Raw genomic sequence first — 54728 nt, forward strand, 5'->3', positions numbered from 1 at the left:
ACAGACAAAAAAGAGATCATAATCTCCAAGCCTTCCGTTACCGAAATGAAGGCCAAGGATAACTCTATTTTTCAAGTTATAGCAACAAGTTATGAGGAAAAAGAACTGGAAGTTCCAATATTCTCAGAAGAAGACATCATGCTAGTGTGTCAGCAGGCAAACGTTTCGCCGGAGGCTGCAACAAATGCACTAGTTGAGACAAAAGGCGATCTTGCAAGGGCAATCCTACTTTTGAGCACAAAATGAATAATTTAATTAACGGGTTTAGAGGGTTTTTAGCTATATGAAGGAAGCCGCACAAGCCACAGTTGCAGATTCTAAAGTAAGCAAGATAATCAAGTCATTATCTGAGCTTGAGAATCACATCGATTCCTTAAACGAAAAAGTAGCAGATATCAAAAAAACGCTAGCTTCCAAGACTCAAACTGAACTTGAATCACTAAAAACCCAGGTAACTCAAATGGCAATTAAGGAGGCTGAATCCATAATCTCAGAAACCAAAGCAAAGGCAGAACAACAATCAAAAAAGATTGCTGCCGAAGGAGAAGCAAAATTGGCCAAGCTCAAAGCCACAGTCGAATCCAAATCTAATGAGGCGGTAGACAGCGTAGTTTCAACGATTCTAAAGCCATAAAACCTTAAATCCAAAAGATCATCTTGTATAGCATCAGCGCATTAGAACACTGTCGTATTGGCGTTGCCACCACCTATGGCAAACCCTACTTTCAATTTGTCAAAACACTCAAAATTTTAAATGTAAAATATGATTCTCTTCTCCCAGGCGAGATTGAAAGCTATTCTGGAAATCTCATACTCACAACGGCAGAGGAATCGCCAAAATTTGCAAATCAGCCAATACTATATGAGGAAATCCTAAAGGAAGATCCTACTGTAATCCAGGGAATAATAATTGAAATGCTAGATTCTGGACTAAATGATAATGAGCTTTTAATTGGCATTGATCCTGGACAACGAATAGGCCTTTCAGTTCTGTATTTTGGCAAAGAAATTGAAAGGGGACTGTATAATTCGCCGGAGGATCTCGCAAACCACGTTGCCAAAATTCTTGGCGGACTAAGGGCTGAACGAAAAATAATCAAAATAGGAAACGGTAACATGCAGGTCACAAAACAAATTACAACTCTCCTTAACCTTAGATTCTGCTCTCACTTTGAGCTGGAATTAGTAGATGAGCGCAAAACCACGAAAAAAATCAAAAACTACAACAAGCGCGGTGAGCGTGATATGATGTCTGCAAAATTCATCACACAAAGAGAGGGTTACAGACGTTTTGTCTTACCGCTTTCAAGGACTGGCTGATTTTTTACTAAATTAATTCCAAAAACGTAAAAAATTCACGCCTAAATCGGCTAAATACCATGCGTAAAAAAAACGTTAGATATTTATATAACTTGACGATTTTTTGTCAAATTGATCAAGCTAATTGCCAAGATCAACTATAATTTTTATACAATTTATATAAAAATTATGTAAAAAATATGGATCCATCCTTAAATATTTACGATTCCTATATCATATTACAAGTGAATACGATATGACATGTAAAGGAATCTGCTCTAGATACAAGGCACAAAAGCCAGTAGGAACTGGACGTTATGCTTCAGGACAGAGACGATGTCAAATTTGTGAAATCTTCATCAAATGGGAAGGCCTTTGGTGCCCATGCTGCGGTTATAGATTGAGAACAAAACCACGAAATCTCAAATACAAAGCCAAGCTACGTGCCAGAGTAGAAGCCGAAGCCCAAGAGGCAATAGCAGTACAACCAAACGTTGAGGCGGCAGAAGAAGTAACAGCAACAAAAGTAAAAAGAACAAGAAAAGCCAAAACTGCAACCAAAGTCAAAGCTGAGACTAAGCAAGCAATACAGCCAGACACTGAGGTAACAGCAACAAAAGTAAAAAGAACAAGAAAAGCCAAAGCCGCAATCGAAGTTGAAACTGGTGCCAAAGAAGCGATATCAATAAAGGCATAATCTCTATTCAAGAAAGTAATGTCAAGTTCTGACTACAGTAAGATAACTGTAGAAACAGAAAATCGGAAATTCGATGTCAAAATTGAAAAGTACGACAACGGTTTTTTTATTTCTATAACTGAAGGTGTCAATAAGCTTGGCGCAATGATGATATCCGTGGGGATAGGTCCGTCGCCTAGCACATCAACAATAATTCCTGCAAGAACCGACGCACTTTTCCTAAAACTGATCTCTCAAAAACTGGCATCCTATGTAAAAGGTGTATGCATTGTCTCATTATTCACACAGAAGGAGCTTGGAGCAAACGTAGGTAAAGTTCTAATTGAGAAAATTACTGAGGCAATTCGAGAATGACTGATATCCGCACTTTCATTGAGAAAATAAAAAAAGCGGGACAGTTATCTACTATAAAAAAGAGCGTTTCTACTAAATATGAAATTGCGGCAGTTACGGCAAAGGTGGATGGAGCAAACGCAGTCCTCTTTGAAAACATCAAAGAAAGCAAACTGCGTCTTGTTGCAAACTTGGTTGGCACAAGAGAGCGATTTGCAAGCGCCATATCTGCAACGGAATCAACAATTCACAGTAAAGTGATATCTGCAATAGAGAATGCAAAAAAACCAAAAATTATTCTAGATGGTAAATTCTTAGAAAACTCTTCAAAGGATCTGTCGATTCTTCCAATAGTGACTCATTTTGAAAAGGAGTCAGGGCCGTTTATCACATCATCAATAATTTACACGTCAAATCAGGAAAAAAAGGCACAAAACTCATCATTTCACAGACTGATGCCGTTAGATAAGACTCATCTCTCCATACGAATGGTGGAGGGAAGACACCTTCATAGAACATTTGTACATGCAAAGGAACGCGGTGAGGACCTCAAAGTAGCAATAACTGTCGGAGTTCATCCAGCCGTATCAATTGCCGGCGCATATCAGGCTGAATGGGGAGAAGACGAACTGGAGATAGCAAACTCACTTTTGGCAGGAAAGCTCACACTCACAAAGCTGCCATACTCTGGCATGAAAGTGCCGTCTGGCGCAGAAATCGTTTTGGAAGGAAAAATACTGCAGGACAAAACCCACAAAGAATGGATGGTTGAGATGCTTCGAACATATGATTTTGCAAGAGAGCAACCTGTCTTTGAGCTTGAAAAGATATACTATAGGAATAATGCAATTTTCCATGATGTTCTGGCAGGATATTCAGAACACAGACTACTAATGGGAATGCCAATTGAGGCAAAGCTTAACCGCGATGTCAAAAAGACAATTCCACAAACAAAACAGGTGGTGATGACAAACGGCGGATGTAATTGGCTGCATGCGGTAGTGCAAATTTCAAAAAAGAAAGATGTTGATGCGAAAAAAGCAATCGAAAAGACATTTGCTGCTCATCGCTCACTTAAGATGGTAACAATAGTGGACGATGACATCGATCCGTCTGATCCAGTTCAGGTAGAATATGCGATGGCAACAAGATTCCAGGCTGATAAGGATCTTACAATAATTGAAAAGGTGAGAGGCTCAAGCCTTGATCCGTCTAGTGATCAAAAGAACCTGCTTACCACAAAGCTTGGAATTGATGCAACTCGACCTCTGTCAAAACGACCAGAAGGATTTGAAATAGCAAAGATCCCACGAGAAAATAAAATCTCACTCAAAGACTATTTGTAACGCTTTTGGACAAATTTTCAAAGTTGAATATTCAAGCTTTGAATTTTTTTAATAATCTCATCATGATTTGCCTCCACATCTAATGAGAAAATAAGTAGTCCGTCATCTAGGAAAAGCGTTACCAATTTTACGTATTCTTTGGCAGTTATCATCCAATTTGTCTTGCCTAGCGGTCCGTCGAACATTTCCTCCATGTTTGCCTTGACTGATGCATAATAATGCGCCAAATTTCCTAGTTCCGCATCAAGAAGCGGTTTCTTGCCTTGGTGTCTTGCAAATGCGATCAGCTTTCTATCTTTGATCCTCCCAACAAATCGTATTGAATCGTCTATTGCTAGGACTTCATTACATGCTACAAGCGGATTAATCTGTTTACTCATAGGGATTGCTCCAGAAAATGTTCTAATTTAATATTATCGTATGCCTTTCCAAGCGGGTTTTTACTTACTTTTTAAAAGCCTTTTGAAAATCAAGAAATCTAGTGACGCTTTTACCATCTGTCACTGGAAACAATTTCTTTAATAATTTTGAATATTGTTTTATTGATTTTTAATTAAACCGAATTCTTTTTTCATTGTAGCAAAGATTACCTGATTGTCACCAGTAAGTATGATTGCATGAGAAGTGATAACCAATGTTACGATCCGATCATTCGTTTTCTTGTAACGTGGTAAATCACTGATAATTTCTACGCGTCTTTTATTAGTAAATTTACAAAAATTGATTCAATGAAAGCAAAATACGCACTAGAACAGTCAGCCCTTGAGCAAAAATGCGATACACTGCTCAAAGAAAATGAAATTCGCTTCGTGGGACTGATCAATTCCATGGGACGACTTGTGGCAGGCGGATTCAAGTCTTGTATAGACTCTCCAGAAGACGAAGCAGAACGACAAAAAATGTACATGGAGCTCGTTTTGAGGGTTTCAATGAGAAAAGATTTTGATTATTGTCTTGGTGAAGTCAAATATTCTGCATCGCGGAGGGAAAAAGCAGTTATGATGAGCTTTCCAATTGATTCGTTTGTGATGCTGATTTCGGCCGAACCAAATGTCGATATTGACAAAACAGCCGGCAAAATAATCAAAACAATTGAGCTAAACTAGTTTTTCAAATTAGATTTTTTTGATAAACGGTTATACAAAAAGTAAAACAGCATACCTGACACAATAACGCCAATTCCCATCGATATGACATATAGATTTAGCTGAATTAATCCTAAAATTGGCGTGACGATTCCAAGCGCTGCAAGAACTGGAAATTTTTTTACGTTTAACGGTGATTTGAATGGTCTTTCATAACCTGGCTCTTTGTAGCGCAGCCAAATCAGCGATGAATTCACTAAAATGAAAACCATGATTATTGTAAATACTGAGATATTTGCAATTGTTATGATGTCCCCTGCAAACACAAATACTATTGACAAAAACCCGATGACTATTACTGCAAGCCATGGCGTATTTCGTTGTCTGTGTACAACACCAAAAATTGCAGGAAGTGCACTATCTTTCGATATGCCGTAAAGAATTCTTGATCCTGATACTAGCATGATGAGGACAGTGTTTGTAGTCGCAAATAACGCAATAAATGAAAGAATAATTTGTGCCTGTGGACCTAGCGCTTTTTTTACGACGTCTGCAAGCGGAGCAATAGAAGAATCTAACTCTTGCCAACTAAGAACACGAATTGTAGATACTGAAACCAAAACATAGACTATCGCAGTAATTGATATTGAAAGAATGATTGCCCTTGGGAGCACCTTTTTTGGATTACGTATCTCTTCTGCAATATTTGCAATATTTTCAAATCCAATATATGCAAAAAACACTAATGTGAATGCAGAAAATATGCCGTCTAAACCATGAGGTGTATCAAAATAATCAATCTGCGCATTACCAAATAACGCAAATCCAATCCAGATGACAAGTGTAAGGCCTGCCGCTTCTATTATGGTAAAAATCACGTTCATCGAAGATGATTCTCTTATTCCAAAAAAATTAACAAATGATAACACGATAATTATCAATATTGCTGAAATCAAAACTGGTGCGCCAAACAAGTCTGCAAAATATCCACCAAAACCCAATGCAATAGTTGATGCTGAAATTATTGCAACAAATAACGTGAGCCAGCCAACGATAAATGCCACAAAATTATTTTTAAATGCGTTTTTTACAAAAGAATATTCCGCAGCAGCTTTTGGATACATTGAGGAAAGCTCCGCATAGCTTAACCCTGTAAACACTGCAGCCAGTGCAGCCAAAACGAACGAAATCCATAACGAGTTTCCAGCCATTCCAGCTGCGTCTCCAATGAGTGCATAAATTCCAGCGCCAAGTATGAGACCTACCCCATACATCGTGGTCTGAAAAAGGCCAAGATGCCGCTTAAGCTCTGCCATGGTTTTTTGCTGTTTGATAATTATTTTATCTCTTTAATGAGATTCAAAGATGATAACTGGATTCATGCCTAATTTTCAGGACTGATAATCATAATTTTCGTTAAATACTGATAATATGATAATATGGCTAAATTGGAAGGAGTGGCCTGATTCTGTTTCCCCCAACTAATCCTTGACACTCTCTTCCAGTTTTTAATAACATGGTTTCAATTATGAAAATTGTATTCTCTATACATATAGAATAAAGCAAAATTTTGTCTATGAATGGTGATAAGAAATTTCTAATTTTTGGGCTGGTTGGGGGCTTTGTTGCACTTGCGGCAATTTTTGGCTATGCGAGCATGGGGTACGTAAGACCGTTTAACATCTTTTGGCCGGAGGAAGTAAGGCAGACACTAGAATTTCGAAATGTAGGTGGAGAAACGGTGGTGGTAGGAACAGTTGGAAACGCTGGTACAAACCCAGACCTGATCATGAGGACTGGCGACTTTTCCTACATCATTACGGTAAAAAACAAAGACACAATTCCGCATCAGTTGTATGTGGACGGCGTTGACATTAAAACAAAGTTACTATTGCCAGAAGAAGAGGACAAAATAATCATTCGCAGTAAAAATGACGCCATGTTTAACTATTATGATATATCTGATGGAAAAAAGTTTCTTGGAACAATTCAAGTAGTCCACGTAATTCCAATTGATAGGCTAGAAGCAAATAACAAGTAGCTGGAATATTCATAGGGAATATATGATTTCAATAATTGGTGCTGGAAAAGTGGGTTCTGCGGCTGCTTTCCTTTGCGGATCTTTTTCACTAGATGACATTGTTCTGATTAATCGAGATGAAAAAAAGGCAATTGGTGAAGCATTCGATATTACAAATGCAATTCCCGCATCTTCATCAATATCAATTACTGGAACCAGTGATTATTCCAAAATAAAAGATTCCAAAGTGATTGTAATTACTGCAAGTAGTGGTATACACCTACAAAGCAGAAGTGAGATAATGTATGATCAGGCAAAAATGATTCAGAAAATAGCCTCAAATATTGTAAAATATGCACCAGACTCAAAAATTCTAATGATTACAAACCCTGTGGACGTCCTCACTTATGTAGTACAAAAAGAGACCTCATTTTCACCAAAAAACGTAATCGGCGTTGCCTCGAGTCTTGACTCTGGCAGATTTAGGTATCTCCTAGCGCAAGAATTTGGAGCAAACCAATCTGAAATTCAAAATGCAATGGTAATGGGTGAACATGACGATACGATGGTTCCAATATTTTCACAAGCAAAATACAATGGAAAACCTGTAACTAATTTTTTAGACGATGCGCAAATATTGAAAATTACTCTGGCTGTTAGAAACTATTGGAAATATCTACGAGACTATAAAGGGCACTCAGCTTTTGGTATTGCAAAGAATACGTTTGACATAATCAAGAGTATAATCAAAGATGAAACACTAGATGTTCCTGCATCCGTTTTACTCGATGGGCAGTATGGATTGTATGATGTTTGTATCGGAATTCCTCTTACGATCAGCAAAAATGGTGTGGATAAAACCCACCAAATTGAAATTACGCAAAACGAAAAAGAATCTTTATCCAAATCGGCTTACACTGTAAAAAACAACATCATAAAAGTATTGGATTTTCTGAAAAACTAGGTTATGATCTGATTTACCAGTTTTTGTAAAGATAAAATCCTCCTTATTGGAATCTTTGTCTTGTGTGCAAATTCTCCAATGTCGATATCTAGCAGATCTTTTGCAATCATTATTTTATTTTGAAAAAACGATTCCAATTCTCTTCCAGTTGGGCTTAATATCGTAATGGGGTACAGCTTTTTGTCCTCAATCATCCTTTCCAATCCAGCATCTTGGGGATATCTCCATGACAATATTTTTTGGCCTACACAATTTGCATATTTTATCACGTCAGACGATACTTTGGTATTGCAGACAAGCATTTCATTGTCAAATTTGTCGGCAAGGTCCAAAAATCGTGCATGCGTGTACAATGATTCTTTTAGCCCTGTGTATTTTCCGGGTAAATTATGATATTTACACTCAACGAGCCATTTTCTTTTATCTCGATCCGATTCCACTGTAAGATCCACCTCATGTGTGATGCATCTGCCCTGAACCTCCGAACTTATTGATCTTACAGTATACCCATATTTTTCAAGAATCTGCCCAACGAAAGTCTCAAATGAAAATCCTGCAGGACCCATCATCATTATTGATTCTTTTAGGCGGTATCTTTGCTTGATGGCTGGGCTTTCCGTTTGCAAGAGAAGATTGAGTACCATGCTGTAGATCTGCTTTGTGGTCATTCCGTGATGTATTTGGTGATGGACTTGCCTAGCTATTTTTTTAGCTGATCTTGGGTTTGCGCCTGCCCTAATACATGTAGATTCTACTTTTCTGACATCGAATGTTGCCTTTTCCCCATTTGCTTTTATTATTATGATTTTTTTCAAAGGCCTTACTCATTCCAAAAATCTAATTTTTATGTCTGACATGAAATAAAATACGATAAAGTGTATTTATTAAATTTAGACAAATCCCATCTCTGAGAATCTTATTTTGTTTTCAATTCTGAAAATCGTCTCGTCTTGTATATACTGCAAATTGTGATCGCACGCATGGTAAATCAATATGTTTGGGTTGGTATTGCAATCGGCGTATTCATTGCAGGCCTGGGCATCGGTTCTGCGATAAATCAGTACTTCATCACTCCTAACATGATGGCGCAAAATATGCAACAAATGATGCAAAATCCATCACAAAGGCAACAAATGATGAATCAGTGGATGCAAGATCCACAGGTTATGACTGATTTGATGAATACAATGATGTCAAATCCACAAGTAATGCAACAAATGCATCAAATGATGATGGACAATCCAGAACACACCAAGCAAATGCATCAAATGATGATGGACAATCCAGAACACACCAAGCAAATGCATCAAATGATGATGGACAATCCAGAACACATGAAACAGATGATGAAAATGATGAAAAACATGACTGGTGTGATGGATCCAATGATGCATGGTAGCCAATAATAACGAAATCTCGCTTTTTTATTTTCAAACCTGATTTTTTCAAACCATTTTTAATCTTCCAACTTCAACTTGAAATGATGAAGTGGCACTTGGAGGATTTTGTTTACGGTTCCATAGATGGCTCTGTAACAACTTTTGCTATAGTTGCAGGAGCGATTGGTGCGTCATTATCGCCAATGGTTATACTTATTCTTGGGTTTGCCAATCTATTTGCAGATGGATTTTCAATGGCAATTGGAAATTATCAGGCGTCAAAAGCTAGAATAGAATTCATTCAGAAAGAAAGGAAAAGGGAAGAATGGGAAATTGATAACATGGCCGAATCTGAAAAACAGGAAATACGTGACATTTATGCGAAAAAAGGATTCACAAGTGATCTTTTGGATGAAATTGTCAGAGTCATCACTGCAAGAAAAAAAGTTTGGATAGACACGATGATGAAAGAAGAACTTGGTCTAATCGAAGATGGTAGAAAGCCAACTGATACCGCACTAAGTACCTTTTTTGGATTTAATATGATTGGACTAATTCCACTAATCCCGTTTATTTTTCTTTATACTACCGGCTTATCAGTTTCTGTTTCTGATAGCTTTTTGTATTCTGTTGTTTTTACATGCGGTGCATTTTTCCTAATTGGAATAATCAAAGGAAAAATTGTTAAAAGATCACTCTTCCGTTCTGGTCTGACTACCCTAATGGTTGGAGGAATTGCCGCAACTGTTGCCTATGCAGTTGGTTATTTGTTGAGTTATTTTATCAAATGATTAATAATTTGCCACTGCTTCTTCGCTGTCATCATCAAATATTTTGGAAAGTGCCCTGTAGTACATCTTTCTCATATCTTCTTTATTACAGACAGTAAACAGCTTGACAATGTCAGTTGCAGTGACAATTCCCAATAATTGATCTCCATCTATTACCGGAAGCTTGCGCACTTTTCTGGAATACATCAGGTCTGCAGCGACCCAAGCTTCGTCATCTGGGCCTATGTGGATAAGTGGAGATGACATCACCTGCCTCACTTTTGTCTGTATTGGGTATGCGTGAGCAGCAATCTTTATTGCGAAATCTCTATCTGTCATGATTCCAAGGGGAGTATTTTTTTCCATTATTAGAACAGCACCAACACCGGCCTTTTCCATCGTCTTTGCAGCTTCATTTACTGTAACTGAGGAATCTACTGAAATTATGGCCCTTGTCATTATGTCCTTTACAAGAATTATTTGAGGTGTCTGTGCCATTGATTGAATAATAAATATTTGATATATGAGTAATATGCGAATTATCAACGCTGAAAATCAATTTAGATAATCAATGCGTGTTTTTAATCTTGGACAAAATAACTAATCTTGATCTTGGTAAACTCTAAAATCAAAAGAATCCTAGTTGCGCTTGACGGTTCAAAAGGATCCTCTGGAGCATTGGATGAAGCAATTTATCTTGCTAGAGAGTGTCAGGCAACGCTTTTTGGCATATATGTAATTCCTCTGTTTTCGGTTAATTACAGAAAACCGTCATCTAGTTTAGCAAAGATGTTTTTGGAAAATGGGCATAAAGTTCTAGAAGAAGCAAAAATAAGATCTGCACGAAATGGAATCTTATTTTATGGAAAAATTGTAAATGGAAACGAGGGATACAAAATCATATCCTATGCAAAAGGAAACAAAATAGACATGATAGTGTTAGGATCACGGGGAAACAGTAATGTCAAAGAGCTCTTTCTTGGAAGTGTATCACATTACGTGGCTCACAAATCATCGATCCCGGTTCTTGTTGTAAAATAACAGATAATGATTCTCAAGCATGATATTCTTGTCTGCTGTATTTAATCCTCAAAAATTAATACCGTAATGTGCTCATAAAGAATCCTGGTTTACGCAGTACCCTGATAAAAAAAGCTATAACCATCACACCGCAAACCGGCATACTTGATGCAATCGAGGTAATCCAAAAGTACAGAATTGGAAGACTGGTGGTTATAGACAGGACAAGAAAGCCCATTGGAATTATAACTGAGAAAGATATGCTCAAAGCACTATATCCGCTAGATAGCAAGCCAATCGGTTCAATTCGAGTAGGGGATTTAATGTCAAAAAACCTGATCACTGTAACAAAAAAAGACTCTGTGTATCGATGTGCAAAAATAATGAAAGACAATAACATAAGCTCAGTAATCGTATTGCATGATGATGGCAATCTTGATGGGATTTTAACAAAGACTGATCTAGTTTTTAATTTTCTAAATCAAGAATCCACTCCACTTAAGATATCGAAAATTATGACAACAAAAGTTGTTACTGTTTCGCAAAAAGATTCTTTATTCTTAGTTGAAAGCATGTTGATAAACAACAAAATTTCAAGAGTCGTAGTTGTACAAAATCAAAAACCTATAGGAATTATTACCTATAGGGATTTTATTCCAGCAAGAATACCAAATAGACTTGGGACATATACGGATCCAAATGAGCTAAGGGATATGTGGTACAACCCACATCCAAATCAATTCAACATAAATCAACTAAGTTATGTCTTGACATTCAAAGCAGAGGATATCATGACCAAGAATCCAGTAACAATAGAGGACTCTGACGATGTTTCCATGGCTGCCCTTGTTATGTATAGGTACGGCATAAGTGGAATTCCTGTAGTGAAACAATCCAAACTGGTGGGAATCGTTACAAAATCTGATATTGTATTTGCGTTAGCAGAAGAAGCTTGACATTCCAGGAAGACTATCTCACAACTGCTAATCTAAAATGATACACGATAGACTACATGCGGGAAAACTTCTTGCGGAAAAACTATCTTCAATTATTAAGGGTAAAAACTGCCTCGTTCTTGCCATACCTCGAGGAGGTGTAATCGTAGGTGACGAAATTGCCAGAAGACTAAATCTTCCATTAGATGTCATAATTTCCAAAAAAATTACTCCCCCCGACTATCCTGAATATGCTGTAGGTGCAATAACCTATGACGGTGTTCTGTATTATGGACATGAATGGGAGAGATATGCGAATGATCCTCGATTTGAGGCTGAAATAAATAAAAAGAAAACAGAGGTCACAAGACAAATCGAAGCATATCGTGGAAACACCAATTATAATTTTGATGATAACACTATAATTTTAGTAGATGATGGAATAGCAACAGGGGCCACCGTCTGCGCCATACTGCAATGGCTGTTGCAAAAACAAGTCAAAGAAATAATCTTGGCAATTCCAGTAATCCCGTTTGTTACTCAAGAAATTATCAAACAATTTGGAATTCAAATAATTGCATTGGAAGCACCAATAGATTTTTCTTCAGTCGGTCAATTTTATAGGAAGTTTGATCAGATACCTGATCAAATAGTCAATAGTATATTAGAAAAATACAAATCAAAATAAATCCATGATTATCTTACAATCAAAACAGCACAGTCTGCTAACTCTGAAACCCTTCTACTGACACTGCCCAAGGTTTTAATCTTGCTTATTCCGTGCAGCCCCTGACTTCCAATTACTATTAGATCTATCAATTTCTGCTTGGCGGTCTTGAGTATTTCTTCGGCTATATTTCCATTAACTATTATTTTGTAGTAGGCTTTCACTCCTTTTGATTTACAATAGATCGAAGCTTGATAGTTCAATGTTCGCTCTACCTCCGCCTTTGCTGATTTGAGCAATTTAGCGTGTATCTCTTTTGCAGTTTTATTCTTGACAAGTCCCATCAGCGATCCTGGAGGGATCACACTACTGACAGTTATTACCGTACACAAATAGAGCACACTGTCTGTATTTTGAGCTATTTTTATTGCCTCATCTAGCGCTTTTTTTGCAAATTTTGAACCATCGAACGGAACAAGTATTCTTTCGTACAACATGGTTTATGCCTATTTAACTATCATCACAGGGATGCGCGACTTGTGAAGAACTGCGCTTGATACACTTCCTAGAAATAATTCCTTTACTCGTCCTTTTCCATGTGCACCAATTACTATCAAATCAAATTTTTTGGATTTTGAAATATTTATGATGTGTTCTACCGGACTTCCAAAAGTTATCGTGTACTTGAACACAATTCCTTTTTTTGCTGCACGAATTTTTGCATTTTCCATGAATTTTCCAGCTTCTTTTTTCTGATAAATTTCATACGGCACAACAGATGGCATAAAGCCAGTGGGGAGAAATGAGATCGCGTGAACTCCTAAAATGGTAGCATGGCAAGCACGAGCTATCTCAATTGCACTATCTAATGCAGCAAATGATGTCTTAGATCCGTCCATCGGAACAAGAATTTTTTTAATTTTATTTTGAATCATGATATAGAGTTTTTCTTATTTTAATTTAAACCTCTTGCTAAGATTATCACATCTAATAATTGAAAATTCTCATCTTTGAAAATCGTATTCTACCTTTAACTACGATTAATGTGTATGTTATCTTGCACAAGAGTGATTTTGTGCATATAGACGGGAATGCTGGGTGTGATAACCCAATGTAAGGTACTGCGGTATGTTATGTTGTAGCATTCTCGTCTTTTCCAATTTTCGAAATCTTCATTACTGTTAAATGCCCTATTCTGACATTCAAACTAGATGAAAGGTGATTTTTCAAAAATTCTTGTCTGCTGTGACGGATCAAAATATTCCGAAAATGCAATCAGAAAGGCATGTAGTCTGGCAAAAAAATACAATTCTGAACTAACGTTAATTCATGTGGTTGATAGGACACGAAAATCCGATGTTTTTGCTGGAAATGAATACGCCCAAATTCTAAGAAGATATGCAAAATCCACCCTTGAGAAAGCCAAAAAAATAGCAAACGAAGAAGGTTTTGAGCCAAAAATAATCACAAAGGAAGGGAATGTGGCAAACGAGATAATCAAGTTCTCAAAAGAGGCAAAAATAGACCTTCTAGTTGTTGGAAGTAAGGGGCTTGGAGCAGTATTGCAGTTTTTCCTTGGTAGTGTCTCATCAAAAATTGCAAATCATGCTTTATGCTCTGTCTTGATTGTGAAATGATAACTCAAACTTGATAATCATATCTTGCTTTATTAAAAATAAAGGCTGTATGATTTTGTGGTAGCAATTCCAATTAAAGTAAAACAGATGATTCAAAGACAACAAATAATCATTGTTGGCTCCGCAGATAGGTTGGGACTGCCAAATGTCTCTCCAAGAACTAGCTTTTACTTGGATCCAGATGGCTCAATTTATTGGCTAGAACTTTTCAAACACAAAACGTTTAGAAACTTTCAAAAGAATCCATGGTGCAGTGTGACTGTATTTGAGAAAAAAAAGTTAACCGGTTATCAGATAAAGGGAAAAATAAAAATCATATCTGATAAAACAACAAAACAAAAAGTCACAATCAGAGTTATAGATAAACTCACTAGGCTTCATAAACAAAGAATCCTAAAGCATGCAAATTACAAAACGATAAACGTCATCAAATTTACAGCACAGATCCTCTACTCATTAAACCCGAATAAAATTGCCAATTCTCCCTTGAAATTGGATGCAAATAATATATCTCTAAAAGCTGCAAATACGCAATGGTAAAAAATCAACATGAGCATGCATAATAGAGCATTGTGTATGTTTTGTGAGCATCCAAAATCAATTTATGCTGATAAAAAACAATGGTTCATACATCTTTCTACGCACAGAGAGGCCATTATTCGATACATCGTGGATCACTTTGAGAAATGCCCTCTTGGGGCATATCCAAAATCGATCAAAGATAAATCTGAATATGCCTCGCATATAAGATGGGCTCATACAAAAAGAGAGTTGTATCTCTGGGCGTATCACAATCTTGTAGAATCCCAGGTTGCGGTTTATCCGTGATTAGTGCAATCGCTTGTAAACTGTCTTAAATTCCTCTGCAATAGTATATGCCAAATTTTGCAAATGTGTTATTTCAATCATACTTGTTTTCCCCCTTGCAATCTGTCTTAGTAATGTCATGCACTGGTGTATCTTATTGTGGCTGTCATCAGTTGCATCATTTGGTCCGTCAACTATTGTCAGCATACGAAAACATACGTTAAACTCCAAACAAAATTGTAAAATTATGTGCTCCCAATCTTTTGCAGTTGTAGGGATCCCCATCCCATTAGCTAACGTCTTGAATTCATTTTGTCGTGTTTCCAGCAATAGATCAAGTGATTCTTTTGCCTTTTTTGCCTCAAACCCTTCGAGTTTTTCTAGTATTACCATATAGATGCAAAAAATAATTACGATATTTAATATTTAATGTAAAATTCAGCCTTGATTCTCAATAAATACGGTATTATCTCTGATAATCATGTTTTAACCTTTTAAACAACAGTGCAATTTGTTTTGTTATGTGTGCATCATTAGTTCGTGACATAATGAAAAAAAATGTCATATCAATTGACTCATCTATGACAGTTAATGATGCTGCAAAGATGATGGACGATGCATCAATTGGTGCAATAGTCGTGCTTGAAAATGGCATTGCTGTTGGCATAATAACTGAGCGTGATCTGGTAAGAAGAATAATTGCCAAAGAAAAGCCTCTATCAACAAATGTCAAAGTTGCAATGTCGTCCCCACTCATTGTAATCAACCCCGATGACACTGTGTGGGATCTTGCACAGTTGATGAAAACGCGCAGGATTCATAGAGTTCCAGCGGTCAAGGACAACCGGCTTGTTGGAATGGTAACTACATCTGATATTGTCAGATTATGCAGTATAGGCTCAGATGATGAGATGAGTAAAATTACGGAACAAATTCTTTTACGAATGAAGCCAAAAGAATGATGATTTATAATGCTCGAAAGAAAATAATCATAATTTTTTCATATTTGGGATTTTAATGATGCGTCATGCTCGAATCTATCCCATGGATAAATAATGTACTCATCACCGTTTGTCAATTCTGCGTAAACTAACTGTTTTGGATAATGTTCTTTTCTCCTTGCAAAAAGGGTTGCATAAACTAGGCTGTCTTGATTGTCTGCCTTTTCAATAACTCTTCTAAATGTTTCACCAGTGTCGTAAATATCGTCTACAAACAAGGAGTCCACAGATATCGTCTCCTCATCCACTAAAATTTGTTTTATCCCTAATCTGTCTGCTACTAGGCGTGCGGGCACCAAACCTCCTCTACTTACAGTTGAAATGCTGTTAAATGAAATTCCTTTATCTAAGATCTTCTTGACTAGTGTAGCAGTACATGCCTCAATATCTTCCCAGCTTTTGCTATCGTATGTTGTTTTCTTTTCCATAACACTATGACCAACCACTACATTATGGATTTAACGGTAATCATTATAACTGAAACCCAAATGTGATAATTCTGTATTTATTTATCTAGTCCAACAGCTGAGTCCCAATATTGCATAATGTTGACAATATTCTAGTCCCGTTGGATGGTTCGGAAAATTCTCTTAGGGCACTGGACCTTGCAGTTTTTCTTGCAAAACGATGTAATGCAAAAATAATTTGCCTCTACTCAATTGTAATTATTCCAATAACCGAAGCTCAAATGGCTGCGCCAATTCAATTTCAAATAGAAGAGGAAAAATACGCAAGAAAGATTCTAGAAAAAGCAAAGAATCTTGTCAAACAAAACAGTATTGAATTTTCTCAAGTAATCAATTTTGGAAATGCAGGATATAATATAGTCAAATATGTCAAAAACAAGGCCAACAAAGTTGACTTGATTGTTATAGGCTCGCGAGGAAGGGGAACGATAAAAGAAATCTTTCTTGGTAGCACGTCAAACTATGTCCTACACAAGTCTCCCGTACCTGTTACCGTAGTAAAATAACTGCATCGGAAAAATCAAGATTGACTGTAAAAACACAATTAATTTAAGACATTCCGTGGTAGGTCAAATATGCGACTACAAAACAAGGTTGCGATAATAACTGGAGCATCAAGCGATATTGGGACAGACATGTCCAAAAGATTCGTGGATGAGGGTGCTACAGTAATAATGCTTGGCAGAAACATCAAATCCCTTGAAAAAGCACATTCCACAATAAAAAACCAAAACTCAGCAGTTTCAATATCTTGTGATATCACTGATGAATCTCAAGTGTTAAGTGTAGTGGAACAAATTGTAGACAAGTACGGCAAAATCGATATTCTTGTAAATAACGCTGCAAAAATTAACGATGCAATTCACTTTCATGAAATGAAAGACTCAGATGTTGTGGACTTGGTTAACACAAATATTTTGGGCACATTCAAAATAACAAAAGCAGTAATTACAAAAATGCTTGATGCCAAAGAAGGTTGTATCATAAACATTGGATCGATATCAAGCGAGCGTGCAATTCCAAAGGTTCACCTTGCAGTTTATTCTGCGACAAAGGCGGCACTTAGCATGTTTACAAAATCAATTGCAGTTGAATATGCAAGAAGAAACATCAGATGCAACTGCCTAAATCTTGGAATAATTAATGCTGGAATGATAAAACCATACCTTGAAGATCCTCAGGCAAGAAAAGTTTTGGAGGAAAGACAGCCGCTCAACAGAATTGGTGAGCCAAGTGACGTGTCAAGTGCAACAATATTTTTGGCGTCAGATGAGGCCAAGTGGATAACCGGAACTGTCCTAAACATTGATGGCGGTAAATCCGCATCGGAAGGATAGGCTAACAATAACCGTTTTTCATTTTCAATAAATACGCCTATGCCATACATCACAAGGTAATTTGTTGCCTAGATTACGAGCATGACAACAATACGGTGAAAGAAAACTTCTTCTAATAAAAAACCGTTATTTAGAAAACGAATTCAAATTTCCTTTCTTTGTAATTTTTATCTAATTTTCCAATAATTGGAATCTTATTTCCACAAAACTTGCATTTGTTGTCGTCATCTAGATCCCATTTTAGAATTTCAAAGTTGTATCTTCTGATAACAACTTTGTTACATTCAGAACAATAGGTGTGTTCGTATTTGTGACCTGGGACATTTCCAACGTATACGTATTTGAGACCCTCCTTTCTTGCCACATCATAATGATTCTCAAGCGTTTTAATCGGCGTTGGCTCAAATTCCATCATCTTGTATGATGGATGAAACTGCAAAAAATGGATTGGCATTTCGGGACCACAGGTATCATACACAAACTTACAAAGTTTTTTTGCATGCTCCAAATCGTCTCCGACTCCCGGCACAACTAAATCGGTAATCTCTACGTGTATGTCAGTCAAACTCTGCAGTTGCATTACCGTATCAAACACTGGCTGAGAACTTGGAATTCCTACGTATTTTCTCACAAAATTTTGTTCACCGCTTCCCTTAAAATCAATAGTTATGCAGTCAAGAAACTCTTTCATCATTCCAATTGCTTCCGGGGTAGAATATCCATTTGAAACAAAAATGTTGAAGAGTCCTCTTTCCTTTGCCAATATTCCACAGTCTCTTGCAAATTCGATGAAAATGCTTGGCTCATTATAGGTGTAGGCCATACCATGACATCCGTAATTTAGCGCCATGTTGACAAGGTCTTCAGGCGTATGATCAACACCTTCTATCTTTCTTCGTTGACTGAGATCAAAGTTAATACAGTATTTACAAAGCCAATTGCAACCAGTCGTTCCTATTGAGAAAATATTTGTTCCAGGTCTGTAATGAGTTACTGGCTTTTTCTCAATTGGATCTATGTGCGCCGCAGCAACCTTGCCATGCACATATAAGACAAGTTTTCCATCCTTATTACCCCTAATCCCACACAAACCTATCTGACCCTCACCAATTTCGCAATATCTCGCACACGCCAAACATCTCACCTTGTGATTTGGGAGTCTTTCATAAAGGATGGCTTCTTTTTGCATTGGAATATTTTGTTTTTTGTATGATATTAATTCGGAAAGCAATTATCAACTTTGAAAATTATGTTCTGGGCTAATCTATGACAAAATAATTTATTTTTTAAATGTCTGATAAAATTTTTGTTGAAACTGTACGTGCGACTCCGACTTTTAAAAAAAGATTTGAGTTTGTAGAAAGAAAGGGGTTGGGACATCCAGATACAATTTGTGATCTGGTGATGAACAAAGTTTCAATTGAATTATCAAAATTATACCTAAAAGAAACAGGCATAATACAGCACCACAACATGGACAAAACAATGCTTGTTGCAGGCCAAACTGAAAACAAGTTTGGTGGTGGAAAAATCCTAAAACCAATGAAGCTTGTCATGGGTGATCGAGCAACAACTAGTATTGATGGCCGTCAATTACCAATTGGAGATTTTGCAATCACTACCGCAAAGTCTTGGTTTGAGAAGAATCTTCGTTATGTAAAAGACGAGCATATTGAATACCAGCTGGAATTAGGCAAATCATCAGGACAACTGCGCTCTATTTTCAAAAGCCCAAAATCATTTGCGTCCAACGACACTTCAGTACTGGTGGGATACGCGCCATATACAGAAACAGAATCCGTAGTTCTTGGCATGGAACAATACATAAACTCAAAAAAATTTAAAGCAGAATTCCCCGCCTCCGGTGAAGATGTAAAGGTAATGGGATTCAGAAACGGAGACTGTCTTGATCTTACAGTTGCAATCGCCTTTGTCGATTCATTTGTGGATTCACAAAACGATTATTTTAAGAAAAAACGCCAAATGCTTGATGCAATAACTGAATTTGGAAAGAAGAAAACCCCACTCAAAGTTCACGCTGCAATTAACTGTCTTGATGATGAAAGAAAAGGAATTGATGGAGTGTATCTGACCGTTCTTGGAACATCAGCTGACAATGCAGATTCTGGCGAGGTTGGGAGGGGAAACAAAGCAAATCGTGTTATTTCCCCAAGTAGACCTGCTGGGGCAGAAGCAATCGCTGGGAAAAACCCTGTAAGTCACATTGGAAAAATCTACAATGCAATGTCATTCAAAATTGCAGACGAAGTACACAAAAACGTTCTGGGGTTTGATGAGGTCTTTGTTTGGATGTATAATGTAATTGGAATGCCCGTAAATGATCCAAAGGCCGTTGTCGTTCAGCCCATCACAAAAAATAATTCAGAAATCACTACGTCACAGACAAATCAGATAAACGAAATAGTTAGCAGCAATCTTGAAAAAATGGACGAGTTTTGCAAGAAATTATTGTCAGAACAAATAGAAATCGCATAAATTCATCCTTTTATGACGCCTAATGGAACTAGTCTTGCTACTTTGGTTGCAATCCCTAGATCATGTGAAATCGTCGCAACAGTGTCAACATCTTTGTAAACTTCGGGGGTTTCTTCTACCACATCATATCTTGTCATTGATTTTATGAAAATTCCTTTTTTTTGCAACTGCTCTATTACCTGTTTGTAGTTGTAATTTTTGTGAGCCGCAGTTCTTGACATAAGCCGTCCTGCGCCATGCACTGTTGAACCAAAGGTAAGATCAAGAGAATTTGGCTTTCCTACTAGTATCCAACTTGCAGACCCCATGGAACCTGGAATAAATGTCGGTTGGCCGATCTCTCTGTATTTTTGAGGAATTTCAACCCTGCCTGCTGGAAATGCTCGCGTCGCTCCTTTTCTGTGAACAATCACTGATTTTTCTTCTCCATCTACAACGTGTTTTTCTACTTTGGCGCTGTTATGAGCAATGTCGTATACCAGTTTCATGTCAAGATCCGACTCTGACCGGTTAAAGACCCGCTCAAATGATTTTCTTGTCCAATGAGTAATTGTCTGCCTGTTACTCCATGCGTAATTAAAGGCACAATTCATTGCCTTTTTGTAAGACTCACCTTCTTCAGAAATATTGGGAACGCAGGCAAGCTGCCTGTCGGGCAACTTTATTCCATATTTTTTATAGCTGTGCTCACACACCTTCAAATAATCTGTGCATATTTGATGCCCAAGGCCTCGTGAGCCACAGTGAATTAGAATTGTTATGTCCCCTTCGTTTATTATTCCCATTACTTCTGCAGCTTCTTTATCAAATATTTTGTCCACTTTTTGCACTTCAAGAAAATGGTTCCCAGATCCCAGGCTCCCAAGCTGCGGTGCCCCCCTTCTGTGCGCCTCTTCTGAGACCTTGCTAGGATCTGCCCCAATTATGCATCCTCCCTCCTCACACAGTTCGGCATCTTCTTTGGTTGCATAGCCATGATCAATTAACCATCCAATGCCTCGTACCAGAACTTCATCAAGCTCTGATCTGCTCAAATGAATGCATCCCTCACGTTTACTCATTCCAACCGGAATTGACTCGAAAAGATCAGTTATCAGTTCCTGTAGCTTTGGCCTTACATCGCTTTCAGTTAGATTGGTCCTGATCAACCGTACCCCACAGTTGATATCATACCCAACGCTTCCAGGACTGATCACTCCCTTTACTGCATCCATTATTGCTACTCCGCCCACTGGGAAGCCGTATCCCTGATGACCGTCTGGTAACACTATGACATTTTTCTGGACTCCGGGCAGTGTAGATACGTTGATTGCCTGCTCAATTGTCCTGTCTGACATCATCTTCCCAAACAGATCCTCATTTGCAAATATTCTAACAGGAACCCTCATCCCAATAGAAGAATCCACTTCAATTCTGTATTCCAGATTCCCTATCTTAGTAACTTCCATATTTTAAAAACAAAACCTTGAATCAAATCATAATGTGTGAATGATCTCGCTGAGGGGTCTTCTTGGCGTAATTTGTGGCTTTTCAGCAGGTATTCCAACAACTAGCATGGCGATTGCCCTTAAGCCCGAAGATAAATTTAGAATTCTAGCAACTTCTTCCTCAATAAAAGAGCCAACCCAGATGGAGGACAATCCCAAAGAATGAGCAGCAAGCTGCGCGTACGTGCAGGCGATTGTGGCATCTTGGATGCAATAAAGTTCTTCTCCTCTTTTCCCATATTCGCCTGCAGAAGTAACTGGATCCGCACAAAAGACAAAAACCACTGATGCGTTTTCTATAAAATTTTGTTCATGTGCAGCAACAGCTAGTCTCCTTCTGTCTTCTTTTTTGGTTATGACAAAAATCTGATATGATTGTAGATTTCCAGCAGAAGATGCCCTTGTTGCAGCGGTAAGAATTTTTTCAACTACGTCATCTGATATTTTCTGCTCCTTAAATGCACGTACTGAATGCCGCAAAGAAATTAAATCAAAAAAAGACATAAGTGGCATAAGAAAGCACAGCCAATTTAACTGGCTTATGATTATCATTACTGAAAATAAGCAAGTAACTTTTCAAATCTTGTCAAGCAGTCATGGTATTGACAAATTTTACGGTCATTGGAGGGCCTGCATCACAATCTCTTGCAAAAAGCTTGGCAAGAAAATTAGATGCAAAATACATCAGAACTGATGTACGAATATTTCCAGATGGGGAAAGTAAAGTTACTATTGATGGTAAACCGGTAGGCAAGACAATAGTTGTACAATCCGCGTATCCTCCAATCGATTCCAATTTCATTCAAGTATTATCGCTGATCTCAAAAGCAAAAGAAACATCGTCACAAGTTTTTGCAGTAATTCCGTATCTGTGCTATATGCGGCAAGACAAAGAGTTTCTTCCAGGGGAAATTATTACGAGTGCCGTAATCGCAAAGATGCTCAAGGCTGTAGGTGCAGACAAAATAGTGACTGTAGATATACATAGTGAATTGGCAATCAAATACTTTGATGTACCAGTAAGAAACGTTAGTGCCGTACCCAAACTAGCCTTGTTTTTCAAAAAAATGAAACTTAAAGACCCCCTCATAGTTGCCCCTGATCTTTTTTGGGCGCCTCAAGCCAAACAATTTGCAAAAATTCTAGATGCTGAATCTATTGCTATAAACAAACAGAGAAGTAGGAAAACTGGAAAACTGGAAATCAAACAATCTCAAAAAAGAAATTTTGAAGGTAGAGACATAATTTTAGTTGACGACATGATAAGCACTGGGGGAAGCATTGTAAAAGCAACGGAATATCTTAAACAACAAAATTGTGGACGCATCTATGCTGCATGTACACATGCATTGTTGGTTGGTGATGCAGAAAAAAAGATCAGAGATGCGGGCATCTTAAAAATAATCAGCGCAAACACCATTCCGGGAACAACCAACGCAGTCGATGTCTCAGACATATTGGCAAAATCCCTATGATCAAAAAACTCTATCTTTCCAAGACAAAGCTCCGCTTTAATGTAGGCGTATCTTTTATCATCCTAATCACCATGTCCGCTCTTTTTCCAACTCCTATTGGATCCATCTCTTTTAACAGATCTTGTGTCCTGCTCAGCTTGCGAGATTTTTCAGCATAAACCGTAAATAAAATATCATCCCTTGATACGGGATCGCCAATTTTTTTATTAAAAATTATCCCTGCCCCCCTGTCTTTTGGTGCGCCAGCACTTCTTGCTATTTCAACAATTGTGCTATTGCTAATCCATAACACCTGTCCTTCGTTTTTTGCCTTAACTTTGAGTGTCTCACTGCCAATTGAAATGTCACTAGGTCTTATCGAAGAGTTGCCTCCCTGCGCACTAATTATTTCTCTGAGCTTTGCCTCCGCCTTTCCTGTCCTTATGATGTCCTTTGCCAAGGCATATCCGTTCTTTTTTCCAGTAATCTCAAAGATGGCACCGGCAATACTGCATGCCTTGTCTATCAAATCTGGAACATTGGATTCATTCATCAAGACCTCTAGTGCCTCTCTTGCTTCGAGTGCAGGGCCAACCGTGTATCCAACAGGCTGTTCTCCATATGTAACAACACAATGCGTATGTATGTTCAACCTCTTTCCAATCTCAATTAGATCCTTTGCAAGACTGTCTGCCTCGCTTATTGTTTTTACCTTGGAACCTCTTCCCGTAGGTATGTCGATTACAAGGTGGGTTGCGCCAACTGCCTTTTTTTTACTCATTATGGACGGCAGCAACAATGGATCAATATACAGAGGATACTCTGTTTTGACAAAAATGTCGTCTGCTGGCGCTAGATCCAGTGCGCCTCCCCATATCACACAACCATTACACTTTCTAACCATCTTCTTCATTTTGTCATACGTCATGCTTACTGGCATCAGAACTTCCGCCCTGTCAGCTGTTCCAGCAGCAGACGTTATTGCCCTCGATGAAGTTTTTGGAATCACCAGACCTGCAGCTGCAACAATCGGCACAACCAAAAGTGTTGTTTTGTCTCCTGGCACGCCTCCAATACTGTGCTTATCTACGATAATCTTATTTCCAAGTTTCAGTTGTTTTCCAGTTTCTACCATTGCCAGAGAGAGACTTGTGGCTTCGTCAAGATCTATCCCATGAATATGTAACGCAGTAACAAATGATGCAATTTCACTCTCATTTAGGTTTCCAGTAACAACCCCTCTGACAATTTCAAAAATTTCATTACGCAAAAGTTTCTTCCCGTCTAACTTGGCTCGAATAAACTGTAATGATTTTGGAAATGCAGAAATTTCAACATCAATTGTGCTTGGGACAGATCCAAGCAGTAATCTCACTTCTTCAGTTATACCGATATGGCCTTTTTTGACGGATTTTGTGGCTACGTTTACTATGGCAGTAATTCCCTTTTTTACCTTTAATATCACTCTGCCAGAAGCGGTAACGCCAATCTCGTCAGCGTCTGCCTTGTTTAAAAAAACTACCGGCTTCCCTCCTGATTCAATGCCTAAAATGTTAATTTTTAATTGCAATGACATGTTGAGTAAGTGATGGCATTTTACATATTCAGTAATTATCAAAAGTGATTTTTGCCAAGTTGTATTTAATGATCTTTTATAAACTCTAAACTGTGCAAAAACAGACCAAAATTCTTGTCCCACTGGATGGCTCAAAGAATTCACTTAGAGCACTGGATACGGCAATTTTGCTTTTTAAGAATCAGGATGCAATCATCACTGGTTTCCACGTGATTCGTTTTCCAGTAATGTTTAGCAAAGAAATACGAAAGCAGTACGTAACAAACGCACAGAATATCATGAAAGTAGCTCTAAAACACGCAAAGCAACACGGTATCAGATTTGTAGATAAAATTCAGTATGATGGGTACATAGGAAGTACAATTGTAAAATTTGCACAAGATCACAAGTTTAATCTGATAATAATAGGATCAAGAGGTCCGGATCCAATCGCAGAAATGTTTCTTGGCAGTGTTGCAAACTATGTGATCAACAAAGCAAAGATGCCAGTCTTGTTGGTAAAATAATTGATGTTTTCAGTGTTGAAAATCATAAAATGCCGTTTTATCCTGATGTCTTCTGTTTATGATTATGAAAATTGATGAAAAGCCGGATGAAGACTATGAGGAAGTCAAAATAGAACAGCTTGGTCTGTTGGATTCGATGACTGGCATAGTGATTCTGCAATCATCTACCGGAAAACAGTTTCACATAACTGCATTTTCTGCAGAGATTGCGGGATTTATTGCAAGTTTCATGGAAGGGAAGCGTGAGATCCCTCCAACGATTTATGGCATGTTTGAGCAAATGTGCGAAGAAAATGGACTGTTTTTGGTTAGAGTAAAAATCTATGAGAGCGGTGGTATATTTCGCGCAAACCTCTACTTTACAGGCAAAAAGGAAGTGATCCTGCGTAACTATAGATCTTCTGACGCAATTGCACTTGCAACATTTTATAATGTTCCAATTTTGGTTAGAAAAAACCTCTTAAAAGAGCAAGAGGCAAAAAATCCCAAAGACGACTCACTACCAGTAAAATAATCTCATTACCGATTTGTATCAATTATGGCCAAAAATAAAAAGAGCTATTTCTTTAGCTCAAGAGCAAGCTGATTTCGCAGCATCTCTGCGTGTTTTTCCTCATCAGTTATAATGGCTTTCCAAACTCTTTCGGAACCCTCACTATCGCACTTGTTTGCGTCTTCAAGGTAGCCTTTTGCATGTGATAAGAATTGAAGTTTTTTTGCAAGCTGTTTTGTCATGTTATAACAATTGTCGTCTAAACAAGGTTTTGTCATGACTATTTTTCTCATACGATGAATTTAATCCCAATTACGATTATCATGAATGATAATCCACTTGAAATTTCTTGATCTATAGTTCATTAAATTACGCGCCTTTGATTTTGAAATTTTAGAATATGTTCAAACAAATGGGCCCAAATGAGATCAAATCAGCTATAAACTGAAAACAAAGGAAGTTTTGAGGATTCGCTTGGTTTTATTGAATAAATTTCTTTTACTATTAACGCCCAAACTGAGACTGGCCCAGAATCAAATTTTAGCTCTTTTAGTTTTTTTGTGCATTCTGAAATTAATTCTGGATCTGTTATTTCCTCTGCATCTCCCTTCAATTGAAATCCTCCCCTGTTTACTCTGTCAACAACTGCAACTGTAACTTTTGGCCATCGCCTAATATTCGTAAATGTTTTGTTCCTATATGCATCAGCAAACACAATTTTTTCGCCAAGTACTGCCATGACATATCTTGGTGAAATATTTGGCACTCCTAGTGCATCTATGGTTGCTACTACCACCACATTACCCTCTTTTGCAATGAGGTGGACTATCTCATCGTCAATTTGATTCAAAAACACCACGCCATGAAATTCTCATTTTTTCACCTTACTAATAACACTGGGCATTGAGCCAGCTCAGAAACCTTTCTACTAACACTTCCAAGTGTCAATATTTTGCGAATTCCAGAAAGTCCCTGGCTACCCATCACTATCAAATCTATCTCCATTTTTTTTGCAAACCTGAGTATCACATCTGCTGCTGAACCTGTGATTATTTTGTAATCTGCATCTACCCCATTTTCCTTACATAGTAATATTTCATTACGAAGTATCAGGTCGCTTTTAGAAACCGCATTTTTTAAAACCCGTTCCAATTTTTTCATATCAATAACAGTATCTGGGCTGTCGTAAACTGGAGGCACTGCCGTTAAAGCATCTATTACATGAAGCAAGTGTATGTTGGAGCCAAATTTTTTTGCAATTTCAATTGCTTCCTCAAGAGATTTTTTGTAATATTTTGAACCGTCATAAGGCACAAGAATCTGTTCATACTTCTTACCCATAGGATGGGTTGGCTGCTTTTGTATAATACCTTATAGAGAAATATCACACCTGATAATATCGTGTTTGGTTTGGATTTGATAAAAAAATAAACCTAGATGATGTTTCTTCCGCTTTCTTTTGTTGCGATGTCAAATGCCTCTTCCACGTTAGTTATGAAGATCTTTCCGTCTCCCCTGTTGCCAGTATGTGCCGCATCAATAATTGCTGAAACAACATCTCCGACTTTGGAGTCATCTACTATTGTTATTATGGTGTTTAGCGTATTGTATTCCGCTTCGTACTTGGCAGTTCCTCTGGATCCTTGCATCACTGGCCTTTGACCAGATCCAACTCCGCGTGATTGGATAATTGTAGTTCCTCCGACACCTGCAGCCTTTAACGAATCTACGACGCTGGTGAGCTTATCTGCTTGTATGATTGCCTCTACTCTCTTCATGCATGATTCTATCTGATTCTAACTTAAACATTAATCGACGATTATCAGATAAGGGTTTGACGTTTTGAACGACTATCTGTTTTTTGCAAATGCTCCTTGGTGATCGGTAAGGCAACATTTACATTCTTTTTTATAACATTCCTGTATTGATTCGTGGCCACACGATCCGCAATCACAAGTTCTGTCTTCTCTCATCGTTCTACAATAAATCATCTTTCTAATAAAATGAATCATGATTACTAGTACTGATTATAGTCTGGTTAGCAGTTTACGCAAACACGTTAGATAAATTCAGAGTCTGTACTAAAAATCTGGCCCTAGTTCTAATAGTGACCATGCTTATTCCAGATGCAGCAGCTATCTTCCTTTGACTTTTATCCTCATTATTCATCATACATGACAAGTAAAGAGAACTTGCTGCCATCGCGACAGGATTTTTTCCTTCAGTGGCACCTTTTTCTTTAGCATCAGATAATATGTTCAAAGCGCCCCGTTGTGTTTTTTCACTTATTTGGGCGATACTAGCTATTCTAGTAACAAATTCAGACGAGTCATAGGCTTCTAATTTCAAATCCAGGTTTTTAACCAAGACCCTGACATGCCTTGATAAATCCTTGACGCTAATATTGGACGCATCTGCAATGTCTGCCAAAGTTCTTGGAATTCCTGCCTCCTTACATGATATGTATAATGATGCAGAAATAACGCCTGCAATATTGCGACCCCTAGTGAGTTTTTTAGATAATGCTTTTCTATACAGGTGAGCGGTATTTTCTACCACCGTATCTGGCACTGCAAGCTTCTCTTTTATTGAATTGAGCAAAATAAAGGCAGATCTCAGGCTTTTGTCAATTGAATGTGATCTACTTCGAGAATCCCAGATTCGCAGCCTGTAAAATGTATTTTTCATGTCTGCCGACAAGGACTTGCCTGTGGCGTCATTATTTTTGGCCCCAATAATCGTGGATAATCCCATATCTGCCATTGTGAGCGAAACCCTTCCACTGGATCTTCCACTTCCAACATGTTGCTCAGAATTGTAATGCTCTGGAACCATGGTCTCAATTTTTTCAATCAAAACTGAACCGCAACCGGTACAACAAACCTCACCCGTATCAACGTCTGTTATGTTAGGAGCACTTGAACAACTTTCTTCAACACATTTCATATTTTACCGTAGTACCTTTAATCAGTATAATGTGCTCATAAACAGCATATAATGTGATCTTTCTTGGCAGATTATGTATGAATAAACTCTGAACTTGTCGCTTTATGCCAGTTATGTCAGATTATTGCGTTGAGAATCTCAGGTCGTGCTGCAACATGTAGAGCGTCATGTTGGAATCATGTACAGTATTTAGTATAATTTGAAAAAACAATGAAAAAGAATGACCTTCTCGTGATTTTTTTAATTTGAGATTATTCTTCTGCAATGGCCTTTACGATGTCTGATTTTGTAATGATTCCAACCAAAATAGACTTTCTGACAACCGGCAATCCACTTATCCCGTTTCTGATCATAAGAAGAACTACTGTGGACACATCCTCGTTTGCGCCAACCGTAATTGGGTTTGGTGTCATGATGTCTTCTGCCCTAAATGATAAAATGTATGAAAGCTGATTCATCTTAAATTCGTCTGGACTTGGGTTTAGCCTAAAATCTTCAACCTCTTTCGGATCTGCAAACTGTCTTATCCATCTTGGCATTTTTGCTGGAATAAAATCCCGATTCGTGATAATCCCGACCGGTTTTTTGTTTCTCTCTACCACTATTCTTGATATTCTGTATTTCACAAGAAGACTTTCAACCAGGAGAAGAGAGTCTGCAGGCATGACAGTGACTACCTTTGGAGTCATTATCTGGGAAACCTTGAGCGGTCCAACGGATTGAGTTAGAAACACGGACGCAATGTCTGTTTTTGTAACTATCCCTGCCAAGGTACCATTGTTTTCTAGTACTAAAATCGAACTAATCTTGTTATTTTGCATCAATTTTGCGCAGCGATAAATTGTATCGCCCCTTGTTACGGTAATCAAATTTTTTGACATAAAGTCCTTGACTAGGATCTTTTCAATCGCCTTTCCTCCAAGCTTGTAGATCACTCTGACAAAGTCTTTCTCTGTGATAATCCCGACCGGTTTTTTGTTACTATCAAGAACCGGGAGTCTTCCAACTTTGTGTCTTAATAGGAAATCCCTTGCCTCAAGCAAGCTTGTATTGTGCGGTATTGTAACGGAATTTCTGATCACCTGATCAAGATTTGGGTTTTTTAACTTCATGATTATCACTTACCTATGATTGTTAAATATGTCAACAAGAATATCATATTTGAATATCATATTTGAATATCTACCTTAAGTTATATTACTGATTTAATTTGGTCTAGTTTAGATATACAATATGAGTCTAGATGTAATCCATGAACACATGAGTGCTGTTGTTAATACAAAAGTTCGCTCACTAATCAGTAAAGCCACGCTAATTGAACCGTCCTTTACCATGTCTCAAGTAATGAACAAGATCATAAATGGTGAGACTTTTGACGTTTTCTGTCAAGAAAAAAATCACACCCTTACGATAAATGTGAGAGATCTAATTCAGCACAAGTATTCTGTGCCAATGAATGTGGGACCATTACTGCACTCTGTTCCTAGCCTTTCAGAAAATGACACAGTGGGAAAAGCAGCTGATATAATAACTCATAATGGAACTCGAGCTGTACCTGTAGTCAAAGACCACGAAATAATCGGCGTGGTGGAAGCAAAAAACATACTCAAACTAATTTCAAATCAAGACAACAAATGGATAAAGGCAAACCAAATCTTTACGCCCGAACCAATAGTGATAGATACCGAAACCCCGCTAAGTACAGCAAGAAGAATGATGGTCGATAAAAAATTCGATCACCTGCCGGTCATAAAAAAAGACAAGGTATCTCACGTCCTTACATCAAATCATCTTTTGAGCGTAATCATACCTCCTGAACGCGTTGGCAAAAGAGACATTGGTTCAAAAATGACAAGAACTTTGGAATCTGGAGTGGGTAACCTTGGCACTAATCGTATGGCAACCTGCGTCCCACTAGACAACCTAAATGTCGTAGTGGATTCAATGCTTCACGCTGATACCACATTCTGTCTTGTGTCCCTATGGGATCAGCTTCAGGGAATTATCACGTATCGCGATGTTCTTAATCTGCTTAGTACAAAACTAAAAAGCACAGTCCCGCTTTTCATCGTCGGCATGCCGCTGGACGATAATGCTGATATCATAAAACAAAAATTCACAAAAGCGCTTGATCGACTGCAAAAAGTATATCCTGACATACAGGAAGCCAGAGTTTACATAAAAAAACTTCATGGCGTACACAATCGATTTAACTATGAGGTGTCTACTACGATACTGACCCCACATAAGAGACATATCTTTACAAGAACTGGATTTGAACTGAGCAAAGTGACTGATGAAGTGGCGCAACTGATACTCAAAACACTTGCAAACCGCACAAAAAACCGCTACAAATTCAGCATTAGAAAAATGGAAAGATAGTTCTAATTATCACCATTGAAAAAAGTAAACTTGCTTTTATGTAATTAAAAGCACTTCATATCACTTGGGAACAAAAACCGTAGCAAAAAAATCATCTAATAATGCAACCCTCGTACTTGGTTTTCCGGGAAATGGGTTAATTGGAACTTTTACCTTATCCTATATGATACAACATCTGAAAATGGAAATCGTTGGAGAGATTAATCATCCTGATCTGCCTCCTACCGTGTTTGTAGAAAATGGCGAGGTAATTGGGCCAATTAGGATACACAAAAAGGATAACCTGTATGCTATAATCTCAGAAATCCCGATTTATTCTGAAATTTCTTACGATTTCACAGAAGCAATACTTGCCTTTTGTACCAAGAACAAAATAAACAAAGTCATTGTCCCAAGCGGAGTAGACTCCCAGTACACAGATAAAAAAGACATCAAAACCTATGGCCTTGCAACCGATCCGTCGCTTGAGAAATTCATGTATGAAAATGATATTCCGAAATTCATCACGGGAACGATAATTGGAACAGATGCAGCTGTTATCACCTCATTTAGAAATAAACACATGCCGCTTCTTGTCCTGTATACTTCATGTCATCCATTCTTTCCTGACCCACAGGCATCAATTCATGCGGTAACCACGCTGGCAAAAATATTAAAAATACAGGTGGATACAAGTGAAATCCAAAAACGAGTTGACTATCTTAGAATACAGCACCGAAATCTAATGCAAGAAACGCTTGATACGTTATACCAACAGGAGCAACAACTACCAACAAAAGCTCCTCCGATCTATCGGTGATAAAATGATAAGAGACTGGTTTAATGTTGATAATTTTGGCTTTCCAATCTTACAGCTTGGTGATGATTTGGAGCAAAAAATCCTACGCCCGTTATCCTGCATAAAGGAATACGAATCAAAATGGGTTTTGGAATTTGATCTCCCGCTTGTTGAAAAAAAAGACGTTAACGTCTACATCAATGATGACGAGATGATTGTAGTTGAAGCAAAACTACGTGAGGTGTATCATGATTCCAAGTTTACAAGGCACCAGTACGAGCATTTCAAAAAAAGCGTATCCGTTCCCAAAAATGTCGACATTAAAAAAATCTCAGCGCGATTTACAAACGGCAGACTTGTAATCACAATTCCCAAAATATTTCAGGGGACAAAAATAAACATCGAAGATTAGGATTATTCTGAGAAAAGTTCTGATATCTTTTCCCTATACTGGCTTGCCATCTTGCCGAATTCTATAAGATCTTCCTCAGTTGGGGACTTTATGCGCATTGCATATTGGCCAAGAAAGACAGGAAACGCGTTTCCTACAACCAAATTGAAACATGCGTCTGCAAGATTCATTCCTGGAAATGCCGTTTTTATGAATGGGACGTAGGATTTTGTCTGTGCTAAAAGCAAATCTAGATGTCTGTTCATATATTCTTGAATCTCTTTTTGTATTGCCATTTGCTACTGGAATGTGTTATTTGGTTTTATAAAATATGCAAGTAAATTACCAGATCTGATATCTGTCTTTGAAAACCAACCTTGAGAATCTTGGTTAACTAATTAAGTAAATAAAAGCAAATATCCCTCAATGATTAAACCTGACGATAAGAAAAAAACCGAACTTGTGCCTTTTTGGCCCAGCTGGTCGAACATGGACAGAGCATTTGATAACTTTAGAAGAGATCTAGAAAAGTCATTCGCTTCATTCCCCGCAATACCTGCATTGTTCCCAAGCCTCAAATCAATGTCATGCGACGTTATAGATGAGGGAGATCAATATCTGATAAAGTTGGAAATGCCTGGAGTGAAAAAGGACGAAATCAATCTGAACGTATCTGACAATTCCATAGAAATATCTGCACAGCACAAAGAAGAGGAGGAAGAAAAGAAAAAAAATTACCTTAGAAAGGAAAGGAGCGAGGTATCGTACTATAGGACTCTTCCTCTGCCAGAAAAAGTTCTATCAGACAAAACACAGGCAAAGCTGACCGATGGCATTCTAAATGTTACAATACCAAAGGCAGTACCTACACCAAAACCAAAAAAGAACTCGATACAAGTCCAATAATTCTTTATTTTTTAATAATCGTGTTCGCTAAAATCAGAGCCAAGCTCGATTGTTGCAATGACTGTCTTTTCGCTTGTCTGACATTTCATATTCTTGTTTGGCAAAAATTCATGAAATATCTCTTTGAGTAGCTGTTCTGCAAACAATGACCATTTCATGCCGAGCTCATGCTGTATGACAAAATGATGCAACGCACCCTCAATCCTATGATCCGAGTTCATGCCTGAGGCGCGCATGTAATCCTCAAGCGTCTCAATGCATCGCTTTAGGTCGTATTTTCCTTTCATGAACATGACTGACTCTTTTATGAGTGGTGCCATGACCTGAATCACTCCATCGATATCCTCACCTGTCATTTCCTTTCCAAGTGTTTCTAGTATTCCTCTTGGTATTGGAATCATTCCTATCTTGTCTGCAAATCTATCCCACTTGATGTATTTTTCCAAAATCTGTCTAACCAAAACATTCTGTGAGATGTTTTTCTGCATTGCCTCTGTCTCTAACTCATCTACGAGTTTTGCAGGAAGCCTATAGGTTATGCTTCTGGTTACTTCCTTTTTTGGTGGATGTGGCTTTCTCTGTGAGATTGATGTGTCCAACGTTATGTCTGTGACGTTGAGCTATTTAATGAAACATTCGGTATTTGTCTAGCAGCTTTCTGTGTGGCAAAACTTCTGCAAATGCCCTTACTATGTCAAATTTTGTGACAATGCCAACCAGCTTGTTTCTCTGCATTACGATCACTGGAACCCCACTAACATTGTTTCTTACCATAAGATGTGCAGCAGTTGCCAAATCGTCATCCGGCTCAATCATTAATACCTCGTTTTTAACAAGATCGCTTACTGCCAAATTACTGGCAGATTCGCTTGGAAGTAGATATTCTCTAGTTTTGGTAGGCTTTTTGAAATAAGAGCTGTGTTTTAGAAAAGTGTTTGTAGTGATAACACCTTTTACATTTCCCATATTATCAGTACTTACTAATCGCGAAGTGTTGTTTTTGTTGATTGTCTCCAACGCAAATTTCAGCGAATCTGAGTGACGGCATGTAAAGACCTTGTCAGTCATGTAATCTTTTACTTTGTATTTGCCTGGATACATCTTTGCGTAAAACCTTGTAATGTCTGTCTGTGTTGTTATTCCAGCAAGATTTCCATTGTCGTCTGTCACTATGATTGATCCTATCTTGAATGTCTCCATCCTGGTGGCGCACTGTTCTAGGTGATCTTGCTGATTATCTATTACTGTGATCAAATTCTTTTTCATTATTTCTTTTAGCATAATTTCATCTAGTGCCCGTTTTGTATTGTCGTTTTCAAGGAATCTGTTGATGTCGCGTTCAGTTACTATGCCTACTGGTTTTTTGTCCCGGACAACCACTATTCTTTTGATAAAATTAGTTTGCATCAATATCAGCGCGTCATGAATGGAACTATGCTCAGTTAACGTAAAAACTGGTGAAGAATACAGCTTGTTTTCCATGACATCCTATCCTGTTTTGTTGATTTAAGCTAGGTTTTGATTCTCAGGGCTGGTTTTTAAAAATCAAAAATGTCCCTAATCTGACATATTAGGAACTATTTCGACTTCGACGTTACCCCCGTTAAAGACCGATGTCATTGCCTTTACCTTGCTTTTGTATAGAAAATGCTTTTTTCCTTCCGAGGTAATCGAGCCTGAGATGCCAAGCAGCTTTGAATCATGAAGATTCTGCAATCTCCTGTAAACGGTGCTGATAGGAATCCTGCATTCTGCACTGATCTCGATTGCCGACTTTGGAACGTTCATGGTCGATTCTATTATTGACCTACAGTACTTGTCTGACATTATTTCAAGGATTGTGTCCTTTTTCTCGTCGTCAACTTTTCTTCCTACAAATTGTATTTGCATGGCATGGGTTGATCGTTTTTTAATATAATAAGTAGGATTGCTTTGCATTGCAATGCACTCTAACTCCTTATCTTCAAATTCTTGTACCTGTTAGCATGGTTGACACACAGTTTCCGAAATTTAAATGGGGCACCATCTCCGACCAAAACTCCGGGCATACAAAGGACGAATGGGGAATAAAAGAACAAAAACCAAAAACCAGACAAATAATTGCCTACACTGTTGTTTGGGACAGTGCTGCTGATTCCTTACTTGACAATTAAAACCGGCATGCCTGCCTTGTGCACGACGTAATTTGACACGCTGCCAAAGAAGACCTCTTTTATCGAGCCTCTGCCTCTTGCCCCGATTACTATAATGTCAAATTTCCTGTCTTTTGCATACTTGACAATCGTATATCCAGGATCGCCAAATGATATCTTTTTTTCAAAAACGATTCCGTTTTGCGCGCAATGCTTTTTTGCATATTCCATGTTTCTATCCGCATCCTTTAGCAGTTCTTTTTCTGGATACTGGATTGCCCGATATGCGCGCACTGGTACTCTTGGCAAGATGTAGATTCCAGTAATCGTTGCCTGGCACTGCCTTGCAAGATAAATCGCATTGTCCAGGCCCCTAATGGAGTTTTTTGATCCATCCAAAGGAACTAGGATTCTCTTGATTCCAGATCTCGACATACACGAATATTCTCTAAATTGTAATTAAACCAAGTGCTGCATTATCATAGTTGATACTCACACCGATGATTTAATCCAAATTCTTTACTTTTAGCACGCAATTTAGAAAATAATTTTTAATATGGCTCAAGAGTTGATCAAATGATGTTCCCAAAACTCATTGCATTTTCCATGTTGCTGATATTTGCACTTTCATCTCAATTTGCGTATGCACAACACCATGGCGGAGAGCAAGCCCCGCCGGTAAGCTTTGGAGATAAACAGGTTACAGTAAGTGCTGCGCTTGAGCCTGCCGATTATACTCCAGGAAAAGGCACCGCAAACCTGAAAATCAGATTCTTTGACAGTAACACCAACACAAACATTGAGAGAGTAACATATAGAGTCGGAATCTATTACGACGGTCAACTAGTCGCAAACCAAATGTTCTTTGACAAAGACGGCGAGCTCGACTTGACTGTCAAGCCAAGATCCGAATGCGGGGAAAAGGAACCTTGGCGATGCACAAAATATGAGGGAGAAAAAGATCTAATTGTCCCAAATGCGCTGACCTCATCGGGAAACAATCCCCCAATAATCACAGGGCCGGTCTTTGACAAAAGTGGAACGTACCAGCTCAAGGTTGCCATTATTGGCGCAACAAACCCAAAAACGCAAACTGCACAGGACATTAACTTTGAGACAAACATCAACATAGCTCAAGAGCAAAAATTCTCACTAAAAACGGCAAAAGGCGAAACCCCTGTAGCGGTAAAAGCGTTCCAAGATCCGTTATCTAGCTTGCAATTTAGCGAACAGACAAACTCGATATCATTTGCAATGCCGTTTCACTGGGAGCATGCAGAACACACACAGCTTGTAAGAAACCAGATTGAGATTCCAAAAAGTTTTGCCCCCTATCAGAACGTGAATGGCTTTAAGGGAACACTGAATGGAATCCCACTCTTTCCAAAAGACATACAGTTTGATCCATACTCAAGCAAGAACACAAACATAATTCATTTCCTCGTGACGGGAGAGGAGCTACAAATAATCAGTGGCAAGCAAAAAGTTGACTCGCACTCAATGCTTGTCGAGATTATCCCTGAATCTCCAAATGCAATAAAATCCTCAGATTTGAAATTTGTAAATGGATACAAGGCAACCATATCCTATGATACCAGGTATGGTGCAAGCAAAGACGTTTCATTCACATTTGCGTTTTTTGATCCCTCTGGAAATCTCGCAAAAGACATCCGGTATGCATACAGCGTAAAGGATTCCTCAGGAAAAGAGTTTGTAGTTAATACTGGAGGCAATCCGAACTTGCTTGGGATAAACGTACCAAGCGGCGTCGATTCAAGACTAATCACCATTCCATCAAAAGGAGCGTACACTTTACAACTGATTCTGACCGGCAGTGGATTCCTCGACTTTGACCAGTTTGTTTTAGCAAGTATGCAATTTGACGTAAGCGAAACAAGGGCAGAAACTGCCTCTGTACCTACAACTCAGCCTTCACAAACTATGATTCCTAACTGGATTCGAAGCAACGCAAAATGGTGGGCCGATGGGACAATTGGCGACTCTGACTTTGTCTCAGGAATCCAATATCTGATAAAGCAGGGAATTCTAAAGATCCCTCAGACGTCCTCCGGTCCTGCTTCTGATACAAATCAAATCCCCCCATGGGTAAAGAACAACGCAAAATGGTGGGCCGATGGGACAATTGGCGACTCTGACTTTGTCTCAGGAATCCAATATCTGATAAAGCAGGGAATAATTCGAGTTTAGCTCTGAAGCATCGGATTATCTGGAAAAATTGCGTGACAGCCTAGATTGCTTTTTCCCCTTCTACTCCTGTCTTGATGTCTACTGTGCGGAGTACTGGGTGGACGAAAATTTTACCCTGGGTCGCATTCTCTCTAATTAGCTTGATTGCCTGCCCTTCCATGCTTTCTGGAATGAGCACTTCTAATACGTACTTGTCACCGAACTGGGGCACAAAGACCTCGGTTCCCTTGGAGGCATGAATCTCTGGTGGCGGGTTCTTGCCTCGCCCTCTCTTTTTTGAAACTGTCAGCCCGCCTACGTTGATTTGCTTTAGAGCCTCGCTAATTGGCATCACTTCGTTTTTTGGAAGAATTATTTCTAATCTTATCAATATCCTTTTTGGCGTGGTTCACAGTAAAATATCTTTTTTTGAATTCTACATCTGATAACAAATGGTGATCATTTGATCTCTAAATGATATGACAATTTACATTCTATAATCAGATCGAGTAATCTGGATCACAATTATATACTAAAAATAGTTCGAAACGAATGTGCCAATCGATAGTGGTGACACAGCGTGGATACTCATAGCTGGAAGTTTGGTACTGCTGATGATTCCGGCGCTTGGGCTTTTTGAAGCTGGACTACTAAGAAAGAAAAACACTGTTTCAATTTTCATGCAAATATTCACCGGGCTGGCGCTTTTGAGCGTGATGTGGTTCATCTTTGGGTTTAGCTTGGTTTTTGGGCCTGACACTGGAGGTATTACCGGTAATCTTGACTATGTTTTTCTAAAGAACGTTCCTTTTAACGACTCGTTACATTTTGCTCCAACCATCCCTGGTGTGCTTTTTGCAAAATTCCAGCTCATGTTTGCTGCAATCACCCCGCTATTACTGACAGGTGTAATTGCTGAGCGGATGAAGTTTAGCTCATTTCTGTTGTTTATTGCAGCTTGGTCTATTTTGATTTACTATCCTCTGACACACTGGATCTGGGGCGGCGGATGGCTCGGTGCACTTGGAGTCTACGACTTTGCAGGAGGCATAGTCATCCACACAAGTGTCGGAATGGGCGCGCTTGCAGCAGCACTAGTTCTTGGAAAAAGAAAACACTATGGTCCGGCAATAATGGTGCCGCATAGCATACCAATTGCAGTCTTGGGCTCATCATTACTCTGGCTTGGCTGGTTTGGATTCAATGCTGGAAGCGCTCTTGCGTCAGGCGGTGTTGCAGGAAATACGGTAATTGTGACTCACATGGCATCATCGATCTCTGCATTGATCTGGGTTGGACTCTCATGGATGAGAACTGGAAAGCCAAGTGTCGTCGCAGCAATAAATGGAGCTATTGCAGGTCTTGCAGGAATCACGCCGGCATCTGGATATGTGAGCGTAGAGCATTCATTTGTCATTGGAATTGCAATAGGCCTTGCGTCATACTGCGGCGTATTGCTAATCAAGGACAGACTAAAGATTGATGACGCGCTGGATGTAAGCTCTGTACACGGAATTGCCGGCATTATAGGATCACTTGCGATAGGAATCTTTGCATCCTCTGCAATAAACCCAAGCGGGCCTGACGGCCTTTTGTTTGGCAATCCGATGCAACTTGTGACGCAAGGAATTGGTGTTGCAGTTGCGGCAGCGTTAGGATTTGGTGGAACCTATGCCATACTAAAGGTGCTCAAGTTTTTGGTTGGAATACGGGTATCAAAAGAAGTGGAGGAGTTGGGACTTGATATGGGAGAACACGCAGAACAGGCATATGCCGAAGAAGAAGAGTTCAAGCTAGACGACGAAGAACTAAAAGAACTGCACAAATAATAAAATAATTCATCTTTTTCTGATCTGAAAATCGACAGCTTGTTCAAATAAATTAACCTCTATCATCTGTCATGGCAAAACAAATTTCGTACATATGCTGCGAATCTAAATTTGCAAGCAGAGACGATCTTTCAAAGCATGCCGGCATAACCCATAATGATGCAGGCCTTCTTGATGGTGCCATCAGGAAATTCTAGTTTATGTATAAATCGATACTTGCAACTGGGGTAATTCTTGTGGTTATACTACATGTCTATTTCCCAACATCTGCTAACGGATTAGATGCTGCTAGCGACGCATCAGTTCAAAAAATCCAGTATCCTGACATCGCGCAATTGATGATGAAAAAGTACCAGTTGCAGGTGGAAGAAAAAAATTTTGAAATATTTTACAGACTAAGCACAATCGAGGCAGTGGCTGAAAGTGGCACCGAGGATCATGATGCCCAAGTCATATCTATGGGAATCAATTCTGAGCGATCTTCTCTGATAATCAAGCTTGACAACATACTTAATTCTGACATAATGTCCATCCGATTTCCAAAAGAAGTATTGTCTGCAGACAAGGAAAAATTCACACTTTTGATAAACGGGCAAGAAAAAGGATACGAGTTTTCTGTCTCTGGCAAGTATACAAATCTAATTTTTATCGTTCCAAAACAGACAACAGAAGTTGAAATCATAGGAACCAAGGTGATACCTGAATTTACCGGCGGGTTGCTCATTTTGGCTGCCGCTACAAGCCTTCTTTTTGTGAGATATTTTGGAAATAAATTAAGGATCTAGTCCTAGGCGTACTCTTGCATTTTTTCTGATAACAAAGTCAGACAAATATCCCATGGACTAATTGCCTGATCCTTGTACACCACATAGGGATGCATCATGCCAAACATGATGCTGGAGAGCTCATTTACGTTCAAATCCTTTGTAATTATTTTAGCGTATTCAAAGCCAAAATCAACTACTGGCAAGTCAAGAAAGTTATTGATGTTTTTTAGATAATTAAAATCGGTTGCAATTTTTTCAATAATTATACGATCGCTTATGAACTGATTTGAATTTTCCAAGAGCAGCTTTCGGGTTTTGTGCTTTAACATCATGTTTATGACACTGTTTACCGTCGCATCAACTTTGAATGTGATTGCTTTTTTCTTTGGCATCTCTGATATTGTCATTTCCGTCATGGAGCTTTTTCCAATCTCAAGTAGCTTACGAGCAGATATTGCAGAATAACCGCCAATGAAATTTGGTATTATGGAAAAAGCTCTACCCGTCTGCTTCCACGCCTCGATAACATCTCTGAGCTTTGTTGTGCCTGAAACACTAGTTATCTGGGTAGACATTACACTTTCTACACTGTTTTCAAAAAGGTTGTATGTGGGATTTGATAATATGCGCTCGATAATTTCCCTGCCACCTACGATCCCAAGCGGTTTGTTATCTCCATTTGTGACAATAAGGGAATCTGTCATGGATTCCAAATACGGTATGAGCAGTCCAATCGCTTCCTGAACATTGCTTTGTTTTTGTACGCTTACGCACGGCGTGTTTGTTAATGATAAAGGCAAAAGATCTCTTAGCGCAAATTCAGAAATTTTCAATCAAATCCTTGCTGGAATCATGCGTTTTAATTCATTTTTTGATTATCAAATGTGATAAACAATGAATCGAATGGCAAAAAGCATTCCTAGGGTATGATGATTTTAGATTTCTAGAATATGAATCTGAAATCTCCCTTATTCTTAATAGATCTCAATTTGAATTCTGGATAATGTAGGACAAAAACATAATTTGTTTTACAGATGACTAGTCACTGGCACGCGTGATTAGGTGTTGATCAGTAAGCATTGGTCTACCAGCCTTGTTGCTATTGGCATATCGTGATTTTTGTGCCAGTGACATCTATGAATAGCACAAGCAAACCGTCTAATTCAATCCCAATTCTTAAGTATCATATGCAAAATCGTTTGTTAAATTGAAAGAAATCGGTATACTCGTGGTGTTTTTGCTAGCAGGAGGAATATATCCGGCATTTGCTGATTACGTGGAGCCGACTGCACAAGAACAACAATTGTACAATCGGCTGCTTGCGGACTTTACAAAACTAAGCGTACAAAAAACGGATGTAAGCAAAGTACTGGAATCATTTTCAGCTCCCATCACAATATCATTTCCGTGCGATTCTGATGACCTTAACAGCTATGTTACTGCTGCCGTGAAAACAAAACTTGCAAAATTTGATAATAACCTAAGCCATGAGGGAACTACCACGGGCGGGATATATTCCTGGAAGTGTAGTATTACATCATCTGGTGGAAAAATAACAATTAGCTGTGAAAACGAATTAATGATAAACTCTGATGCCATATTGGCAAGTACTGAGAGGAACCAAAAAATAAAACAAGTTGAGGATCTGGTAATTTTGTATCATGAACTTCTTCACGGCCAGCTTATGATTGACGCGATGAACTCATCAGACACTTGGCACAACAATGTCTGCAATAAAACGCCGCAAGACGATCTTGATTACTCATATACTGATGCAAACCACAAGGTGATTACGCCGCTTCAGACAGAGTTTGCTACACAGCTAGTCAAAAACGCGGGGGGAGAAATGAAGATTGAAGAAGTAACTCCAGAAGAGACCGATTCTGGAACATTCATAAAAAAAATTGGCAGCCTGTACGACTATCCTGATTACGCAGCAAATGGAATAGAGGTCTCTGCAAGAGCATATAATATTATGAATATGAAAATCGCTTCAGAAAAAACCGACATCGTGCTTTCTGGTACACTTTCAAACACGACACAATCTGGAATTGTCTGGCTCTACATATTTGAAAATGTTAACGAAGAACCGCAAACAAAAATACAAACTATCAATGAAACCCCAAAAAAAGAATCGACAGAAATCCCTCCATGGGTAAAGAACAACGCAAAATGGTGGTCTGAGGGAACGATTGGTGATTCTGACTTTATTTTGGGAATAAAATTTCTAATAGAACACAACGTAATTGTAATTCCGCCGACTACACAAGGGCAATCCGGGCCACAGGAAGTTCCTTCCTGGGTAAAGAACAACGCAAAATGGTGGTCACAGGGGGCGATCACCGACTCTGATTTTGTTTCCGGCATCCAGTATTTGGTAAGAAATGGAATAATGCAAGTTGGTCCTACCGCAAATGTAGAATCAGTCCCAGTACAGTCAAATTCTACAAGCGGCATAATCCAAGTAAGCAGCGGAACCATTCAACTAAACAACTATTGGTTTGAAAAAACCCCCTACAAATCAATTCGCGTAGAGGTTTCAGGCGTGGTTGACGACTCAAAGACCGGGGCATATGTGATTCTGACGATAATCAAGCCTGATCAAACTTTTTTTGAGCTAAAGGGAATAGTCACAAAGAGTGGCGAATTTATCGTTCCGCTTATGCTTGACGCAAGTTCATTGGTTGGGCAGTACAAAGTTGTGGCCAAATACAACGCTGCAGAAATTGGTGCGGCCTCATTTAATGTGGAATAAAATCTAAATAAACTCCAAACACTCTGCGCATGAAATTCAAAATTGATCGAACTGCAGATGTGGTTCTGAATCCCTAAATTCGTATACTATTCGTATACTTCGACTATTTTTGTTCCCCTTTTGACAAGTATAACGCCTAGGAATGTGGTTATCACTACAACCATGCCGACTATGGGGAACAACATGTCGCTAATCACGTTAAGATCCTTTCCGGTCTTTAGTACAATAAATGAAAATTCTCCCAGCTGTGCCATGCTCAGTCCTATTCCAAACGCATACTGTCTTGACGTGGTAAATAACCTCATTCCAAAGTACACTGAAAATATTTTTCCAATTATCACCGCTGCCGTAATTATGACAACTGGGATCCAAAACGTGTCAATTTGGGTAAGATCCATTAGTGCGCCAATCGTGACAAAGAATATCGCAGTAAAGATCTCCTTTGTTGGAGTAATCAGAAGGGAAATGTCCTCTGAAAACTTTGATCCTGCTATTATCACCCCAGCTAAAAATGCGCCAGTGGCTGCCGAAAATCCAAGACTATATGTAAGAAATGACAGCCCAAAAGCAAGGCCTAAGGCAAATGTAATTGTGATCTCGTATCGCTCCAGCCTTGAAATCAAATTAAATATTTTTGGAACTATGAATATGCCAAGTGTCAGGGTCACGCCAAAGAACATGCCGATTTTTGCTAACGTCCACATTATTACCGGCAACTCCACTGAGCCAGTAATTACGGTGGAATGTATTGTACTTAGCATGACGATTGCAATTATGTCCTCGATCACTAGTATTCCTGTAAGTAAGAGTGCAGAAGTAGTCTCCATCTTGCCCGTATCTTCTAATACTTTGATGATTATCGCAGTGGAGCTAATTGACAGTGCTGCTGCCAAAAACATTGAATCGTAAAAATTCCATCCAAACGCGGCACCTATCGCAAATCCGATTCCAAGCATTGCCAAAACTTCGATTACTGCTATCGTGATTCCTATCTTTCCAACCCCTTTGAGATGTGAGAGCGGAAATGCCAGCCCTACGCCAAATAACAGCAGGACAATTGCAATATCTGAAAAGTTGTTTAGCATGTCCGTGTTCTTGATTAGGCCAAGCGGTCCAAAGGGACCAATTAACATGCCTGCTACCAGAAATCCCAAAATCAGGGGTTGTCTGAGGATGTAAGCAAGTGCTCCCACTGCCGCACATGTAATCAAAAGATAAGCTAAATCCCCTAAGAGCTCAATTCCTATGTTCAAATCTGATAGCAAAAAATGAGTTTAGTAATTGAGTTATCACGCTTATTGTCAAGATTACTTAGCTAAAATTGTAAATGCTTAGCTATGTTGCTAAACTGTTCTAATATGTCATTTAATCATTAGATAAGACGTTGAGCATATTAGAAAAAGATCGTGATCATTCAAAACAGTATACGTATGAGGATCAGATGAAAAAAGCACTTGTCTGCTTTACAATTGAGCAGACCTTGTTAGAAATAGGTGGAATGCGTATGTTGTCCGCAGTTGACAAGGTATTGGAACAAAAATACCAATGCAGAATTGTAGACTGCTATGAAAACCCACAGTTTTTTCATGAAACGATAAAGTACCTATTCCAAGACCTACACACAAACATAATTAAAAAAATCAACGATAGGTTGGAAGATTTCATTTACCCAAAACAAATCTTGGAGTTCATAGAGAAGTCTTGAAAATAATTATTCACTATCCTAATTGCGTTTTTCAGCTCAAACTCCAAAAACCGACTATCTGAACCCAGAGTCGACCATTAGTGCAATAAATAGCACAGAAAGATACGGACTGGAAAACTTGAAGAGCATCCACGACGCTTTTTCAGTTGGTTTTACAATGACCCAAAACGACAATAACAGCATCAGTACGCCTGATGCAATTGCAGTATACAGGTAGATCTCTTTCATTACTGGCTGCCCCGACTGCATAGTCAAAAAGAACGGAACAACGCTAAACAAAACCATCACTAACGTGCTAATTGCAATAACTCTGGCAGACGTTTTTTCAGATTGGACTGCGGTCAACATTGGAACATTTACCTTGTTGTAGTCGTCCTTAAAATGCAAAGTCAAGGCCCAAATGTGCATTGGAATCCAAATGAACACCAATCCTGCCATGACTAGTCCCAAGTCCCAAATCCCAGTAAGTGTTACAGCTGCATATCCAATCATTGCAGGAGCTCCGCCGCAAAATCCTCCAAGTATGATGTTTGTTCTGCTTCTTCGCTTTAGTGCATGAGAGTATACCAAAACATTGTTTGCCAAACCAAACGCCATGAAAATTCCAGCCCAGATGCCATTCCAAAATCCTACCGTATACGATAATGCAAATGCGCATACCAAGGAGATCCCAGCTAGAACAAGCCCAAAGTCGCGTGCCTTTTCAGGTGGCGAGATCCTTCCGCTTGGAATGGGGCGATTTTTAGTCCTCTCCATTATTGCGTCTATGTCCCGGTCGTGATAGTTAGTCAAGGTGTTGGCGGCAGCAGAACCTGCGGCTACTCCAAATATCATTAAACCCCAAGTGGCAGGTGATATTGGAATGTGGTACAAGTTTGATGCGGTAAGCGCTGCCCCAAACGCAGTAAACACTAGTAAATACCAGATCTTTGGCTTTGTAAGCTCGTAATACGTCTTGATTCTTGAACTAGTCTGAGCTTTTTGCATATTGTTTCCTCACCGAATCAAAATCACATCGAAAATTAAATGTAACATACCCTACGCTTCGTGGTTATAAGGCATATTTTTGGTCCTACGCTTCATTTCGATAAAGCTCTCAGAGGCCAAAACCCCCTGTATGCTGCCTAGCCCTTCTGATATCAGTTTGTGCATTTCTGCCAGATTCATCGCATACATTGTTACGATTATGTCAAACCTGCCTGTAACCTCGGAAATCTCCCTTACTCCCTTGATTTTGAATAATTCGTCAATTATGGTATCGCGGTATTTTGAATCCATGTTGATTCCGGTCATGGCCTTGACTGCATAGCCTAATTCCTTATCGTTTACAACAATCGTGAACCGCTCAATTAGGTTTCTTTTTGTGAGGCGCTTTATTCTGCTGTACACGACAGATGGATTTACCTTGATTTTTTCTGACAATTTTGGAATCGAAATCGATGCATCCTCGCTTAGCTCTGACAAAATGGTAAGATCCAATTCATCAACTTTTGCCGTTTAAAACACCCGTTTTGGTGAAATCTTTTCTGTTTAATAACGTTATGATCAAAAAATTTGAAAAAAATCTGATTAAAGCTTGCCTTTTTTGTATAACATTTCTGCAAGCAGCACTGCTCCTTTTGCAGAGCCCATTTTTTTGTTGTGTGAAAACAGCACATACTTGACTCCGTTCTCAAATATCTGATCCTCCTCTAATCTTCCCATCGAGGTTGTCATGCCGCCATCTAACTCTCTGTCAATTCTTGGCTGGGGTCTTGTTGGATCTTGGTGTACGACAAGATAGTCCTTTGGAGCAGATGGGAGTCCTATGACGCTGATATGATCAGAGAACTCATGAATTTTGTTTGTGACATCATCTAGCTTTGTTGGGACTGACGTCTCCACAAACACTGATTCTGTGTGGCCGTCAATTACTGGCACTCTTGTGCACGTGCAGCTTACCTTGATGTCTGCCGGTATGATTTTTCCATCCTTGATCTTGCCCAAAATCTTGGCAGTCTCAATTCTCACCTTTCCTTCCTCCTTTGGGATGTACGGGATTAGGTTATCGGTAACGTCCAAGGCAGAAACGCCAGGTGACCTTCCTGCGCCAGATATTGCCTGCATCGATGTCATAAAGACGCGCTTTGCCCCATAATTGTCATATAACGGCTTCATTGTTATGGCAAGACCAGTAGTGGTGCAGTTCGGAAGAGGCAAAACGTAGCCTTTCCAGTTGCGGTTTTTCCTCTGTGTTTCAATTAATTCAACCTGCTCGTCATTTATTCCAGGAATCAATATTGGCACATCCTCGTCATATCTATACGCAGAAGACGTGCTGACTACCGGAAGTTCCTTTGCGAACTTGGTCTCAATCTCTCTTGCCGCATCGCTTTCAACTGCGGAAAACACCAAGTCAAGCTCGTCTGTTTTTATCTGATCAATTGACACTACCATCATGTCTCGGACATATTGCGGAACTTCGCCACCCACCTGCCATTTTACTATGCCGGAATTTGGATCCCTTATCGCTTCTGTATACTTTTTGCCGGCAGATCTCTCAGACGCTGCAAGCTGTGTTACCTCAAACCACGGGTGATCCTTTAGTGAAACTATGAATTCTTGGCCGACTGCGCCGGTTGCACCTAAAATTGCTACTCTCTTCTTCACAAGGGAAATTTTCATGCGATCAATTAATAATTCTTTAGTGATAAAAACCGTAACAACTAAACCCGTGAGTACGTGTTTGTGTGTGTGAAGTTTGCCAAAAACATAGCAAGCCGTGTTCCAGTACTACACGGCGGTCCGTATTCAATTGAGAACCCAAATCCCACCCTTGTGGATTTTAGCTCAAACGTAAACCCGCTGGGGTTTCCGCCGCCTGTCAAAAAACTGCTAAAAACCGGCCTGCAAAAAATCCCGATATACCCTGATCCCAACTCGACAAACCTTAGAAAACGACTCTCAAAACACGTCAAAGTACCAGTTGATAATCTGATAATAGGAAACGGCGCAACTGAGATTATCTATAACTTCTGCCAGGCAGTAATAACTAAAAACACGCCAGTTCTGATTCCAATCCCAACATTTGGGGAATATGAGTCGGCAGTGGCTCTTCGTGGAGGGAAAATCGAGTTTTTCAAAACAATGAACTTGAATCATGATGTTTCTGATTTTATTAGACAGATTCCAAAAAATGGTTGCATTTTCATTTGTAATCCAAACAACCCAACTGGCACCGTTGTATCAAAAAACACAATGCTGCAGATTTTGCGCGCAGCAAAAAGCCGTTCCACAATGGTGTTTGTTGACGAATGCTTCATGGAACTAACACAAAATCCAAAAGAATCAGTAATTGATCATATGGGTATGGGAAACCTCTTTGTCTTACAATCACTCACAAAATCATTTGGCCTTGCAGGACTGCGAGTGGGATATGGAGTCGGAGACAGAAAAATGATATCTGTTTTACACAACATCAAGATCCCATGGAATGTTAGCGGCCTGTCGCAGGAAGCAGCAGTTCTCGCACTATCTGAGAAAAACTTTCTCTCAAGGACAAGAAATCTGATAAAAAAAGAACATGATTTTCTAAAGAATTCCATTTCAAAGATAAATGGTTTTTCCTGCTTTGACAGCTCAGCTAATTTTATTTTGATCAGGACAAAAACAAACTCAAAAACGCTACAAAAGAGACTCTTGAAAAAAAATATTCTGATTCGGGACTGTAGTACATTTCGCGGATTGGATGAGAGCTATATTCGAATAGCAATTAAAACACGCAAGGAAAACGCAAAACTGATTCTGGCACTGGAGGAATCAAAATGAGCCGTGTCCTGATGGTTCAGGGAACCTCGTCTGGTGCCGGAAAAACAACTCTTGTCACTGCTCTGTGCAGAATATTTGCAAATTCTGGATATCGTGTAGCCCCGTTCAAATCGCAAAACATGTCCAACTATTCGTATACTGGGGATGATTTCGAGATTTCCCAGGCTCAGGCAATCCAGGCAGTTGCATCAAGGGCTGAAATTTCGCCACACATGAACCCAATCCTCCTAAAGCCTCTTGGCAACTATCGCAGCTCAGTCTTGCTACAGGGAAAATTCTACAAGAAAATGACTGCGGACACTTACTACAAGAAATTTGCCCTAACTAAGGGATTTCAAATAGCGCTAGAATCACTTGCTATACTACAAAAAAAATACGACCTGATCATAATGGAAGGAGCGGGCTCTCCTGCGGAAATCAATTTGCAAAATTACGACATTGCAAACATGCTGCTTGCGGAAAAGACAAAATCGCCTGTTATCTTGGTGACTGATATAGAAAAGGGCGGTTCTTTTGCAAGCCTTGTTGGAACAATGTCTCTTTTATCAAAGCAGCACCAAGAACTGGTAAAGGGATTTGTAATAAACAAGTTCAGGGGAAACATAAACATACTGACGCCTGGATTCAAAAGACTAAAACAGATAACATCCAAATCCGTCCTCGGTGTAATTCCTCTAATTGAGATGGACCTCCCAAACGAGGATTCACTTGACAACAAGATCAAACTATTCAAAAAACAAAACACAAAAAAACTTGACAGCGAAATCGAAAGACTGGCAAAAACAATAAAGAAAAATCTTGATATCAAATCACTGGAGAGATTAATCCAATGATCCTTGTTTCAATTTTGGTTGCGTTTTCTGCATTGGCAATCGATCTTGTCTTTGGGGATCCAAAAAACAAATTTCATCCAACAGCCTGGATTGGTATCCTAATCGCAAGACTTGTTCCGCTTGCCAAAAACCAAAACCAAACAAGAGAAAAAATCGGCGGTGTCCTGATCACTGTTTCCATATCTGCACTTGTGGCAGGACTGTTATTTTCATATGATTATGTGGTACGAAATGTATCTGGTATTGTCCTAACCGTAATTGCTGTTTTGCTTGGCTCGTTATTGCTCAAAACTACAATTGCCATAAGGGGGCTGGAAAAACACGGCAACCTAGTCATGGAATCCATATCTAGGAACAATCTGGAGGAGGCACGCTCAAGGCTCTCGATGCTAGTCAAGCGTGACACGAAGGATTTGGATAGGAACCATGTCATTTCGGCCACACTTGAGAGCATAAGTGAGAACACCGTGGATGGCATAACTGGACCTCTATTCTACTTTGGAATGTTTGGTTTTCCAGGCGCATTTGTGTATAGGGCTATCAACACAATAGATTCTATGATTGGGTACAAGACTGCCCTGTTTAGAAACGTGGGATGGTTTGGCGCAAACTGCGACAAGATACTAAACTATCTGCCTGCAAGAATCACAGGACTAGTCATGATACTTGCTGCTGTTTTAGTAAAAGCAGACTGGAAGAACTCCCTGATCACAATGAGACGCGATGGCAAAAAAACGGAAAGCCCAAATGCCGGATACCCAATGGCGGCAATGGCAGGAGCGCTTGGAACCAGATTTGAAAAAATCAATCATTACACCTTGGGCAATGGTACAATAGAATTCAATGAAAGCCACTTCAAATCAGCTGTCTTATTGATGAAGATGACCGGAATTTTGTTTTGCATCCTAGTTACAGTTCCACTGATAGTTTTCTTATCGTATCTTGGCTGGTGGATTCATGTTTAGGCAGGTAGGCTCTGTGTTTTCGTTTTTGACAATAATTCCAATTGGACATTCAGATCTACAAACAATTGCAAAATACATGTACCTGTTTCCGATAGTTGGAATCGCGATAGGATTGATGGTGGGATCGGTGGCATACGGCCTGTCGTTTTTCTTAGAGCCACTAGTTGTCGGCCTTTTGATCACCGGGATACTTGCGCTGATCACCGGCATTCACCATACTGACGGCCTTTCTGATTTTGCAGACGGTCTGATGGTGCGTGGCACAAAGGAAAAAAAACTGCAGGTAATGCGTGACCCGTCGGTTGGTTCTGCAGGAATATTTGCAATTATCATATATGTGGCAGGAATGGTAATTGCACTTTCATCGATGAAAGGATTTGAGATATTTTATGCAATATTGATCGGAGAAATAGTAGCCAAGTTCTCAATGGTCCTGCTTTCTAGCCTTGGCCCGTCCGCATGGGAAGGCTCAAACTCTGCCTTTATCCAAAGCATGAAAGATAGAAAAAAACTAGCAATTGCAACAGCGATTACGGTCGGGTCTATCTTTGTTCTGGGGAATAATGCTGGATTTTTGGCCCTTGGCGTGGGAATTGCACTCACACTGATAATTCTTGCAGTATCTAGGCGAAGCTTTGGAGGAATATCAGGCGATATTCTGGGCGCGGCAAACGAAATCACAAGACTTTCATCTCTTCTTGTCTTTGTATCGGCATGATTGGACTTGTCATGGCAGGGGGCAAGGGAACACGCATGGATGCAAAAGAGGAAAAGCTCCTACTCCAATACAAAAAACCGGTCATTATTCACGTAATTGATGCGCTAAAAAATTCTAACTGTTTTTCAAAAATCATGGCTGCAACAAGTAATAATTCCCCAAATACGCAAAGCCTGCTTCAGAATAACGGAATTGAAATTATCAAAACAAAAGGCGACGGATATGTCTCTGATCTAAACACCGCGCTGTCCTGCCTGCAGGAGCCAACCATAGTGGTATCCGGTGACCTGCCGCTGCTTGATGGGGAGATAATCAAGGACTTGGTTGCAAGCTATGATGGTGGCGCCTGGCAGAGCTTTCTTGTCACGAAAAAATTCCTAGATAGTATGAACATGACATTGGAATTTTCAGTAAACCATGACAACAAAGAATGCTACTATACGGGAATATCAATCGTTGATCCAAAAAAAATCTCTTCTATGAATATGATCAAAGAAACCTATCGAATAATTGATGATAAAAGGCTGGCGTTAAATCTTAACACTAAACACGATTATGATTTACTCAAGGGAGCCTAACACAGTACCGAAAATCTTTGCAACGGATCCTGTTGGCTCTGCAATTGTGTTGCCGCATGACTTGCAAGTCACGACTGTAGTAACATGTGAGTACAAAACATTTTCAGCACTGCATTCTTTGCATTGTACCTTCTGGAACTTACTCTTTGGCTTTGGAATAGCAATGTGACCTCGTTTCATCGTGCAACCAACTCGAGTTTTCTTAATCTGATGCCCTTTTTATTAGATTTCTTTTTGCATTGCGGGCATGTGAAAATCAGCGTCTGTTTCTTTGTGGTCTTGGCAGGCTTGGCCAACTTTGGGAATTTCTGACCGCCGTACCCCATTTTGTCCTCATTGTGTCTTCTTTCGCCTATTGCAGAACCTCTTCTCTTTCCTGCCTTGTATAGGGCAACCTTCTGCAACGTGTGCGTTTTACACTTTGGACAATACCTGTTCATTTCCTTGGGTACGTTCATAGAAAACACCAACTTGGATGGTAATTTAAACATGGCTTTGAATCTATAATAAAGTCTAAAGCCAGACTGATTCCGTGACCAATCTTTCCTCAATGATTACAACTCTCAATGCAGTTGCCATGGGAGACAAAAAAGCAGACATGGTTTTCAAAAACTGCTCACTTGTAAATGTCTACACACGCGAAATTATTCCTCACACTCAAGTTGCCGTAATACGCGACAGAATTGCATACGTTGGCCCCGATGCATCTCACACGGCAGGGCAAAACACTGCAGTAATTGACCTTGAGGGAAAGTATCTCACGCCGGGATTTGCCGATCCTCACATTCACATTGATCAGTTCGTCATGCCGTCTGAGCTTGCAAAACAGTTGCTTCTTTGTGGAACAACGAGCTTGTTTTCTGATCCTATTGACATTGTAAGTGTGTGTGGTACCAGGGGGTTTTACGAGTTTGTCAGGGCATCTTCTGATTTGCCAATTCGCATATTCCATGTAGTGCCAGGGGGACTACCAGTTGACAGAAAATTCAGCCATGGAAAAACAATCAATCTGTCTGAAGAAAAGTCTGCCATCAAACTTGATTCAGTGGTGGGACTAGGAGAAGTGTTCTCTTGGACAAAGGTCACATCAAGGGATCCTACAACCATGAAAAAACTCTCAAGCATGCTTGAAAATGACTGCATAATTAACGGTCATACGGCTGGAGCGTCTGATAAAAAGCTAAACGCGTACATTTCATCTGGAATTCTCTCATGCCATGAGCCAATTGACTATGATCAGGTGATGGAAAGGCTACGACTCGGAATGTGGATAATGATGAGGGAGGGCTCTATCAGGCGTGATCTAAAAAACATAATCCCAAAAATTCTTGCAAGCAAACCCTATCTTAACAGATTGATGTTCTGTTCAGATGGGTTGGACCCTGTAGACATGACCAAATTTGGCCACATTGATCACTGCATACGGGAGTCAGTGCGGATTGGAATGGATGTAATTGACGCAATTACCATTGCATCCAAAAATTGCTTTGATTATTACAACATGGGAAAGGACTTGGGCGGAATCGCGCCAGGCAAGCTTGCGGACATGCTTGTCTTTGACGACCTTGAGAAAATAAAGCCAAAGCGAGTATTTGTTGGTGGGAGACTTGTTGCATCAAATGGAAGCGTGGTGGCAAAAATAAGAAAGCCAAGTCTGCCAAAATGGATAACAAAAACGGTAAAAATTACAAAAAAATTCACAGAAAATGACTTTGCAATAAAAAGCAACAAGCCAAAAGTCTCTGTAAACGTAATTGAGATGGAGACTGAAATAATAACAAAGCTAAACACCGCAGAACTTGCCACAAATAACGGAAACATAATCCAATCAATGGAAAAGGATGTCTGGAAGGTCGCCGCCTTTGATAGGACATTTGGCTCAGCAAAACACACATTGGGATTCTTGAAAAATTTTGGCGCAGACGTCGGCGCATTTGCGTCCACCTGGAGCTTTCATGAAAATGACATGATAATAATTGGCTCAAGCGACAAGGACATGGCGTATGCTGCAAACCACCTGATAAAGTCCCAGGGGGGAATGGTTGCAGTAAAGGAAGGAAAAATCCTATCGTTTCTACCGTTGCAGGTTGGCGGAATAATATCTTCAAATCCCTTTGATGATGTCTTGGAAAGATTTGTCAAGCTAAACTCCACACTGATCGAGGGCGGTTGCGTATTCCAAAGGCCTCACCTCATACCGCTGTTTTTGCCGTTTCTTGCACTCCCGTCAATTAGAATTCTGTATAGTGGCATGATCGATGTCAAGAAAAGATCGTTTATTGACGTCTTTACCTAGAAAACTATTAAAAAAGGGTCAAACGAACTTTGTTCGTATATGGCTTCAATTCAACAAACTCCAAACGGTCCTGTTTTAGTATTAAAAGAAAGTGCACTTCAACAGAAAGGCAAGGATGCACAGAAAAATAATATCACCGCTGCAAAACTTGTGGCAGATCTAGTCCGCACAAGCCTTGGTCCAAGGGGACTAGACAAGATGCTAGTTGACTCTATTGGCGATGTCACCATAACAAACGACGGCGCTACAATTCTAAAGGAAATCGATGTCCAGCACCCGGCTGCAAAAATGATGGTAGAAATTGCAAAAACTGTCGATAATGAGGTCGGAGATGGTACCACCTCATCAGTTGTATTTGCAGGAGCTCTATTGGAAAAGGCAGAAGAGCTCCTGGCAAAAGACGTGCACGCATCAGTAATTATCGATGGTTATCAAGCTGCTCACGAAAAGGTACTTGAACTTTTATCACAGTTAGCAAAGAAAATCGATCCGACCGACGAGGAATCATTATTAAAAATAGCAACAACTAGCATGCAGTCAAAACTAATCTCAGAAGATAGCGGCGTGCTCTCAAAATTAGTAGTTGATGCGGTTTTGAGGGTTGCAGAAAAGAAAGGAGACAAGTACGTTGTTGACCTTGACAACATCAAGGTTGAAAAAAAGACAGGCGGCTCTATCCAAAATACAGAACTGGTAAAAGGAATAGTCCTTGACAAAGAAGTGGTTCACAGCGGCATGCCGACCAAAATAGAGGGTGCAAAAATAGCACTGCTAAACGCGGCACTAGAAGTTGAAAAAACGGAAATGAGTGCTGAAATTAGAATTACCGACCCGACCCAAATGCAAATGTTTCTAGAAGAAGAAAACAGGATGCTAAAATCCATGGTTGACAAGTTACAAAAAATCGGCGTAAACGTATTGATCTGCCAAAAAGGAATCGATGACATCGCACAACATTATTTGGCAAAGTATGGAAT

Annotated in this window: 72 protein-coding genes (2 of these 72 cut by a window edge); 41 read left to right on the forward strand and 31 right to left on the reverse strand. The window is 39.3% G+C overall.

The genetic code is table 11. From position 1 onward, the window contains the following. The 6 genes from NKMY2_RS03100 to NKMY2_RS03125 form a co-directional block, all read left to right on the forward strand. Positions 1-246, forward strand: partial view of a nascent polypeptide-associated complex protein gene (locus NKMY2_RS03100; protein WP_420887345.1) — the 3' portion only. The gene continues 96 nt to the left of window position 1, outside the view; only the last 246 of its 342 coding nucleotides appear in the window; the start codon falls outside the window, past its left edge; it ends in the stop codon at positions 244-246. Positions 247-283: 37 nt separating this feature from the next. After that, entirely contained in the window at positions 284-634 is a 351-nt protein-coding gene (locus NKMY2_RS03105) for a hypothetical protein (protein ID WP_042684424.1), read from the forward strand. A 23-nt stretch (positions 635-657) separates the two neighbouring features. Next, entirely contained in the window at positions 658-1320 is a 663-nt protein-coding gene (locus tag NKMY2_RS03110) for a RuvC family protein (protein ID WP_238549756.1), read from the forward strand. Between the two features lie 235 nt (positions 1321-1555). Continuing rightward, complete coding sequence (locus NKMY2_RS03115) at positions 1556-1996, forward strand: hypothetical protein (RefSeq protein WP_042684425.1); 441 nt, start codon at positions 1556-1558, stop codon at positions 1994-1996. Between the two features lie 18 nt (positions 1997-2014). Then, positions 2015-2350, forward strand: coding sequence for a hypothetical protein (locus NKMY2_RS03120; protein ID WP_042684428.1), 336 nt, complete (start codon positions 2015-2017; stop codon positions 2348-2350). Then, positions 2347-3675 (forward strand): UbiD family decarboxylase, encoded by a 1329-nt coding sequence (locus NKMY2_RS03125; protein WP_042684430.1) that lies wholly within the window; start codon positions 2347-2349, stop codon positions 3673-3675. The genes NKMY2_RS03120 and NKMY2_RS03125 overlap by 4 nt, the downstream gene beginning before the upstream one ends. 17 nt (positions 3676-3692) lie before the next feature. Here the strand turns inward: NKMY2_RS03125 and NKMY2_RS03130 are convergent, their stop codons facing one another. After that, the gene (locus NKMY2_RS03130) at positions 3693-4055 is read right to left on the reverse strand and encodes a hypothetical protein (protein WP_042684433.1); all 363 of its coding nucleotides are present in this window, start codon (positions 4053-4055) and stop codon (positions 3693-3695) included. Positions 4056-4403: 348 nt separating this feature from the next. Here NKMY2_RS03130 and NKMY2_RS03135 point away from each other — a divergent pair, with 348 nt between their 5' ends. Beyond that, a complete protein-coding gene (locus tag NKMY2_RS03135) occupies positions 4404-4781 on the forward strand; it encodes a DUF6659 family protein (RefSeq protein WP_042684436.1) in 378 nt (125 codons plus the stop codon). Here the strand turns inward: NKMY2_RS03135 and NKMY2_RS03140 are convergent. Then, a complete protein-coding gene (locus tag NKMY2_RS03140) occupies positions 4778-6076 on the reverse strand; it encodes an APC family permease (RefSeq protein ID WP_042684438.1) in 1299 nt (432 codons plus the stop codon). The two genes, NKMY2_RS03135 and NKMY2_RS03140, sit on opposite strands and share 4 nt — an antisense overlap. A 260-nt stretch (positions 6077-6336) precedes the next feature. Between NKMY2_RS03140 and NKMY2_RS03145 the strand changes: the two genes are divergently transcribed. Together NKMY2_RS03145 and NKMY2_RS03150 are read left to right on the forward strand one after the other, a co-directional pair. Then, positions 6337-6801, forward strand: coding sequence for a hypothetical protein (locus NKMY2_RS03145; protein WP_042684440.1), 465 nt, complete (start codon positions 6337-6339; stop codon positions 6799-6801). Between the two features lie 22 nt (positions 6802-6823). After that, positions 6824-7744: a malate dehydrogenase gene (locus tag NKMY2_RS03150; protein ID WP_042684442.1), complete on the forward strand. Its 921-nt coding sequence runs from the start codon at positions 6824-6826 to the stop codon at positions 7742-7744. Here NKMY2_RS03150 and NKMY2_RS03155 read toward each other — a convergent pair. Next, positions 7741-8559, reverse strand: a complete 819-nt coding sequence (locus tag NKMY2_RS03155) for an ATP cone domain-containing protein (protein ID WP_052347481.1) — start codon at positions 8557-8559, stop codon at positions 7741-7743. The two genes, NKMY2_RS03150 and NKMY2_RS03155, sit on opposite strands and share 4 nt — an antisense overlap. Before the next feature lie 165 nt (positions 8560-8724). On the opposite strand from NKMY2_RS03155, the gene NKMY2_RS03160 reads away from it, so the two are divergent. After that, on the forward strand, positions 8725-9150 hold the full coding sequence (locus NKMY2_RS03160) for a hypothetical protein (protein ID WP_076613380.1): 426 nt from the start codon (positions 8725-8727) through the stop codon (positions 9148-9150). A gap of 74 nt (positions 9151-9224) precedes the next feature. Further along, the gene (locus NKMY2_RS03165; protein ID WP_238549757.1) at positions 9225-9914 is read left to right on the forward strand and encodes a VIT1/CCC1 transporter family protein; all 690 of its coding nucleotides are present in this window, start codon (positions 9225-9227) and stop codon (positions 9912-9914) included. On the opposite strand, the gene NKMY2_RS03170 is transcribed toward NKMY2_RS03165, so the two are convergent. Further along, positions 9915-10391: a CBS domain-containing protein gene (locus NKMY2_RS03170; protein WP_042684447.1), complete on the reverse strand. Its 477-nt coding sequence runs from the start codon at positions 10389-10391 to the stop codon at positions 9915-9917. It lies immediately after the preceding gene. Between the two features lie 114 nt (positions 10392-10505). On the opposite strand from NKMY2_RS03170, the gene NKMY2_RS03175 reads away from it, so the two are divergent. From NKMY2_RS03175 to NKMY2_RS03185, 3 genes are all read left to right on the forward strand, one after another. Further along, entirely contained in the window at positions 10506-10934 is a 429-nt protein-coding gene (locus NKMY2_RS03175) for a universal stress protein (protein ID WP_042684752.1), read from the forward strand. A gap of 68 nt (positions 10935-11002) precedes the next feature. Next, positions 11003-11869, forward strand: coding sequence for a CBS domain-containing protein (locus tag NKMY2_RS03180; RefSeq protein WP_042684450.1), 867 nt, complete (start codon positions 11003-11005; stop codon positions 11867-11869). A 37-nt stretch (positions 11870-11906) separates the two neighbouring features. Continuing rightward, on the forward strand, positions 11907-12536 hold the full coding sequence (locus NKMY2_RS03185) for a phosphoribosyltransferase (protein ID WP_042684452.1): 630 nt from the start codon (positions 11907-11909) through the stop codon (positions 12534-12536). An 8-nt stretch (positions 12537-12544) separates the two neighbouring features. Here NKMY2_RS03185 and NKMY2_RS03190 read toward each other — a convergent pair whose 3' ends face one another. Next, a complete protein-coding gene (locus tag NKMY2_RS03190) occupies positions 12545-13012 on the reverse strand; it encodes a universal stress protein (protein WP_042684456.1) in 468 nt (155 codons plus the stop codon). 9 nt (positions 13013-13021) lie between these two features. Continuing rightward, a complete protein-coding gene (locus NKMY2_RS03195; protein WP_042684458.1) occupies positions 13022-13450 on the reverse strand; it encodes a universal stress protein in 429 nt (142 codons plus the stop codon). Positions 13451-13726: 276 nt separating this feature from the next. On the opposite strand from NKMY2_RS03195, the gene NKMY2_RS03200 reads away from it, so the two are divergent. Continuing rightward, positions 13727-14152, forward strand: coding sequence for a universal stress protein (locus NKMY2_RS03200; RefSeq protein ID WP_042684460.1), 426 nt, complete (start codon positions 13727-13729; stop codon positions 14150-14152). A 57-nt stretch (positions 14153-14209) separates the two neighbouring features. Further along, positions 14210-14692 (forward strand): pyridoxamine 5'-phosphate oxidase family protein, encoded by a 483-nt coding sequence (locus NKMY2_RS03205; RefSeq protein ID WP_042684462.1) that lies wholly within the window; start codon positions 14210-14212, stop codon positions 14690-14692. A gap of 288 nt (positions 14693-14980) precedes the next feature. Here the strand turns inward: NKMY2_RS03205 and NKMY2_RS03215 are convergent, their stop codons facing one another. Further along, a complete protein-coding gene (locus NKMY2_RS03215; RefSeq protein WP_042684466.1) occupies positions 14981-15352 on the reverse strand; it encodes a hypothetical protein in 372 nt (123 codons plus the stop codon). A 128-nt stretch (positions 15353-15480) separates the two neighbouring features. Here NKMY2_RS03215 and NKMY2_RS03220 point away from each other — a divergent pair, with 128 nt between their 5' ends. After that, entirely contained in the window at positions 15481-15921 is a 441-nt protein-coding gene (locus NKMY2_RS03220; protein WP_042684468.1) for a CBS domain-containing protein, read from the forward strand. Positions 15922-15959: 38 nt separating this feature from the next. Here NKMY2_RS03220 and NKMY2_RS03225 read toward each other — a convergent pair whose 3' ends face one another. Then, positions 15960-16388, reverse strand: coding sequence for a phosphoribosyltransferase (locus tag NKMY2_RS03225; protein ID WP_042684471.1), 429 nt, complete (start codon positions 16386-16388; stop codon positions 15960-15962). A gap of 110 nt (positions 16389-16498) precedes the next feature. Between NKMY2_RS03225 and NKMY2_RS03230 the strand changes: the two genes are divergently transcribed. Both NKMY2_RS03230 and NKMY2_RS03235 read left to right on the forward strand, forming a co-directional pair. Further along, complete coding sequence (locus NKMY2_RS03230; RefSeq protein ID WP_076613376.1) at positions 16499-16933, forward strand: universal stress protein; 435 nt, start codon at positions 16499-16501, stop codon at positions 16931-16933. A 69-nt stretch (positions 16934-17002) separates the two neighbouring features. Continuing rightward, positions 17003-17764, forward strand: a complete 762-nt coding sequence (locus NKMY2_RS03235) for an SDR family NAD(P)-dependent oxidoreductase (RefSeq protein WP_042684473.1) — start codon at positions 17003-17005, stop codon at positions 17762-17764. A gap of 130 nt (positions 17765-17894) precedes the next feature. On the opposite strand, the gene amrS is transcribed toward NKMY2_RS03235, so the two are convergent. Beyond that, positions 17895-18953, reverse strand: a complete 1059-nt coding sequence (amrS, locus tag NKMY2_RS03240; RefSeq protein WP_042684758.1) for an AmmeMemoRadiSam system radical SAM enzyme — start codon at positions 18951-18953, stop codon at positions 17895-17897. 101 nt (positions 18954-19054) lie between these two features. On the opposite strand from amrS, the gene NKMY2_RS03245 reads away from it, so the two are divergent. Next, positions 19055-20260 (forward strand): methionine adenosyltransferase, encoded by a 1206-nt coding sequence (locus tag NKMY2_RS03245; protein ID WP_042684475.1) that lies wholly within the window; start codon positions 19055-19057, stop codon positions 20258-20260. A gap of 2 nt (positions 20261-20262) precedes the next feature. Here NKMY2_RS03245 and NKMY2_RS03250 read toward each other — a convergent pair whose 3' ends face one another. Further along, positions 20263-21708, reverse strand: coding sequence for an RtcB family protein (locus tag NKMY2_RS03250; protein ID WP_042684477.1), 1446 nt, complete (start codon positions 21706-21708; stop codon positions 20263-20265). Between the two features lie 27 nt (positions 21709-21735). Further along, on the reverse strand, positions 21736-22227 hold the full coding sequence (locus NKMY2_RS03255; protein WP_157832432.1) for a nitroreductase family protein: 492 nt from the start codon (positions 22225-22227) through the stop codon (positions 21736-21738). 116 nt (positions 22228-22343) lie between these two features. Between NKMY2_RS03255 and NKMY2_RS03260 the strand changes: the two genes are divergently transcribed. Continuing rightward, entirely contained in the window at positions 22344-23222 is an 879-nt protein-coding gene (locus NKMY2_RS03260; protein WP_320408949.1) for a ribose-phosphate diphosphokinase, read from the forward strand. Positions 23223-23232: 10 nt separating this feature from the next. Here NKMY2_RS03260 and NKMY2_RS03265 read toward each other — a convergent pair whose 3' ends face one another. Beyond that, positions 23233-24771 (reverse strand): AMP phosphorylase, encoded by a 1539-nt coding sequence (locus NKMY2_RS03265; RefSeq protein ID WP_042684766.1) that lies wholly within the window; start codon positions 24769-24771, stop codon positions 23233-23235. Between the two features lie 98 nt (positions 24772-24869). On the opposite strand from NKMY2_RS03265, the gene NKMY2_RS03270 reads away from it, so the two are divergent. Together NKMY2_RS03270 and NKMY2_RS03275 are read left to right on the forward strand one after the other, a co-directional pair. After that, complete coding sequence (locus NKMY2_RS03270) at positions 24870-25283, forward strand: universal stress protein (protein ID WP_042684480.1); 414 nt, start codon at positions 24870-24872, stop codon at positions 25281-25283. Positions 25284-25347: 64 nt separating this feature from the next. Then, the gene (locus tag NKMY2_RS03275) at positions 25348-25797 is read left to right on the forward strand and encodes a bifunctional nuclease family protein (RefSeq protein WP_042684483.1); all 450 of its coding nucleotides are present in this window, start codon (positions 25348-25350) and stop codon (positions 25795-25797) included. A gap of 44 nt (positions 25798-25841) precedes the next feature. Here NKMY2_RS03275 and NKMY2_RS10710 read toward each other — a convergent pair whose 3' ends face one another. The 6 genes from NKMY2_RS10710 to NKMY2_RS03300 form a co-directional block, all read right to left on the reverse strand. Beyond that, positions 25842-26054 carry a hypothetical protein gene (locus tag NKMY2_RS10710; RefSeq protein ID WP_157832433.1) on the reverse strand — a complete coding sequence of 71 codons (213 nt, stop codon included), beginning with the start codon at positions 26052-26054 and terminating at the stop codon, positions 25842-25844. Between the two features lie 155 nt (positions 26055-26209). After that, positions 26210-26626 (reverse strand): pyridoxamine 5'-phosphate oxidase family protein, encoded by a 417-nt coding sequence (locus NKMY2_RS03280; RefSeq protein ID WP_042684486.1) that lies wholly within the window; start codon positions 26624-26626, stop codon positions 26210-26212. A gap of 29 nt (positions 26627-26655) precedes the next feature. Then, on the reverse strand, positions 26656-27117 hold the full coding sequence (locus NKMY2_RS03285; RefSeq protein ID WP_042684487.1) for a universal stress protein: 462 nt from the start codon (positions 27115-27117) through the stop codon (positions 26656-26658). A 92-nt stretch (positions 27118-27209) separates the two neighbouring features. After that, the gene (locus NKMY2_RS03290) at positions 27210-27554 is read right to left on the reverse strand and encodes a P-II family nitrogen regulator (RefSeq protein WP_042684489.1); all 345 of its coding nucleotides are present in this window, start codon (positions 27552-27554) and stop codon (positions 27210-27212) included. Positions 27555-27822: 268 nt separating this feature from the next. After that, complete coding sequence (locus tag NKMY2_RS03295; RefSeq protein ID WP_177316506.1) at positions 27823-28632, reverse strand: transcription initiation factor IIB; 810 nt, start codon at positions 28630-28632, stop codon at positions 27823-27825. A 341-nt stretch (positions 28633-28973) separates the two neighbouring features. Then, positions 28974-29834 carry a CBS domain-containing protein gene (locus NKMY2_RS03300; protein WP_042684493.1) on the reverse strand — a complete coding sequence of 287 codons (861 nt, stop codon included), beginning with the start codon at positions 29832-29834 and terminating at the stop codon, positions 28974-28976. A gap of 121 nt (positions 29835-29955) precedes the next feature. Between NKMY2_RS03300 and NKMY2_RS03305 the strand changes: the two genes are divergently transcribed. From NKMY2_RS03305 to NKMY2_RS03315, 3 genes are all read left to right on the forward strand, one after another. Next, positions 29956-31104 carry a CBS domain-containing protein gene (locus tag NKMY2_RS03305; RefSeq protein ID WP_042684496.1) on the forward strand — a complete coding sequence of 383 codons (1149 nt, stop codon included), beginning with the start codon at positions 29956-29958 and terminating at the stop codon, positions 31102-31104. Between the two features lie 64 nt (positions 31105-31168). Continuing rightward, the gene (locus NKMY2_RS03310) at positions 31169-31903 is read left to right on the forward strand and encodes a proteasome assembly chaperone family protein (RefSeq protein WP_042684498.1); all 735 of its coding nucleotides are present in this window, start codon (positions 31169-31171) and stop codon (positions 31901-31903) included. A 4-nt stretch (positions 31904-31907) separates the two neighbouring features. After that, a complete protein-coding gene (locus NKMY2_RS03315; protein WP_052347485.1) occupies positions 31908-32294 on the forward strand; it encodes an Hsp20/alpha crystallin family protein in 387 nt (128 codons plus the stop codon). A gap of 2 nt (positions 32295-32296) precedes the next feature. Here the strand turns inward: NKMY2_RS03315 and NKMY2_RS03320 are convergent, their stop codons facing one another. Further along, positions 32297-32569, reverse strand: a complete 273-nt coding sequence (locus NKMY2_RS03320) for a hypothetical protein (RefSeq protein ID WP_042684502.1) — start codon at positions 32567-32569, stop codon at positions 32297-32299. 193 nt (positions 32570-32762) lie between these two features. Here NKMY2_RS03320 and NKMY2_RS03325 point away from each other — a divergent pair, with 193 nt between their 5' ends. Further along, complete coding sequence (locus tag NKMY2_RS03325) at positions 32763-33179, forward strand: Hsp20/alpha crystallin family protein (RefSeq protein WP_238549758.1); 417 nt, start codon at positions 32763-32765, stop codon at positions 33177-33179. An 11-nt stretch (positions 33180-33190) separates the two neighbouring features. Here NKMY2_RS03325 and NKMY2_RS03330 read toward each other — a convergent pair whose 3' ends face one another. From NKMY2_RS03330 to NKMY2_RS03340, 3 genes are all read right to left on the reverse strand, one after another. Next, positions 33191-33778, reverse strand: a complete 588-nt coding sequence (locus NKMY2_RS03330; protein ID WP_042684507.1) for a hypothetical protein — start codon at positions 33776-33778, stop codon at positions 33191-33193. A gap of 25 nt (positions 33779-33803) precedes the next feature. Then, positions 33804-34661: a CBS domain-containing protein gene (locus NKMY2_RS03335; RefSeq protein WP_042684509.1), complete on the reverse strand. Its 858-nt coding sequence runs from the start codon at positions 34659-34661 to the stop codon at positions 33804-33806. Positions 34662-34736: 75 nt separating this feature from the next. Further along, complete coding sequence (locus NKMY2_RS03340) at positions 34737-35069, reverse strand: helix-turn-helix transcriptional regulator (RefSeq protein WP_042684771.1); 333 nt, start codon at positions 35067-35069, stop codon at positions 34737-34739. Positions 35070-35164: 95 nt separating this feature from the next. On the opposite strand from NKMY2_RS03340, the gene NKMY2_RS10865 reads away from it, so the two are divergent. After that, positions 35165-35332: a hypothetical protein gene (locus NKMY2_RS10865; RefSeq protein WP_177316507.1), complete on the forward strand. Its 168-nt coding sequence runs from the start codon at positions 35165-35167 to the stop codon at positions 35330-35332. Here the strand turns inward: NKMY2_RS10865 and NKMY2_RS03345 are convergent. Then, the gene (locus NKMY2_RS03345; RefSeq protein ID WP_042684513.1) at positions 35318-35746 is read right to left on the reverse strand and encodes a universal stress protein; all 429 of its coding nucleotides are present in this window, start codon (positions 35744-35746) and stop codon (positions 35318-35320) included. The genes NKMY2_RS10865 and NKMY2_RS03345 overlap by 15 nt on opposite strands. A 144-nt stretch (positions 35747-35890) precedes the next feature. On the opposite strand from NKMY2_RS03345, the gene NKMY2_RS03350 reads away from it, so the two are divergent. Continuing rightward, the gene (locus NKMY2_RS03350; protein WP_042684515.1) at positions 35891-37519 is read left to right on the forward strand and encodes a hypothetical protein; all 1629 of its coding nucleotides are present in this window, start codon (positions 35891-35893) and stop codon (positions 37517-37519) included. Positions 37520-37559: 40 nt separating this feature from the next. On the opposite strand, the gene NKMY2_RS03355 is transcribed toward NKMY2_RS03350, so the two are convergent. Continuing rightward, positions 37560-37889 (reverse strand): P-II family nitrogen regulator, encoded by a 330-nt coding sequence (locus tag NKMY2_RS03355; RefSeq protein WP_042684519.1) that lies wholly within the window; start codon positions 37887-37889, stop codon positions 37560-37562. Positions 37890-38052: 163 nt separating this feature from the next. Between NKMY2_RS03355 and NKMY2_RS03360 the strand changes: the two genes are divergently transcribed. From NKMY2_RS03360 to NKMY2_RS10195, 3 genes are all read left to right on the forward strand, one after another. Further along, on the forward strand, positions 38053-39327 hold the full coding sequence (locus NKMY2_RS03360; RefSeq protein WP_042684521.1) for an ammonium transporter: 1275 nt from the start codon (positions 38053-38055) through the stop codon (positions 39325-39327). 71 nt (positions 39328-39398) lie between these two features. Next, positions 39399-39524, forward strand: coding sequence for a hypothetical protein (locus NKMY2_RS11005; RefSeq protein WP_255347503.1), 126 nt, complete (start codon positions 39399-39401; stop codon positions 39522-39524). Between the two features lie 3 nt (positions 39525-39527). Further along, positions 39528-40112 carry a hypothetical protein gene (locus NKMY2_RS10195; protein WP_052347486.1) on the forward strand — a complete coding sequence of 195 codons (585 nt, stop codon included), beginning with the start codon at positions 39528-39530 and terminating at the stop codon, positions 40110-40112. A gap of 2 nt (positions 40113-40114) precedes the next feature. Here NKMY2_RS10195 and NKMY2_RS03370 read toward each other — a convergent pair whose 3' ends face one another. Next, positions 40115-40927 carry a CBS domain-containing protein gene (locus NKMY2_RS03370; RefSeq protein WP_177316508.1) on the reverse strand — a complete coding sequence of 271 codons (813 nt, stop codon included), beginning with the start codon at positions 40925-40927 and terminating at the stop codon, positions 40115-40117. A gap of 374 nt (positions 40928-41301) precedes the next feature. Between NKMY2_RS03370 and NKMY2_RS10200 the strand changes: the two genes are divergently transcribed. Next, positions 41302-42849, forward strand: coding sequence for a hypothetical protein (locus NKMY2_RS10200; RefSeq protein WP_052347487.1), 1548 nt, complete (start codon positions 41302-41304; stop codon positions 42847-42849). 86 nt (positions 42850-42935) lie between these two features. On the opposite strand, the gene NKMY2_RS03380 is transcribed toward NKMY2_RS10200, so the two are convergent. After that, positions 42936-44102, reverse strand: a complete 1167-nt coding sequence (locus NKMY2_RS03380; RefSeq protein ID WP_042684523.1) for a cation:proton antiporter — start codon at positions 44100-44102, stop codon at positions 42936-42938. Between the two features lie 131 nt (positions 44103-44233). On the opposite strand from NKMY2_RS03380, the gene NKMY2_RS03385 reads away from it, so the two are divergent. Continuing rightward, the gene (locus NKMY2_RS03385; protein WP_042684526.1) at positions 44234-44554 is read left to right on the forward strand and encodes a hypothetical protein; all 321 of its coding nucleotides are present in this window, start codon (positions 44234-44236) and stop codon (positions 44552-44554) included. Between the two features lie 54 nt (positions 44555-44608). Here the strand turns inward: NKMY2_RS03385 and NKMY2_RS03390 are convergent, their stop codons facing one another. The 3 genes from NKMY2_RS03390 to asd all read right to left on the reverse strand — a co-directional run bounded on the left by NKMY2_RS03390 (position 44609) and on the right by asd (position 47218). Continuing rightward, positions 44609-45541, reverse strand: a complete 933-nt coding sequence (locus NKMY2_RS03390) for a heme o synthase (protein WP_042684530.1) — start codon at positions 45539-45541, stop codon at positions 44609-44611. A 51-nt stretch (positions 45542-45592) separates the two neighbouring features. Further along, a complete protein-coding gene (locus tag NKMY2_RS03395) occupies positions 45593-46033 on the reverse strand; it encodes an Lrp/AsnC family transcriptional regulator (protein ID WP_042684533.1) in 441 nt (146 codons plus the stop codon). 90 nt (positions 46034-46123) lie between these two features. Then, positions 46124-47218 carry an aspartate-semialdehyde dehydrogenase gene (asd, locus tag NKMY2_RS03400; RefSeq protein ID WP_042684535.1) on the reverse strand — a complete coding sequence of 365 codons (1095 nt, stop codon included), beginning with the start codon at positions 47216-47218 and terminating at the stop codon, positions 46124-46126. Positions 47219-47287: 69 nt separating this feature from the next. On the opposite strand from asd, the gene cobD reads away from it, so the two are divergent. The 5 genes from cobD to NKMY2_RS03425 are packed head-to-tail and all read left to right on the forward strand — an operon-like array spanning position 47288 to position 51455. Continuing rightward, positions 47288-48361, forward strand: a complete 1074-nt coding sequence (cobD, locus tag NKMY2_RS03405; RefSeq protein WP_076613381.1) for a threonine-phosphate decarboxylase CobD — start codon at positions 47288-47290, stop codon at positions 48359-48361. Next, a complete protein-coding gene (locus NKMY2_RS03410) occupies positions 48358-49194 on the forward strand; it encodes a cobyric acid synthase (protein WP_238549759.1) in 837 nt (278 codons plus the stop codon). Before cobD ends, NKMY2_RS03410 begins: the two co-directional genes overlap by 4 nt. Continuing rightward, positions 49191-50159 (forward strand): cobalamin biosynthesis protein, encoded by a 969-nt coding sequence (locus tag NKMY2_RS03415; protein ID WP_042684537.1) that lies wholly within the window; start codon positions 49191-49193, stop codon positions 50157-50159. Before NKMY2_RS03410 ends, NKMY2_RS03415 begins: the two co-directional genes overlap by 4 nt. Continuing rightward, positions 50152-50877, forward strand: coding sequence for an adenosylcobinamide-GDP ribazoletransferase (gene cobS, locus NKMY2_RS03420; RefSeq protein WP_042684540.1), 726 nt, complete (start codon positions 50152-50154; stop codon positions 50875-50877). Before NKMY2_RS03415 ends, cobS begins: the two co-directional genes overlap by 8 nt. Then, positions 50874-51455, forward strand: coding sequence for an NTP transferase domain-containing protein (locus NKMY2_RS03425; protein WP_042684542.1), 582 nt, complete (start codon positions 50874-50876; stop codon positions 51453-51455). The genes cobS and NKMY2_RS03425 overlap by 4 nt, the downstream gene beginning before the upstream one ends. Here the strand turns inward: NKMY2_RS03425 and NKMY2_RS03430 are convergent. Beyond that, entirely contained in the window at positions 51438-51635 is a 198-nt protein-coding gene (locus NKMY2_RS03430) for a 30S ribosomal protein S27e (RefSeq protein ID WP_042684546.1), read from the reverse strand. The two genes, NKMY2_RS03425 and NKMY2_RS03430, sit on opposite strands and share 18 nt — an antisense overlap. Next, positions 51632-51913: a 50S ribosomal protein L44e gene (locus tag NKMY2_RS03435; RefSeq protein WP_042684548.1), complete on the reverse strand. Its 282-nt coding sequence runs from the start codon at positions 51911-51913 to the stop codon at positions 51632-51634. The genes NKMY2_RS03430 and NKMY2_RS03435 overlap by 4 nt, the downstream gene beginning before the upstream one ends. A gap of 119 nt (positions 51914-52032) precedes the next feature. On the opposite strand from NKMY2_RS03435, the gene NKMY2_RS03440 reads away from it, so the two are divergent. Together NKMY2_RS03440 and thsB are read left to right on the forward strand one after the other, a co-directional pair. Further along, on the forward strand, positions 52033-53751 hold the full coding sequence (locus NKMY2_RS03440; RefSeq protein ID WP_042684785.1) for an adenine deaminase: 1719 nt from the start codon (positions 52033-52035) through the stop codon (positions 53749-53751). 39 nt (positions 53752-53790) lie between these two features. After that, positions 53791-54728, forward strand: the 5' portion of a protein-coding gene (thsB, locus tag NKMY2_RS03445) for a thermosome subunit beta (protein ID WP_042684550.1). The gene runs 658 nt beyond the window's last position; only the first 938 of its 1596 coding nucleotides appear in the window; the start codon lies at positions 53791-53793; its stop codon lies off the right edge, out of view.

This window comes from Candidatus Nitrosotenuis chungbukensis, assembly GCF_000685395.1.
Lineage (GTDB): Archaea > Thermoproteota > Nitrososphaeria > Nitrososphaerales > Nitrosopumilaceae > Nitrosotenuis > Nitrosotenuis chungbukensis.

Coding starts and splice junctions, on each gene's coding strand:
- NKMY2_RS03390 (WP_042684530.1), bottom strand. CDS start 45,541: ATGCAAAAAGCTCAGACTAGTTCAAGAATCAAGACGTATTACGAGCTT.
- amrS (WP_042684758.1), bottom strand. CDS start 18,953: ATGCAAAAAGAAGCCATCCTTTATGAAAGACTCCCAAATCACAAGGTG.
- NKMY2_RS03300 (WP_042684493.1), bottom strand. CDS start 29,834: ATGAAGTTAAAAAACCCAAATCTTGATCAGGTGATCAGAAATTCCGTT.
- NKMY2_RS10710 (WP_157832433.1), bottom strand. CDS start 26,054: ATGACAAAACCTTGTTTAGACGACAATTGTTATAACATGACAAAACAG.
- NKMY2_RS03320 (WP_042684502.1), bottom strand. CDS start 32,569: ATGGCAATACAAAAAGAGATTCAAGAATATATGAACAGACATCTAGAT.
- NKMY2_RS03140 (WP_042684438.1), bottom strand. CDS start 6,076: ATGGCAGAGCTTAAGCGGCATCTTGGCCTTTTTCAGACCACGATGTAT.
- NKMY2_RS03215 (WP_042684466.1), bottom strand. CDS start 15,352: ATGGTAATACTAGAAAAACTCGAAGGGTTTGAGGCAAAAAAGGCAAAA.
- NKMY2_RS03130 (WP_042684433.1), bottom strand. CDS start 4,055: ATGAGTAAACAGATTAATCCGCTTGTAGCATGTAATGAAGTCCTAGCA.
- NKMY2_RS03345 (WP_042684513.1), bottom strand. CDS start 35,746: ATGTCGAGATCTGGAATCAAGAGAATCCTAGTTCCTTTGGATGGATCA.
- NKMY2_RS03200 (WP_042684460.1), top strand. CDS start 13,727: ATGAAAGGTGATTTTTCAAAAATTCTTGTCTGCTGTGACGGATCAAAA.
- NKMY2_RS10195 (WP_052347486.1), top strand. CDS start 39,528: ATGTATAAATCGATACTTGCAACTGGGGTAATTCTTGTGGTTATACTA.
- NKMY2_RS03350 (WP_042684515.1), top strand. CDS start 35,891: ATGTTCCCAAAACTCATTGCATTTTCCATGTTGCTGATATTTGCACTT.
- asd (WP_042684535.1), bottom strand. CDS start 47,218: ATGAAAATTTCCCTTGTGAAGAAGAGAGTAGCAATTTTAGGTGCAACC.
- NKMY2_RS03165 (WP_238549757.1), top strand. CDS start 9,225: ATGATGAAGTGGCACTTGGAGGATTTTGTTTACGGTTCCATAGATGGC.
- NKMY2_RS03225 (WP_042684471.1), bottom strand. CDS start 16,388: ATGGAAAAGAAAACAACATACGATAGCAAAAGCTGGGAAGATATTGAG.
- NKMY2_RS11005 (WP_255347503.1), top strand. CDS start 39,399: ATGGCAAAACAAATTTCGTACATATGCTGCGAATCTAAATTTGCAAGC.
- NKMY2_RS03105 (WP_042684424.1), top strand. CDS start 284: ATGAAGGAAGCCGCACAAGCCACAGTTGCAGATTCTAAAGTAAGCAAG.
- NKMY2_RS03190 (WP_042684456.1), bottom strand. CDS start 13,012: ATGTTGTACGAAAGAATACTTGTTCCGTTCGATGGTTCAAAATTTGCA.
- NKMY2_RS03195 (WP_042684458.1), bottom strand. CDS start 13,450: ATGATTCAAAATAAAATTAAAAAAATTCTTGTTCCGATGGACGGATCT.
- NKMY2_RS03220 (WP_042684468.1), top strand. CDS start 15,481: ATGTGTGCATCATTAGTTCGTGACATAATGAAAAAAAATGTCATATCA.
- NKMY2_RS03435 (WP_042684548.1), bottom strand. CDS start 51,913: ATGAACGTACCCAAGGAAATGAACAGGTATTGTCCAAAGTGTAAAACG.
- NKMY2_RS03315 (WP_052347485.1), top strand. CDS start 31,908: ATGATAAGAGACTGGTTTAATGTTGATAATTTTGGCTTTCCAATCTTA.
- NKMY2_RS03235 (WP_042684473.1), top strand. CDS start 17,003: ATGCGACTACAAAACAAGGTTGCGATAATAACTGGAGCATCAAGCGAT.
- NKMY2_RS03245 (WP_042684475.1), top strand. CDS start 19,055: ATGTCTGATAAAATTTTTGTTGAAACTGTACGTGCGACTCCGACTTTT.
- NKMY2_RS03410 (WP_238549759.1), top strand. CDS start 48,358: ATGAGCCGTGTCCTGATGGTTCAGGGAACCTCGTCTGGTGCCGGAAAA.
- NKMY2_RS03160 (WP_076613380.1), top strand. CDS start 8,725: ATGGTAAATCAATATGTTTGGGTTGGTATTGCAATCGGCGTATTCATT.
- NKMY2_RS03325 (WP_238549758.1), top strand. CDS start 32,763: ATGGACAGAGCATTTGATAACTTTAGAAGAGATCTAGAAAAGTCATTC.
- NKMY2_RS03125 (WP_042684430.1), top strand. CDS start 2,347: ATGACTGATATCCGCACTTTCATTGAGAAAATAAAAAAAGCGGGACAG.
- NKMY2_RS03170 (WP_042684447.1), bottom strand. CDS start 10,391: ATGGCACAGACACCTCAAATAATTCTTGTAAAGGACATAATGACAAGG.
- NKMY2_RS03115 (WP_042684425.1), top strand. CDS start 1,556: ATGACATGTAAAGGAATCTGCTCTAGATACAAGGCACAAAAGCCAGTA.
- NKMY2_RS03185 (WP_042684452.1), top strand. CDS start 11,907: ATGATACACGATAGACTACATGCGGGAAAACTTCTTGCGGAAAAACTA.
- NKMY2_RS03275 (WP_042684483.1), top strand. CDS start 25,348: ATGAAAATTGATGAAAAGCCGGATGAAGACTATGAGGAAGTCAAAATA.
- cobS (WP_042684540.1), top strand. CDS start 50,152: ATGTTTAGGCAGGTAGGCTCTGTGTTTTCGTTTTTGACAATAATTCCA.
- NKMY2_RS03425 (WP_042684542.1), top strand. CDS start 50,874: ATGATTGGACTTGTCATGGCAGGGGGCAAGGGAACACGCATGGATGCA.
- NKMY2_RS03305 (WP_042684496.1), top strand. CDS start 29,956: ATGAGTCTAGATGTAATCCATGAACACATGAGTGCTGTTGTTAATACA.
- NKMY2_RS03135 (WP_042684436.1), top strand. CDS start 4,404: ATGAAAGCAAAATACGCACTAGAACAGTCAGCCCTTGAGCAAAAATGC.
- NKMY2_RS03145 (WP_042684440.1), top strand. CDS start 6,337: ATGAATGGTGATAAGAAATTTCTAATTTTTGGGCTGGTTGGGGGCTTT.
- NKMY2_RS03340 (WP_042684771.1), bottom strand. CDS start 35,069: ATGCAAATACAATTTGTAGGAAGAAAAGTTGACGACGAGAAAAAGGAC.
- NKMY2_RS03120 (WP_042684428.1), top strand. CDS start 2,015: ATGTCAAGTTCTGACTACAGTAAGATAACTGTAGAAACAGAAAATCGG.
- NKMY2_RS03440 (WP_042684785.1), top strand. CDS start 52,033: ATGGGAGACAAAAAAGCAGACATGGTTTTCAAAAACTGCTCACTTGTA.
- NKMY2_RS10865 (WP_177316507.1), top strand. CDS start 35,165: ATGGTTGACACACAGTTTCCGAAATTTAAATGGGGCACCATCTCCGAC.
- NKMY2_RS03430 (WP_042684546.1), bottom strand. CDS start 51,635: ATGAAACGAGGTCACATTGCTATTCCAAAGCCAAAGAGTAAGTTCCAG.
- NKMY2_RS03415 (WP_042684537.1), top strand. CDS start 49,191: ATGATCCTTGTTTCAATTTTGGTTGCGTTTTCTGCATTGGCAATCGAT.
- NKMY2_RS03150 (WP_042684442.1), top strand. CDS start 6,824: ATGATTTCAATAATTGGTGCTGGAAAAGTGGGTTCTGCGGCTGCTTTC.
- NKMY2_RS03290 (WP_042684489.1), bottom strand. CDS start 27,554: ATGAAGAGAGTAGAGGCAATCATACAAGCAGATAAGCTCACCAGCGTC.
- NKMY2_RS03250 (WP_042684477.1), bottom strand. CDS start 21,708: ATGGAAGTTACTAAGATAGGGAATCTGGAATACAGAATTGAAGTGGAT.
- NKMY2_RS03335 (WP_042684509.1), bottom strand. CDS start 34,661: ATGGAAAACAAGCTGTATTCTTCACCAGTTTTTACGTTAACTGAGCAT.
- NKMY2_RS03260 (WP_320408949.1), top strand. CDS start 22,344: ATGGTATTGACAAATTTTACGGTCATTGGAGGGCCTGCATCACAATCT.
- NKMY2_RS03285 (WP_042684487.1), bottom strand. CDS start 27,117: ATGGGTAAGAAGTATGAACAGATTCTTGTGCCTTATGACGGTTCAAAA.